The sequence below is a fragment of the Vibrio sp. 99-8-1 genome (assembly GCF_013114595.1).
GTDB lineage: Bacteria > Pseudomonadota > Gammaproteobacteria > Enterobacterales > Vibrionaceae > Vibrio.
Genome location: NZ_VTXE01000029.1, coordinates 1 through 56,166, shown reverse-complemented (window position 1 = coordinate 56,166; position 56,166 = coordinate 1). Strand labels below are relative to the sequence as shown.

The window sequence follows — 56,166 nt, the reverse complement described above, 5'->3', positions numbered from 1 at the left end:
ATATTGGGACTGTGTGTAATAAGTGCCGCTGTATATTACGGTGTAGGTTGGACTAAAGACGTATTTGGTGCAGCAGCAACCCCAATTGTGACTGTCGCTCTGTTACTGGCATATATTGCTCTGGTTCGCATCTCTGCGGCTTACAGCGAGCATGCTCAAATGTCTATCGATGAAGAACTCATCGAAGTACCTGACGCAGGGCCAACCATTAAATCAGGTTTACATTTCTTACTGCCAATCGTGGTATTAGTCTGGTGTCTAACCGTAGAGCGCTTCTCACCAGGATTATCTGCTTTCTGGGCAACGGTATTTATGATCTTTATTTTGATCACTCAACGTCCGTTGTTGGCCTTTTTTGCTAAAGAAGGTGATTTAAAAACGGAGATAAAACGAGGATTTATCGACCTTTCTGAAAGCTTGGTTTCAGGTGCTCGTAATATGATCGGTATCGGGGTAGCAACCGCAGCGGCAGGAACCGTTGTTGGGGTAGTCACCTTAACGGGAATCGGCTTAGTGATGACTGACTTTGTCGAGTTTATATCCGGTGGTAGCGTTATACTGATGTTATTGTTTACCGCCGTAATTAGCTTGGTTCTTGGTATGGGGTTACCCACTACCGCCAACTACATTGTTGTCTCAACGCTAATGGCTCCAGTCATTGTGACTCTTGGTGCTGCTCACGGGTTAATTATTCCGTTAATCGCCGTTCACCTATTTGTCTTTTACTTCGGTATCTTGGCGGATGACACGCCACCTGTTGGTCTGGCCGCTTTTGCTGCCGCAGCAATCGCAAAATCGGATCCAATAAGAACCGGTATTCAAGGCTTCACCTACGATATCCGAACAGCGATATTACCGTTTATGTTTGTTTTCAATACCCAGTTGTTGATGATGGGCATTGATACTTGGTGGCACTTGCTGCTAACAGTACTGTCAGCCACCTTGGCGATGTTGATATTCTCAGCAGCAACGCAAGGTTGGTGGTTCACTAAAAACAAATGGTGGGAAACGCTATTACTTCTTGCTCTCACCTTCACCTTCTTCCGTCCCGGTTTTTGGTGGGATATGCTTTATCCTGAAAAAGAACTTCATCCAGGAGTTGAGATAGCTCAAATTACTGAAAATCTCGATGTGGGACAATCACTTGAACTTCGTGTCTCTGGTGAGAACTTAGAAGGTAATTATCTAGAGAGAACAGTACTGTTACCATTTGATGATCATGCTGAAACAGCGGATGAACGGATATCTTCGATGGGGCTAATGCTACTAGAATCAGACGGCAAAATGATTGTCGATATGGTCGAGTTTGGTAGCCCTGCAGAGTCCGCAGGTATCGATTTTGATTGGGAGATTCAGTCTGTAATAATAGATGCAGAACGCCCAATGAAAGAGTGGGTATTTTTACCTGCAATGCTATTACTCATTGGTCTAGGCTTTAATCAGAGACGTCGCGCAAGTAAGGATGAGCTTCGCGCGTAGAAGGGGTTGGAACCAATAGTAACGATATTGGTTCCGCTATTTTACCGGAAAGGGATGCTTTAGAGCGAACCGCTCTTCCCCCCATAATGAGAATATAAAAATGTATAAACAGATCCTTGTTCCAGTAGATCTTAATGATAAAGGCTTTTCAGATAGAGCTGTTGAGTTAGCAGTATGGCATGCAAAGAATTCCAATGCAGAAGTACATTTGCTCACAGTGTTACCGGGAATACATATGTCAATGGTTGCGACCTACTTCCCTAAAGATGCAGCAAAACAGATGAAAACGGATGTGAAAAATCAGTTACAAAAGTTTGCTGAAACACATATTAAAGAAGATGTTATCTATAAAACTCACGTAGCAGAAGGTAAGCCTTATGCCACCATTCTTAAATATGCGGTTAAGCTTGGCGCAGATCTTATCGTCATGCCTAGCCATAAGCGTTCTAAAGTGGACAAAGTCGTACTGGGGTCTGTTGCTAGCAAAGTGGTACAGAACTCACCGATCAACGTTTTGGTCGTTAAACCGCAAGGATAGATAGTGACACAGTGAGTACAACTACACTTGTGCGAACTGTTTATAATCAGGCAGTGTTGCGGCAGAAGAAAAATGTTGCAACACTTCTGGTTTAGCTTGTTTGTAAAACTCACACTCGACAAACTGCACTGTTAACTGATCATTTTCCGGATGATAAAAACTCAACTCCGTAGAGTGTAACTGTAATCTTTCTGAATACTCCCTCGCCTCTTCATTGGCATAAAATTCATCACCAACGATAGGATAACCGAGCGCCATCATATGAACTCTTAGTTGATGCGAGCGTCCAGTAATGGGTAATAGACGAACCAAACTGGTCTCCCCCTCTCTGCGAACGACCTGATAGCGGGTTTGAGAAGGCTTACCATGCTCATAACACACTTTCTGTCTCGGTCTATTTGGCCAGTCACATATTAACGGAAGATCTATCAGTCCTTCGTCATTCTCTACCTCTCCCCATACACGGGCATAGTAGACTTTATGGGTTAGTCGATATTGAAACTGTTTTTTCAAATGACGTTCTGCATCTTTATTTAACGCCAACAGCATCAATCCTGAGGTCGCCATATCTAACCGATGAACCACTTGAATGTTAGGGAAATCAACCACCAGCCGACTCCATAAGCTGTCATAATGCTCTGCTAAACGCCCTGGTACAGAAAGTAATCCAGCGGGTTTACTAGCAACAAGAATTGCCTCATCTTGATAGCATATTTCAATCGGTGCGTCTGAAGGTTTGTAATCGATCATGGTAGAAAAAATTTCACTTTGTTCACAATAAAAAAGGGCCATCTCTATAGAAAGTGGCCCTAATAAAACAGACCCTAGTTATGGCTAACCACAATCACTCTCAATGAGTCCAACTGAATCTGCGCGTTATCAATGTAATCCGTCAACTGAGCAATTTGCTCATCAATGGCTTGTAGCTCTTCATCACGAATATTTGGATTCACCGCTTTTAGGGCTTGTAGACGCTCTAAATCGCCATTCAGTACTTGCATCATCTCTTGCTTAGCCGACTCTCTGACCGACTGGAGTTTAGCACCGATATGCTGTTCACCCGCGTCAATAAGCGTATGCAGATCATTTTGTACCGATGTCACTAACTTACTCGCAATATGTCGATTCACAGGGCTCAACTGACGGTTAAAGCTTTCAAATTCAACCTGTTCAGAAAGATCATTCCCCCGGCCATCAATCATTAAACGAATAGGTGTTCTAGGTAAGAATCGGTTGATCCCACTGCGCTTTGGTGCCTGAGCATCAACCGTGTATATCAGCTCCAGTAATAGCGTTCCAACAGGTAGCGCTTTATTTTTCAGTAACGACACCGCCGATGTCCCTACACCTTCGCTTAATAAAAGATCAATACCACCTTGAATCATTGGGTGTTCCCAACTGATAAAGTTCATATCTTCTCGAGATAGAGCGGTTTCACGATCAAAAGTGATCGTCGCACCATCATAAGGTAACCCGGGATAACTCGGTACCATCATATGCTCTGAAGGGGTCACGACTAATGCATTCTCTCCCTTGTCATCTTGATTTAATCCTATGGTATCAAATAGATTCAGTGCAAAGGTCACCAGTTGTGTGTCGCCATCTGTGGCCGATATTTTTTCAACAATCTGTTGTGCAGCATCACCACCGTTAGAGTGCATCTCTAATAGACGGTCTCTGCCCTGCTCCAACTGAGACTTCAACTGTTTATTCACTTTATTTGACTGTGTGATAACGTCATTCAATGCGTCATTGTCGCCGCTAGCCAGCATATCAATTAACGCATCAGAGAATTGATCATAAACCGCACGACCAGTTGGACACGTTTCGGAGAAGGCTTGTAACCCTTCTTCAAACCAACGAGCCAATATTCCCTGAGATGAACCTTGCAAGTAAGGGACATAAATGTCGATATCTCGCTGCTGACCAATTCTATCGAGTCGACCAATACGCTGCTCTAATAAGTCAGGGTTAAATGGAAGATCAAACATCACCAACTGATTTGCAAACTGGAAGTTACGCCCCTCTGAACCGATTTCTGAACAGATCAATAACTGAGCGCCACCCTCTTCTTGAGCAAAATAAGCAGCGGCTTTGTCCCGCTCTAAAATAGACATCCCTTCGTGGAACACTGTTGCTCTAATGCCTTCACGTTCACGCAACGCCTGCTCTAATTGCAATGCTGTTGCCGACCTAGAAGCAATCACCAAGATTTTTTCTGAACGTCTATTTTTTACTTTATCAATCAACCAATCGACACGAGAGTCAAACTGCCACCATGATGAGCTGCCACCTTCAAGCTCTTGGAAAATCTCTTCAGGGTAGAGCATTCTCATCGCTTTTGCTTCAACCGCTAAGTCCGCATCCAGCATCTTAAAAACACGCAAAGCTCGGCCATACTGTTCTGGCATCTCCATAGGTAACAAGTGCACGTTGCGCTTTGGAAAGCCTTTTATCGCCGATCGAGTATTACGGAATAGCACTCGCCCGGTTCCATGTCGATCCATTAGATTGTCGATTAGCTCAGAACGTGCTTTCAGTTTTTCATCTTCTTCAGCATCACTAGCAATAATTCGGAATAGCGGTTCAACATCCTGCTCCGATAGCAGTTCGCTAATTTGATTTTTTGCCCCATCAGGTAACAACTCACCACTAAACAAGGTACTTACCGCATCGGCAACCGGCTCATAGCTTTTCTCTTCTTCAACAAAAGCGTGATAGTCATAAAAACGGTCTGGATCAAGTAGGCGCAAACGGGCAAAGTGGCTTTCATGACCTAACTGCTCAGGGGTTGCTGTTAACAGCAGAACCGCCGGCGTTTTTGAGGCGATGCTTTCGACAACTTGATATTCACGGCTTGGATTTTCTAAGCTCCACTCAAGGTGGTGAGCTTCATCTACCACCAGTAGATCCCAATTGCCATCAACAATCTGTTCAAATCGACGTTGGTTTTTCGTTAAGAAATCCAAAGAGCACAATACATACTGTGCGGTATCAAATGGATTGGCGGCATCCGCAAGAGACTCAATACAGCGCTCTTCATCAAAAATGGAAAAATGAAGGTTAAATCGACGCATCATTTCCACTAACCACTGATGCTGCAATGTTTCAGGCACAACGATTAATACCCGCTCTGCCGCACCAGATAAGACCTGCTGATGGATAATCATTCCGGCTTCAATGGTTTTACCTAAGCCTACTTCATCAGCCAGTAACACTCGTGGCGCATAGCGGCGCCCAACTTCGTGAGCAATATACAGTTGATGAGGAATAAGCCCGGCACGCATACCGCATAAACCACGCATTGGGCTCTTATGCTGCTGATACTGATTGGTTAATGCGCTATAACGCAAAACAAAATTGTCCATACGGTCAATTTGTCCAGCAAACAGCTTATCTTGTGGCTTATTGAAACGAATTTGATTGCTCAAAAATATTTCTCTTAGCACCACCTCTTCTTCACCAGAATCTTGTCGTATTCCTGTGTAGGTTAGAAGCCCTTTCTCTTCAGCTACTTGCTCTATTTTTAACGACCAGCCTTCTTGACTATCGACAATATCACCTACGTGAAATATCACTCGGGTCACCGGTGCATCCTTCTGGGCATACACTCGATTTTCTTCAGATGCGGCAAACATAATCGTTACCGTACGAGCATCAAGCTCTACTACCGTTCCTAAGCCTAAATCACTCTCTGTGTCGCTTATCCAGCGCTGACCCAAAGCAAATGCCATAAAGTTGATTACCTCTTATTTCGTCATTCAGCCAATTAAATATCACCATGCTAGGGTCTACTGACCTAATAACAACTAAAATAGTCATGTTTGCATATAAAGCATAGTTTAATTGTAATCTTGTTTTAATCTTTCATCTCTCTTCGTAAAGGCTCAAAAAGACCATTGCTCAGAAAGGGCGGCAATAGTACTTGATGCGGCAATACAGGTCACGGAGAAAGGTGAGATTTCACCATTCTTTTTAACACTAGCGGCTAAAAGCACCTGCAAATAAAACGTGATTTAAATTTGCTCTTCAACACGCTTCATTTTCCGACTGCGCGAACGAATAAAGTGAATCATTGCTGATGCTGTTATGAGTGTCCACCAGCATGGACAAACTCATTGAGTAGCTCGTTATTATGATGATCCTGCAGTCTTGCTATTTTATCGCTCACCTGAACGTTACCTTGAGCTAAAAATACAAAATCTGAAGCAATTGAGAGCGCATCTGCTAGGTGGTGAGTCACCATTACAATGGTAATATCACGCTCTTTTGCCAGCTGTTTCACCAGTATTAGCATCTCTTCTCTTAATATAGGATCAAGAGCGGAAAAAGGTTCATCCAGTAACCAAACAGAATGGGGCTGAACAAAACAGCGAGCCAGAGCCACTCGTTGCTTCTGCCCACCAGATAACTGTTCTGGTTTTCTATCTAACAACTGTTCAAGCCCAACTTGTTGACTTGCCTCTAGCACTTGCTTCTGCTGTTGCGCTGACAGTTTTAATCCGGGATGAAGCCCTAACGCGATGTTCTCTCTTACGGTAAGGTGAGTAAAAAGATTATGTTCTTGAAACAGCATGGCAAAAGGACGTTGATGAGGCTCTTGAGCTAATATCGAATCACCATTCACTGTAATATCGCCTTTTTTCGGCAATATAAATCCTGCGATTAACGCCAGCAAGGTTGATTTTCCTGCACCACTTGGCCCCATCAATGCGGTAATGCTGCCTTTTTCAATAGAAGCATTAAATTGAAACAACTCTTGATGATACTGATAACTCACTTCATCAATATTTAGCATTAACTTCTCCTAAAAAAACGTTCTACCGCACTAAAACAACCTAGGCTTAGAATCAATAAACTCAAGGCAACAACCGCAGCCGCATCCATTTGATAGCTGCCTAATAACTGGAAAAGATATAAGGGCAACGTTTTGAACTCTTGGCTGCCAAATAGCGCAATAGCACTTAGATCCCCTACAGAGAACATAAAACTGATGGAAAAGGCATAAGCAATGGGCTTATGAAGCGCTCTCCACTCGAGTAAATAAAAGCGAGAAAACCCCTTCATTCCCAAACTTGCAGCCAATAGATGATACTGCTGGGCAAGATGCAGCATAGGCTGAGACAAGGTTTTAATCACATAAGGAAGCGCCATTAAACTGTTCACCACCACCACAATAATCGCTGCGTATTGAAATACATCTCCGAGGTAGCGTAGCAACAAAAACAATCCAACGCTGATCACTAAGCTGGGGGTCACCAGAATAATAGTCCCGACGAGCTCAATACCATCCGCGTGATGATGTTTGTTATTCATACGCCATGCTCGGCTGGTCATCAAAATAGCCATTCCGCTAGCCAAGGCTAGCACGGATGCCGCGAGTGCGATCAGTATTGAAGCGGTTAACGCTGACCAAAAATCACTGCTGGTTATGACGGTTACTAACTGTGAATTCATTCCGCTGATCACCACCATTATTAATGGTGGAATCACCAGTGTCACCGCGAACAGTATCCAAAATGCATCCCAACACTTAGCTTTAACATTATCTTTTGTTACCGCAATATTTCCGCCTGAGTGGCTAGAAACAAAGGTACTAGACTTGGCTAACCGCTGGATAGACAAGGACAATAAGGCGCACAACAGCATCTGCCAGATCGCTAAAATAGCGCCAGCTTGCAGATCAAAATCAAATTTAATGGCCTGATAAATGGCCAACTCAATGGTGGTCGATTTAGGCCCACCACCTAGCGCCATCACGGTAGCGAAACTGGTAAAGCACAACATAAACACTAAGCCACAGACATGAGGAAGTTGTTGTCTTAGTCTTGGCCATTCAACCCATCTAAATTTGTACCAGTGGCTCATACCTAAATGCGCACACAGTTTATGCTGCTCCTCTGGGATAGATGCTAAAGAATGATATAAAAGACGACTAGCATAAGGAAGATTGAAGAATAGATGAGCAAGTAAAATGCCGTTTAAACCATAAATAGAAAATGGCAACTTACTATCAAACCAAACAAACAGTTCTGCCAATAAACCGCTATTACCATAAATAGCCAGCAGTCCAAACACCCCCACCAACACAGGCAAAACCAATGTAGTAGAGAACACTTTAAGCAAGATGGATTTACCGTAAAAATTCCGCCGAGAGAGGGAGTGAGCAACAGGAACAGCCAAGCCAACACTCAATAAAGTTGAGAGAAAAGCTTGGTAAAAGCTAAATACCGTGACATGGCGATAATAACTGTCTTGCCAAAAACCAGACACCTGAATGTCTGGAGTATAAAACAGCAGTGCGCTTAATGCGGAAAGCACAAAGGTTAAAATGATGATGGCAACAGCGACACCCAGCTTAGGAGTTTTCTGCATAGCAACTTATATCAACGACATTAATTATCTTGTAAAAATACATTCTGTTCCGGAAAACACCTAAGTACGGTACTACTTACCTCAATTCGAAATACGCTAAGCCTCTCGTTAGCACTTTTTAGCGTCTAGGCCCATGACGATACAGGCGGTTCTAATTTTTTATCTCGAACTGAGGTTTTTTAAAGCCATCACTAGAGTCTGTTGACTTTTCAAGTACAAATGTTGTTCAGTCTAAAAGCGTTTTGAGCAAGGCATGAGGAGAGTAGCATAGTTATTCTATGCCAACGACTCATAGCACAGCTCAAGGCGCTTTTAGATGAACCCTTCGGGCAGCATTTGTTGTCATTTTCTACTGCGTTATCGCCTGATTGCGTAGTTGACTACACGGCACTAGGCTTACATTACTTCGTTAATGCGCTCTGCCATTCACGAATCCACGGTTTACGCATCTTTTCTACCTGTTGTGGTGTAAATGTAAGAGCTTGTTTTGGTACCGTTAGTGATTCAAACCCGTCTGGTAATGCCACATTCGTCACTGGATACATCCAGTTACCCGTAGGCATTACCGTTTGAAACTCATCTGACAAAATGAAGGCCATAAACTCATCGGCCAATGCTGTGTTTTTGCTGCTTTTCACTTTAGCCGCAACTTCTACTTGCATGTAGTGACCTTCGGCAAAATCTGCAGCCTTATATTTGCTTTCATTTTCTGCAATAAGGTGATAGGCCGGTGATGTGGTATATGAGAGCACCATGTCGGACTCACCTTTCAAAAACATAGAGTAAGCTTCAGACCAACCTTTGGTGACTGTGACTGTCTTAGCAGATAGCTTAGTCCAAGCTTCTGAGGCTTTATCGCCATATACAGATTTCATCCATAGCATTAAACCTTGTCCGGGAGTCGATGTTCTTGGATCTTGGTAGATCACTTTTAACTCGTCATCTCTTTCAACCAACTCTTTTAAACTTTTTGGCGGGTTAGTTAATGTCTCTTTGTTATAAACAAAAGCGAAATAACCGAAATCGAATGGTACGAAAGTTTGATCAGACCAACCATTTGGTAATGTGATGTTCGATGTATCTACATTGTGTTGCTCAAGCAAGCCCGTATTGGTCGCTTCTGCCATTAAATTGGTGTCCAAACCAACAATAACATCCGCCTTGCTATTCTTTCCTTCTAATCGCAGACGATTAAGGATTGAAACACCATCATCTAAGGCGACAAACTGTAAATCACAACCACACTTTTCTTCAAACGCTTTTTCAATTTTCGGGCCAGGACCCCAATCAGAAGCAAATGAGTCGTAGGTATATACAGTTAAGGTTTGTTCTGCGGAGGCAGAAAACGATAGGGCTAGTGCAAGTGCGGAAATAGTATATTTCACTGGACGCTCTCCTTGTTATGAGCGGCACAGGGTTGAGTGAGGATAAACACAAACATCCTGCCTCAATTCCTACGCCAGTATTATCTGGTTCAGGTGTTCGGGTTCTAATTGCTTAATCTCAGCCACAAAAATTCTTTTTGCAGCACCCCGTTGAGTCAGAAAGATTGTAATCGGAATTGACGTCAGTAGCTATTGTTTACTGTGAAAACATCGCTAGCGATAATAACTGATACGATGATGAAATAGAGTTAACTCTGAAAAAACGCCTTTCATGGTTGATCGAATCCACTTACCTTTGATCGTATCCCCAGCGAGGAACCAGTCCTTGCTCCACACCTAAATGGTCTAGAATTCTGGCCACCATAAAATCCACCAAGTCATCAATGGTTTTAGGCTGATGATAAAAACCAGGAGCGGCGGGCATAATAGTGACTCCCATCTGAGACAGCTTATGCATGTTTTCTAGGTGTAGTGTTGAAAATGGCGTTTCTCGCACAACCAATAACAACTGACCTCGCTCTTTAAGCACCACATCTGCTGCTCTTTCGATCAAGTTATCAGACATACCGTGAGCAATGGATGCCACACTACCTGCTGAGCAAGGGCAAACAACCATCTGTTTCGGTGCTGCACTCCCCGATGCAACCGGTGAAAACCACTCTTCTTTCCCACAAACAACAAGTTTCTCGGCATCACAAGACAGATGCTCAAGCAAAACATCTTTTGCCGCTTCAGGTGAAGCTGGCAACTTTAAGTTGTGCTCCGTCGCCATCACAACTCTGGCCGCCGATGAGATAAGTAAAAACACTTTATAGTCAGCCGCAAGCAAACACTCTAGTAGCCTCAATCCATAAGGCGCACCCGACGCACCGGTAAATGCCAGCGTGATGCATTTTTCTTTACTCATTGTAGGTTCGCCTTTTTATCTGCAAGTTTTGCTAACAACTTGTCATGAATGCCTTCAAAGCCGCCGTTACTCATGACTAGAATTTGATCCCCGCACTGAGCTTGTGAGACGATCTGTTCAACCAACTCATCAACACTAGCACCAACAGAAGTTGGCTGAGTACAATGTTGTGCCACCTCATCAACAGACCAAGAAAGCGTTTCTGGCTGGAAAAGGTAAACAGAGTCTGCCTTTGCTAACGAGTTAGCTAACGCCTCTTTATGAACACCCATTTTCATGGTTGCTGATCGTGGCTCAAGCACCGCAATAATATTTGCTGATGGCTTGTTATTTCTTAGGCCATCTAAAGTCAGCGCTATAGCGGTAGGATGATGAGCAAAATCATCGTACACAGAAACATCGCCAATCACCCCTTTTAACTCTAAACGACGCTTAGTATTAATAAATTTGCCAAGGGATTCACAGGCGAGATCAGGCGTGACTCCCACATGTCGAGCCGCAGATATCGCCATAAGAGCATTGCTAACATTATGGTCACCAACCAAGTCCCAATGAACTTCACCAACTTGTTCACCATTGAACAGCACCTTAAACTGGCGACCATCTTTAGTGATTTTCTCTACATTCCATTCAACATCATTACCCGAGAACTCAAGCTCACTCCAACAACCACGTTGTAAAACATCCTGCAACGCCTCATCTTGCTTCGGTGATAAAATACGACCATTACCCGGAACCGTTCGTACCAAATGATGAAATTGTTTTTTAATCGCTTCCAGATCATCAAAAATGTCAGCATGATCAAACTCAAGGTTGTTCATGACGAGTGTTCTAGGGTGGTAGTGAACAAACTTAGAACGCTTGTCGAAAAAAGCACTGTCATACTCATCAGCTTCAACAACAAAAAACATGCTGTCTCCAAGACGAGCCGATACTCCAAAGTTCCCTAATACCCCGCCAACCAAGAAACCAGGCGCGTATCCACAATCCTCTAGAATCCATGACAGCATACTAGAAGTGGTTGTTTTTCCATGAGTTCCTGACACCGCAAGGACCCATCGGTCGTGCAATAAAAACTCCTGAAGCCACTGAGGTCCAGAGGTATATTTTAGGTTTTTGTTAAGAACATATTCAACACAAGGGTTGCCACGACTCATGGCATTACCAATGACAACCAAATCTGGAGCAGGCTCTAACTGCTTGGGATCAAAGCCTTCAATAATCTCTATTCCTTGGGATTCGAGTAAAGTGCTCATCGGAGGGTAAACATTCGCGTCACACCCCGTCACTTTATGCCCAAGTTGACGAGCAAGCACAGCTGCGCCTCCCATAAACGTGCCGCAGATACCCAATATATGAATGTGCATTAAAAACAGTTCCTAACTAAAATGATTGAAAACGTGATCTAATCGACGTCAATGCGTAATGCTCTACCTTCGTTTCAATTTAAATGTGATAGGTCACTAAAACAAATTGAATATCAGGGAGTTACTTCATTACTCTTAATAAGTTTAATGTCATACAATTCGTTATTATTCAACCTAATTAGATCTATTCGCTTAACTTATCATCAGGTTGGATAAGGTTACTCTGAAACTATAATAACGAACATATGTACATTGTAACCAAAACTCCCCCAAATAATCAGCAACGTTAAGGATATAACATGTCTGAATTTCGCACTCTTGGCGAATATATTGTAGAAAAACAGCACGACTTTCCACACGCAAGTGGTGAGTTATCTTCTCTTTTGGCTTCCATTCGTCTAGCCGCAAAAATTGTAAACCGTGAAATCAATAAAGCGGGTCTTGTTGATATTACTGGTGCAGTTGGCAGCGAAAACATTCAAGGTGAAGAACAGCAAAAGCTCGACCTCTACGCTAATGACAAATTTAAAGCAGCACTTGAAGCCCGAGATCAAGTATGTGGCGTTGCCAGTGAAGAAGAAGATGAAGCCGTCGCGTTTAATAAAGAACTGAACCAAAACGCAAAGTATGTGGTATTGATGGATCCATTAGATGGTTCCTCCAATATTGATGTTAACGTTTCGGTAGGGACCATCTTCTCTATCTACAGACGTGTTTCTTCAGTAGGCACACCGCCAACAGAAGAAGACTTCCTGCAACCAGGTGATAAACAAGTCGCTGCCGGATATGTCATCTACGGTTCATCAACAATGCTTGTATACACCACCGGGAACGGTGTTCACGGCTTTACTTACGACCCATCCATTGGTTCATTTTGCCTATCTCATGAAAATATGATGATCCCTGACGATGGAAAAATTTACTCCATCAACGAAGGTAACTATATTCGTTTCCCGATGGGAGTTAAAAAGTACATAAAATATTGTCAGGAAAGTGTGCCTGAAGATAACCGACCATACACGTCTCGTTATATTGGTTCTCTTGTGGCAGATTTCCACCGAAACTTACTTAAAGGCGGTATCTATCTCTATCCAAGTACAGAGAGTCACCCTAAAGGTAAATTGCGCCTATTGTACGAATGTAACCCAATGGCATTCTTAATAGAGCAAGCAGGTGGTATTGCCTCTGATGGCAAAAATAGGATTATGGAGCTCAAGCCTACTGAGCTGCATGAACGCGTTCCGTTCTTTGTCGGCAGCACAGATATGGTTCGTAAAGTAGAAGAGTTTATTGAAAACAACCCTGAATAGTCTCTTTCAATAATAAAAACCTGCACTCATGACTGTGCAGGTTTTTTTATTTTCATACAACGAAGGGCCAAAGCCATCTCGCCATATTGACGGCAGCAGAGATTAGCTATGAATCACATCTGTTAAAATTTTTATATAAACCCACGCTAAGCCGTATGGTGTTTCTATCGACTCACGATGAAAATCAACAGAAACATCCTCTAAAACATCCAGCTTAGATAACACTTCATCATCAATTCTATAGATTTCTCCCTCAATTCGGTTACTGCCATGGGCCAAACCCGGGTAGTCATCATGATCATAAAGTTGATAATTTGGTTCCGTTTCAAATAGCCCCAAATACTCGCATGAAGAGAGTAAGTGATGATTACAACCACCATCTCTTAATGTGCCGTAAACAAAAATTAGATGCTGCATCCTAGCCTCAATCAAATTCAAATTGGTATAAAAGGTCCACTGCGCCATTCACCCCAGAAACGGCTTCTAAATAAAGATCTTTCACTAACTGGTAACGAACGGTAAATTCCCCAAACGAATCAAAGATACCCACACCATATTGCACTTGTAGCTTAGGTGTCAGATAACCACTTACCGTGACTTGAGAATCATCTCCCGATCCCGCTGTATCTAATTGTAGGTCAGAAACTCCAAATGCTTCGCCTAGTTTTCCTACCACTCTACCGCTTTTCGCCAAACTCAAGCTTATGAGTGCCGTCGTCATGGCATTACCACCTGATTTGGCATCAATATTCTGTCCGCGAAGAAGATAGGATAAGGCGTTTGCCTGCGGCATTGCCGGCTCAGAAAAAATCGTAGTTACCGGTTCATTTACCGGCCCTGTGACTTGAATACCAGCAATAACATCATCTTGTGTATTATCTGGATTACGAATCGCCTTCACCGCCAAATAGGGCTGATCGACCGGGCCATTCATCAAGATCTTACCTTCCTTGATAATCAAGTCTTGTCCAAAGGATGAATATTGGCCGTTCTTGATTTCTATCTCTCCAACAACATATGGGCCTTTATCTTTTTGCGCCACATTGAGTTGACCGTTTAAGTTGCCCGTTAAACCAAATGCCGACAATCGGAAATCATCACCAACATGAATGTTGACGTTGGTCTCCAACGCCATTGGCAATTCTCTGCTCTGCGGTTGAGGTTTATAATCTTCATTTAACATGATCTCATCGCTAGAGACACCGATGGCACTTGGCGGAAGTTCTGCAACACTTATTCTTCCCCAAGGTAAGTAAACATCCCCTTCAATTTTTGCCAACGTTGGTGTTAACGATATCTGCATATTTGGGCTTACTTTCGCCTTAATCATAGGCGGCACTTCAACCTTTAACTCTTCTGCGTGCACTTTGAGGTTACTGCTCCATGCACTGAGATCTTTCCAGTTTGCATCACCATTGACTTCCAAAACGCCATCTTTACTGTTAATCGCCGCATCCAGCAGAGCTTGGTATCCATTAAACTGTACGGTTAACTCTCCCTTCTCAACCTGAATGGGTGTTATGTCTCCCAGCATGACCATTTCATCGATCACAAGTTGACCATTAACATTGGGGTGTTTTATCGGCCCTGACACCTTAATATCGGAGTTAATTAATGCCTCTATACGGCCATATTCACCGGCGATTGGTTTTAACATGTCTAAGTTTATATTTTTTAGCACTAAGGCAGCATTAAGCTCCTGCTTCTGCTGCTTTTGCAAAACATCATCAATCACAAGTTGACCAGAAATATCACCATTGTCCGTTAAGTTAATTCGCCACTCTCCTGATAATTTGTCATCAACTAACCGCGCATCAAATGCCATATCTTGCCAGCCAACGGTAACTGGCTGGTCAATGGTTTGAATCAACTTCCCTTTTGGTAACTGAACAGAGACATCAACTTTAGGTTTACTGCCTGCTCCCCAACGAACCAAGCTCTTCAAATTGACTTCACCAAATAGCTGAGTCTGCTTAGGGATAAATTTCTCAATCTGTTTAAAACTAAAGTGGTTAACTTCAATATTGGCAACCCCCGACTTTCCAGCTGTAAGGTCTTCCGTTAAACAGATATCAGAGTCAGCTTGGAGCCAGCAATGCGCCTGTACGTGAGCGATCTGTTCTTCGACTAAGAAACGAATATCAACTTTCTTATCTAATTGCCAAACACCTTGCTCTGTGGAGAGTTGGCCTTTATTTAATGCCCCTTTCCATTCCAGTTTAGGCTCTTTAGTCACTCCACCATTAACCTGTAAAGAGGTCGTTAATAGATCCGAGTTCACGGCCAACTTCAAGCTGTGCTTCGCTTCTGTTCCCGCTAACTGTACGTCCACTGACTGAATATCTTGATCTTGAATACGCGCTTTTTTAACAAATAGCTGTAACTTGCCTTTGGGAGAGGGGAGCGGAGACAAGTCAGCAGACAGGGTCAGTTTTGAGGCTTGCAACTCATTTTTTACATCAAGTCGATTTGCCGCTAAATCGGCCACTATTTTCGGTTGTGCGAGCTCACCACGCAGTGACAAAGATCCTTTAATGTTGCCTTTCACATCAGCGATGCTTTTACTCAACTGTGGAAACTCAATACGCGTATCCAGATTCCACTCTTTATCAACTTGCCCCATCACTGTTATTCCATTGGGGCCATGTTTGACATTCAACCCTTCGGTCACCAACGAGATATCACCTTTCCCTTGGGGATCTTTCGCGTGTAAGTTGCCTTGCACATTAAGTGGATAGCCTCTAATCACCCCTTCAATATCTAAGGTAGGCAAGTCAACCTGCCAGCCACCACTGGCCAGAAGCTCACCTGAATTCACCAGTGAACCAGACAGTGAGCCTTCTGCTTGAGGCCATTGTAATCCGGGTTGAATATTGTCTAACTCAAGATTCGCGTGCCAATTAATCGGTGACTGCCAATTCGCCATCACTTGACCAGATACGCTTCCACCCAATGTTTGCATCAGCAAACTGGATAACTCTATCTGCGTTAAATCTCCTTTCCCAGCAAGAGATACCGCGACATTGGGAATAGCGTTTCCTGCCACTGACGTCTCTAAATTAAGCTGATAACCAGACAAGGAACCACTGCCTTTAAACTCAGAGATATCAACTTGATAATCAGAGTCTCCTTGCAGAGGCCATTGTAATTTTCCTTCGGTTAATAATAGAGAGAATGGCAAGTCAGAGTTTAAAGGCTGTAGCTCTCCGCTAAGCTTTGCGGCAGCAACACCTGACAACACGCTACTAAATGTTAAGTTAGTTAAGCTTCCAGACGTAGAAAGTGCGATATTCTGACCATTTAGAGGCGGTTGCTTAACCTTTACTTCTGCTTGTAAATTCAGTGGGTATTCTTGTCCCAGAGTAACATCGGTTTTAACAGATAGATCAACCTGCTCGGTATTCAGTCGCAGATCTGAAATATTTACCTTCTGGCCAACCGCATGAGCCGAAATAGAAAACTGTGAAACAACAAAAGGCGACGCTCCCTTTAAAGTAAAGTCAACCACGTCAAACTGTTGTAGATCCACTTCCAGTGGAATGGTTACCTCCGGCAATACCATGTTGGACGGCGCTTTATCTTCTACAGCAGTTTTTTCATTTGCTGTAACGTCTTTGGCAATTGCCTCATCTTTTCCCGCATCATCATTTGTGGTCGCTAACTGCACATCAATGGTTTGTAGCTTAGTGGGAAAAAGGGTTAAAGTGCCTCCTTGCATAGTCAATGAGGAAGTAAACTGTTGCCAGTTCACTTTATTACCGAGGATATCTAACGATATCGCTTCAAGCTCAATATTATTAAGTCGAATATCGACAGGAGTGGTGATTTCTGTCACTGGAGGAGTTTGAGAAACGTCATTTTCATTACTGGCAGTAGAGGCCGGCAAGGTGGGCAAAAGTAAAGTTAGCCCTTTAATTTTTAGCTGTTTCACACAAATTGAAGGCTGCAATAAACACTGGGCATCGATGGCAAGCGTCACTTCTTCACTATCTAATTGCAGTTGTAGTGCAGAATCATGGTAAGAGAGATTTTGAAGTGTAAATGAGGGAAATAGTGCGCCAGTTGCATTAGCCACTTTTAGCTGTGGTAACGCCTTTTCCGCTCCCCACAATACCGTTTTTAATCCAACATGGGTAAACAGCGCTGCAGCGACCATTGATACTACAAGCAAGAGCAAAACAAGAAGCGAAATCAGGCTTCTTTTTAACCATTTAATCATCGCAACACTCATAGCTCAGGCCCCAAAGTGAAGTGAATTTTAAACTCTTCTCCTGGTTCTTCATCCAGTCCCCAAGCAAAATCAAGTCTCACCGGCCCAACAGGAGAAGCCCAACGCACCCCTAAACCAGTACCGGTTTTCATTTTTGCCGTGTCATTCCATGCGTCGCCATAATCAACAAACGTTGCCAACCACCAGTCACTCACCCATCGATATTGGTACTCTAACGTGCTGGTTGCCATATATTTCGCACCAATTAACGCATTGGTTTCATCTCGTGGAGAGATGGATTCATAATCGTAACCTCTGAGATTATTGTCACCACCAGCAAAGAAACGAATGGACGGCGGAGCATCTTTAATATCATCCATTATGTTAGCTGATACTTCCAACCTAGCTAAACCTCGATGGTTTTGACCGAGACTTCTAATCCACGCGGTTTTGCCAAGTATTCTAGTGATACGAGCTCTAGAAGTGAGGTTTTCGTCAGAGTATTCTAGCGCAATAGACTGCTTATCTCCTCGCAAAGGCATAGCGCCGCCAGACGTGGTTGCTTTGGAAAAAGAGATGCCCGGTAGCAGCATGGTTAACTCGTCATCCTGTGCGCCTTGCTTAAAATCTTCATGAAGATAACGAACATACAGGTTGCGATGCCAACCCGACTCTAGCTGCCAATGCCGTTCAACCACCGTTGACGCTTTTAAGCTTTCAGTATCCTGCTTATTTTCATAGTTCATACCGTACTGAAAACGGTAGTACTCGTTCATTACATCTTCAAGAGGGATCTCATAACCCACAATAATGGTCTGCTCGGGTACTGAAAGAGAGAGACTAGAGTCAAAACTGTGGCCTCGGCTATTCACCCACGGCTTCTTCCATTTGAGCGTACCTTTGGGTCCTACATCTGTAGAGTAGCCTAAACCAGTTTCAATCTGATTCTTTGATTGCGGAGCTAAGTTTACCAACATAGGTAACTCATCTCCCTCATTTACCTTGCTTATATCCGGTTGCACGTATACTGATGAAAACCAATCCGTGTTTGATAGACGCTGGTTAAACACCCCGACGGTGGAGGCGAGGTAAAAATCCCCTTTTTCATAAGGAAGCAAAGAAGTGACTTTATCATCGTCTATTTGACTTCCGGTTATGAGCGTATCGCCAAACCGATAGCGGACACCACTGTCAAAATGTATAAAAATAAACGCCTGCTGTTTCTCTGCGGCAACGGCAATAACTGTTTTACTAAAATCTCCATTAAAATAGCCTTTCGACAAGGCTAAATTTCTAATACTCGATTTAAGCGCATCGTATTTGCTGTGGTTTAATATTGCCCCTTTCTCTAGCCCTGAGTTTGCAACTAATGCCAAGAAATCCTTGTCATCACTCGCGGCGCCAAGTAACTGAATATCAGACTTCTCTATCAGTACTGGAGGCCCAGGTTCTATCTCCACCGTGAGCGATGTTTGATCGTCTGCAATAACAAAATGAATGCTAGGTTGATAATAACCGAGCGCTTTCAAGGCCGTTGAAATGCTCTCTTTAAGTCGCGATTGAAAACGCAATGATGTGGAGTAGTCTTCTTCAGAAATAGCAGAAACATATGCATCAACATTTGCTTTAAGTTCGCCATCAAGACCATTGATAGTGAGTGATACATTTGCCCATGTACAAGAAGCAAACAAACCACAAACCAAAAAAATACATTTTTTAATCATGCGTAACCGTCAAAAAAACACGTTTTGAAAAAGAAGATATCACTCAATGTCCCTAGCTTTTAACTATTGAAGCCTCTAACCGTTGCTTTAGGTTATATTTGCTAAAACTATGAGTTCTACAACGCTAGCAGAAATACGCTTTTAACAAAAGCGTAACCAATCAGAGCGACAAAAATTACTGCTGTTGCAGAGCTTAAATTAGAGTATACCCTCAAATAGAGTGTCTCAGTTCATTCTCACTATTTTTGTTACAACAAATTCAAATATAGCCAATCGATGTTTAGAGTGAGAATCTGGAGATGTGATTTAAGGCAATTGGGTAAGAAAACCAACATAGACCTATATAAACATTTCTTTGAAGATAGCGAAAAACAATATAAACAAAGCAGATAAAAGGCCTTTATACTCAACTGAGCTCAAATAGACTGAGAAAAACAATAAGGATAATCCATCATGCTCAACAAACAGACCTTAGTTACTGCCGAGACAGCTTTAAAAGGAAGAGAAACGGCCATTGTCATTACTCAACCTCATTTTGTAAATCAAACAGATATCACTCTTGCGGCTACAGAGTCACAGCAAGAATTGTTACTTGGTATGGGATGTTTCTGGGGAGCTGAACGTCTGTTTTGGCAGCTAGAAGGGGTTATCTCTACCTCGGTTGGTTATAGTGGCGGTTTTACGCCTAATCCTAGCTATGATGAAGTTTGTTCGGGAAAAACAGGACATACAGAAGTCGTTAAAGTGATATTTGATCCTGCACTAATATCATTACAACAGCTACTCAATCTGTTTTGGGAAAGACACGACCCAACTCAAGGTATGCAACAAGGCAATGACATTGGCACACAGTACCGCTCTGCTGTTTATGTTTATACCGAACAGCAACTCACTATTGCATTAGAAAGCAAGCAGCAATACCAACAAGCATTAAGCAAAGAGAACAGATCCAACATCACCACTGAGATAAAGCAGGCAGAACCGTATTACTTTGCAGAAGAGTACCACCAGCAGTATCTAGCCAAAAATCCACAAGGTTACTGCGGTTTGGGCGGCACCGGAGTTTGCTTCCCAACTTAAACTGAAAACAAAAATAACAAGATAGAACTGGATACAAGGATGTATTTTCTTGTATCCCAATTGTTTTACGCCAATCGCAATTGATTAAAAATAATACTATTTACTTCCTTCATAATGGTTAGCATCTTTTTATTCGAGACATCAGGCAACAACACTTTGCCTTGATCAAACGTAAAAATACCCACTCCATGAATAAAAAACTCACCTTTAAATAAGGTTTTTACAAACCGAGCTATTTGTATCGGACGATAAGTTTTAAACTCTCTAGGCATAGAAAAACCACCTTTTATAACATGTTAAAAAATGACGCATACTCAAATCACTTCAGAGCACTGAGTATATTGAGAATTAGCCAGCCAAAGTCATTGCCATGTAAAAATGATGTGAACAAAAATGCAAAATTGAAGCCAAGAATTACAAATTAGTGCCACTTTTTTAAGAATTGAACTAGGCTGTCTATGTTTGATGGAACGGCGGTTAATGTAGGTTCTCATCAACTTAAAAAACATAAGAAAAGGATTATTTCAATGAACGTAAAGTCTCTCATCGCTCTATTACTACTCAGCACACCTCTAACATTACAGGCGCATAACTTAACAACCGGCCAAACATTGCCTGCAGTAAGCGTCGAAAAACATGGCGAACTGTTATTGGAAAATAATGACATCGTCTATAAACCGTGGTCAGAAAGTCAATTAATTGGCAAAATTCGAGTCGTTCAAGCCATCGCTGGACGAAGCAGCGCCAAAGAAATGAACGCCGAGTTGATGAAAACCATCACAGCTTCTGAGTTCGATCAAAATAGTTACCAAACAACCTCCGTCATCAATCAAGATGATGCCATGTGGGGAACCAGCTCTTTTGTTAAGTCTTCAGCCGAAGACAGTAAGAAAGAGTTTCCATGGTCATCAATGGTGCTAGATAAAAATGGTAGCGTGGCAAAAAGCTGGCAGCTAAGCGAAGAGAGCTCCACTATCATTTTATTAGATAGAGATGGCGTCATTCAGTTTGTGAAAGAAGGGGCACTAACCTCAGACGAAGTAAATCAAGTGATCGATTTGATCAAAAGTAAGCTATAACGCATATCATTCTGCGGCAAGAATCAGTAACTCAGAGCAGGAGCCAATAAAACTCGACACTGTGGCTGTCATAGTAAAGTCATCACAAGATAGTATTTTATTAAAAGTGCCTGTTATTGCTTAACAGGCACTTTCAGCTTTCAGCAGGCAGTTAACAACATCGCTTTCAACAGGAACTGCAAAACAACAATTGTTATATTATTACAATTAATTTATATTCTCGATGATGGCTTAATGACAAGTCGTCAATTTTTGTTTCTAAATGGCAGCGTTATCCTGATGAAATTATCTGCACATCAAACACATTCTACTCAATCTAGAATGTTCGCTTTTGCCTTAGCCATTGTGCTATGGGCGAGCTTTGCCTATGTAGAACATCAAGTAGACTTTGACCACTCTCACCATCAACAACATCAGTGTGAACTCTATGCTGCAGTCGGTAATGGCTTAAGTTTTGTTCCTGTTACTCTCCCTTTAATACCACAACAGACAACCGCTTACTCCACAACCAGTATGCAGCGCACTGAGCGTTCAATTCCCACCCAAAAGGCTCGTGCCCCACCTCTATTATCATTAATAAGTTAGTCACCTATTCAGCAAAATTAATGACACCCAATACGAGGTTTATATGCACCATTCATTTAAGTTATCGCTTATTTCATGCTTAATACTCTCTGCACCTGTGATGGCAGAAGAATCATTTCGTCAACATGACGCTCACCTTCATGGCCATGTAGAGTTAAACATTGCACAAGACGGCAATGAGCTACTGGTAGAAATCACCGCTCCCGGCTCTGATATTGTGGGTTTTGAACATGCCCCTGAGAATGAAGCACAACATCAACAAATTGAAAATGCTGAAGCCCAACTAGCAAAAGCGACAGAAGTACTGATGCTGCCGGCGTCAGCACAATGCCAAGTTGAACATGTGTCAATCAAGAACACGCTAGAGTCTCACGATTCTCATGACGAACACGCCCATGATGAAGACGATCATGACCATGACCATGACAAACATGATCACGACAAACACGATCATGATGATCACAAATCACACTCTGACGAGTCTGACAAAAAAGGTGGGCATGGTGAGTTTGCGGTGGAATATCATTTTGAATGCGCACAAATCAGCAAGATTACTGAGATCAAAACTCAATGGTTTGAGCTATTTCCTAACACTGAAGAAATCACGGTTAACTTGTTGACTGATACAGCTCAAACAACCATGGACTTAACCAGTAAACAGCCCGTTATTAAACTTTAACATTGAAAAGATAAACTGGATGTAAAAGTCCAGTTTATCACTAACAGTAGTGTAAATATGAATAGTGAAAATAGGGTTGTTTCTCTAACTGATATTTCGTTTAGCTGGAATGATCAACAGAGCCCAATATTAAAGTTCGATTCCCTACACATCGCTCAAGGTGAACATATTTTTGTTAAAGGCCCAAGTGGCAGTGGTAAATCCACTCTGCTCGGCTTGTTAACAGGAATCATCGCACCACAGAGTGGTGAAGTTAATATTCTGAACACCGATATCCATCGTTTAAGTGCCAGTGAAAGAGACTGCTTTAGAGCCAATCACATTGGTTATATTTTTCAACAGTTCAATCTACTTCCTTATCTATCAGTGATCGAAAATGTTGTGCTTTCTTGCCATTTTTCAAATCGACGAAAAGAAAAGACCTCTGGCACTTTAAAAGACAATGCTCGCCATCTGTTAAACCGACTGCATTTGGATAGCAGCCTAATTAATAAAGCCGTCACTGAGCTTAGCATTGGTCAGCAGCAACGTGTCGCCGCAGCAAGAGCCCTTATTGGTCAGCCGGAACTCATTATTGCCGATGAACCAACATCTGCGTTGGATTATGACAACCGAACAGCCTTTATTGAACTATTAATGGATGAAGCACAAAAAGCGCAATCGACACTTATTTTTGTTAGCCACGACCCAACATTAGAGAGCATGTTTGATCGCACGATTAATCTAACCGAACTCAACCAGCAAGTTTGTGGAGGCCATTTATGATTGCCATTGCTCACCTTGCGTGGAAAAGTGTTCTTAATCGCAAAACGACCGCTATTTTAAGTATTTTAACGGTAGCAATATCAGTGATCCTGCTTATGGGAGTAGAACGAATACGCACTCAGGCCAAGTCCAGTTTTGCCAATACTATTTCGGGTACTGACCTCATTGTTGGTGCTCGTTCTGGTTCTGTAAATTTACTGCTTTACTCTGTGTTTCGCATTGGTAACGCTACTGCAAATATAGACTGGAAAAGTTATCAAGAAATCAGCCAAGATAACTCCGTTGATTGGGCGATACCTATCTCTCTAGGTGACTCTCATCAAGGCTTTAGAGTCATGGGAACCAACCAAAGCTACTTTGAACACTTCAAGTATGGTCAAAAGCAGCCACTCACATTCCAACAAGGTCGTCCATTCAACGGACTATTTGAAACGGTTATTGGAGCTGACGTAGCCAAAGAGCTTAACTATAAAATAGGCAGTGAAATCATCATTGCTCATGGTATTAGCGATGTCAGTTTTAGCCGACATGACAAATTGCCATTTACCGTTGTCGGTATTTTTAATCCAACTGGCACACCGGTTGATAAAACCGTTCATGTTTCTCTGCAAGCGATTGAAGCCATTCATGATGGCTGGGAGTCCGGCGCCAACTTGGGTGGAGAGAAAAGCCCTGAATATCTGGCGCAGAAAGAGTTTAAGCCTGAACAGATCACCGCCATTATGCTTGGGCTAAAATCTAAGATTCGCACTTTTGCGCTACAACGTAAAATTAATACCTATAAAAAAGAGCCACTTAGCGCCATTTTACCCGGTATAGCACTTCATGAGCTTTGGGGCATGATGTCCGTTGCTGAACAAGCTTTAATGGCGGTATCTGGTTTTGTTGTTGTGGCAGGTTTGCTTGGTATGTTGAGTAGCTTACTAACCAGTCTGCAAGAAAGAAGACGAGAAATGGCGATATTACGAGCCATGGGAGCTCGCCCTAAACACATATTTATGTTGCTGGTTAGCGAGGCTAGCGCACTCACCTTCATCGGTATTTTATTTGGTGTGTTATTGCTATATCTACTATTAATGATCATTCAACCCGTCATTCAGCAATGGTATGGTATCAATATCGTTTTATCCCCCCTTAGTTATTATGAATGGGGATTACTGGCTATAGTACAGCTGGCAGGAACAATAATCGGCTTTATTCCAGCACTTAGTGCCTATCGTCAATCGCTTGCCGATGGAATGACAATAAGAATTTAATCAATGGAAAACAGAATGAAAAACATAATAGCGCTGGTCGCTTGCTGCTTAGCTCTTTTTAATCCTTTAAGCACATTGGCGACAGAGAAGTCAGATGATGTATTAACATTAGAGTGGCTAGATTTGATCCCGATGGATGAACGTAATTTAGTAGACAGTGTTGGTATGCCTCTAAACCATGAATTGGATGCGCCGGAGCAATCTAAATTGGGAGGCGTTCGACAAGAACTCAATGGTAGCCAAGTAAAAATACCAGGTTTTGTTATTCCTTTGGAAGGTGACCAAGATGTTGTGACAGAGTTTCTGCTCGTTCCCTACATGGGAGCTTGCATCCATGTTCCACCACCACCACCGAATCAAATCATCTACGTTCGATTTGAAGGCGGAGCACCGATTCAGGATCTTTGGGATGTGGTAAATGTCATTGGTGAGCTAAAAACAGAAACGGTGAGTCATGAGCTTGCTGAAGTCGGATATGTTATTGAAGGGACAGCATTAGCTCCCTACGAAGACGAATAACTCTTTCTTGGCTTATCTGTTACACCAAGAAGTTTGACAGATAAGCCAATACTCCAACGTAAACAACTAACAGTAGAGTAACGGATAACTGCTTCTTAAAACGATTGTCCTCTGGCTGTGCCATGACACCCCTCAATTCCCTTAACATCTTTAACATTTCCTTATCAATCATACCAGATTATCGTAACAACACGAATACAAAGCGCAGATTTTAACCGAATTAGTGCAATAGACTTTGATTAATAACAAATTTATAACTATTTATATAAGTTATTTTTTCTAAAAGGTTATCAAGTTAAATGTATACCCAAGTAACACGATGTGATGAAAAATGAACAAATGAGACTTTCTGTTTAAAAAAACAAAAGCAAAACCATAAGCATTGAACTCATGTAACGATGGATCTATGCTATAACCACTGTTGCCAAAATGAAGAATTGTTTGCACCATCAATGAGTTCAGCAACAGCATTCTCTATGACTCAACTTAATCAATAGGCAATGGAATGGCAGGAAAAAGAGAAGCGGTAACAATTGATCAAAACAGCGCTTATTCACAAAAAAGTTACTCAGGAAACAAGTCTCACTATATTAAAGACAGTGGTAGCCGAGTAACTAATATAGCCACAACTTATGGCCTCGATGCCATGTTGCATTCCACCACACCTAAAAGCTCCTTATTGGAGCGATCATTAAGCCGAGATAAACAGAGAAGAGAACAGCGTCAAAAAAACTTAGAGAAAATCATTAAATTTGCCTACGGTTTTTGTAAAGATGAAACCGCAGGAGATCCCGACCAAGATTGGCTTTATCGATTTTTTGATATGGCTCAGGATATCCACAACAGTTCGATGCAACGCCTTTGGGCACAGGTATTAAAACTAGAAGTCACCAACCCTGGCGCTACCTCCATGAAAGCGCTGCAAGTTTTAAAAGATATGACACCAAAAGAGGCGCAATACCTACAAAAAGCCGCCTCCCTCTCTTGCAGTTTTGGTAGCGATAACAGCAAGAAATTACTTTATGGGTATAAAACTCAAGCGGGTATTTTTAGTTTAAATCGACGAGATAAAGAGAGCTCTGTTAACTTAGGCAGCCACAAACTTCCTTACTCCAGCCTATTAGTACTATTTGAATTAGGGCTAGTACTAAATACGGAACTGGAATCAGGTGAAATTGAATTTGATCCTGCATTGGTGATTGACTATCAAGGCGATATTTTCTCTCTACAGCCAATGAGTAAAGGCTCTCGCTTGCTTTATTATCGCTTTAGCCCGGTAGGAAATGAACTATGTAAACTACTAGGTAATAAACCCAACATAGGTTACCACGATCAACTGGTTAGCCTACTTAGCCAAAAGTTTACGGTTCAAACTTCAGTAAAAGGCTCCATTGATCAAGTGGTGTAAATAGAAACGAGAAAAAAGCCGACGCATTGAAAGGGATACTCAATGCTTCAGTCACCTTTGATCCTCTAACTAGAGAACTTTTAGCTCTATACTTTGTTAGCTCTATGCTTTGTTCTCGCCAACTAGAACGTCACCCTATTTGGTAATAATTCCGCTATCACGCAAATAGGTTAAACACTGTTCAAGCAAAATATCGATACTGGTATCGTTATTGATCAGTTCTATCTGTGGCTTCTCTGGTACCTGATAAGCCGAGTCGATACCAGTGAAGTTGGTTATCTCACCAGCCCTTGCTTTCTTATATAGGCCTTTAGGATCTCGTTGTTCGCACACTTCAAGGGAGGCATTAATATACACTTCAATAAACTCTCCTTCAGGCAGCAAAGAACGAACCAGCTCCCTCTCTTTTTTTTGCGGAGAGATAAATGCAGACAATACAATCAGCCCTGCATCTGCCATTAGTTTACACAACTCTCCTACCCGACGAATATTCTCTTTTCTATCCGCGTCACTAAAACCAAGATCTTGGCATAAGCCGTGTCGAACATTGTCTCCATCGAGCAAGTAAGTGTGGTAACCCTTACTTGCCAACGCTTGCTCTAACGCTCCGGCAAGCGTTGACTTACCCGAGCCTGACAGACCGGTAAACCACAATACCGCCGGCTTCTGTTGTTTCAACTCCGCTCGGCTATTTTTGTCTACCATATGGTGATGCCAGACAATATTTTCATCAACAGCCATCTGAGTACTCCTACAATCTTTAATAAAGGTGACTTGTAATTAAATCAGCTCGAAATTGATCATGATTTATCACAAAAATAAAAACTAAAATGGAAAAAAATAGGGAATTAAGGCTAGCACCAGTGTCGAATAAACCAACGAAATTGGGATGCCAATTCGCAGATAATCGAGCAAACGATAGTTACCAACGCTGTAAACCAGCAAGTTAGTCTGGTAACCGTAAGGGGAAATAAAACTGGCACTGGCGCCAAACAACACCGCCATAATAAATGGCATAGGGTCAACACCATAACCGACAGCCATGCTATAGCCCAAGGGAAAAGAGAGCGCGGCGGCAGCGTTATTGGTGATCAGCTCGGTCAAAATTAAGGTAAGGAAATAGGTGGCCACCAGAGCGCCAAACACTCCCCATCCATTTAGAGTTTCAATAAAAAACTGCCCCATACTTTCCGATACACCAGACGAGATCATCAGTTGTGCCACGGTTAATGCCGAACCAACAATCACCACGATATCAAGAGGAAATCGCCGTCTTAGCTCCGTAATGGAAATAATGCCCCCCAAGATCATCAATAGTAGATAGCATGACAACCCTTTTACAATAGGAACAACATCAAACAGTGACAGCAAAATAACCGTCATAAAACCAAGCAACACAAGGTTAGAGCGAGTCGCATCTAGCTTGGCACTGGAGTCTAAGTCATTCATCAACAAGAACTCGCGGTTATGTTGATTAAGTTGCTGCTCAAATCGTTTTCCAGGCACCAATATCAGAGTGTCGCCAGCCGCGAGTTGAATATCCCCAAGGCCACCTTCCAGTCGTTCGTGTCCTCGACGAATCGCCACCACAACTGCGTCAAACTTATCTCGAAATCGAGAGCTTATTAATGTCTTATTACAGATAGAAGCCGAAGAGCTGATCACCACTTCACGAAAGCTTTGGCCGTTTAAATGGTGTTGACCAAATAGAGTTAAGCCATTTATCTCTTGCAAAGTCGCAACGCTTTCAATGTCACCACAAAACAGCAATCGATCTTTCGCCTGTAATATAAAGTCGGGAGGAACAGAGACAATTCGCTCACCATTGCGTACAACTTCTGCAAGAAATAGCTTACGTAGTGAACGCAAACCGTTGGCACTAATACTTCTGTCCACTAACGGAGAGCCCGGCTCTACTTTCGCTTCAAGAAAATAAGAGAGCTCTTCCAACGACTGATCTTCTGTTTTAGGCAACAGATAACTTAGCGGGATAAGTACAAACAAGCCACCAACGAGCACCGCCAATCCAATGGCGCTGGGAGCAAAGAACCCTAAACTAGGCAACCCGACATCCACCACAAAACTATTAATAATCAAATTAGTAGAAGTGCCAATGAGTGTTAAAGTCCCGCCTAAAATTGCGGCATAAGAGAGTGGGATAAGCAGTCGAGAAGGCGAATGCTGCTGATTGCGCTTTATTGCCCCAATAAGAGACACTACAACCGCTGTATTGTTGGTAAATGAAGAGAGCACCGCAGTAGACAGACCGAGCTTTGCCACTACGGTTGCCAGTTTTCCTTCGGAGATTTGGTAACTTACCCAACCAATTAGGCGTGTTTTTTCCAGGGCCGCAGAGCTTAGAATCAACAACACTAATGTCAGCAACGAAGAGTTGGTGAAATTATTTGCGATACTCTGCAGCTCAATGGCACCGCTAATGAAAGCACTAAATGCCGCCGAAGCAAAAATAAAACTTGGCTTAATATTGGTCAGTAGCAAGCAGGCAATAACACCAAGTAATAGTGTTAAAACAAGTCCTTGTTCCCACATAGTGTCTCCTCCCTGCTCTGCTTGTTAAACTTCCAACCCATTAAAGAATAAATACAGCAATTAAGTGGCATCATAGACCTTCCGTCTAATTCACTCGACACCACTCAATCGCCAGTGGACGATCAGTCGCTAAATTTTTGCATCCCAAGAAGGAAAATACTTCACAATCAATGCTTTTAGTTCCTGTTCAAACGCCGTTATATCCCCCACAGAATGGGTGTTGTTCTGATGATCTAACCGCTCTCTAACAAGGCCGGCACCTACGGTTACATTGGTTAATCGGTCAATAATAATAAAGCCACCGGTATCAATGGATTCACTATACTTATCGATAGCAATAGACTCTGTAAGTGACCACTCACACTGGCCAATACCATTTAGTGGCAAGCTATCTGTATCAAACCTTGAAAGGTTATTAATGTCATACTGATGGCGAATCACCTCTACTTGACCCAATGTTTTCTTACCCGCAATTTTAATATCATACTGTTGGTTCAGCTGTAGCGGCTGCTCAGTCATCCAGACAACATCGGCTAATACATGGTTACTCGACTCAATTGCAGCGCCGTCAGAAACGAGCAGGTCACCGCGACTAATATCAATTTCATCTTCCAGCGTTAACGTTATTGCCTGTCCCGCAAACGCCGTATCAAGCTCCTTATCAAAGGTCACTATCTTAGCGACTTTTGAGGTTTTGCCTGACGGCAAGGCTTTTATTTCATCACCAACAGAGATAGAACCAGTGGCCAGTGTTCCACAAAAACCTCTAAAATCGAGATTCGGTCGGTTAACATACTGAACAGGGAATCGAACATCCTGATTCTCATTACCCACGTTTAGTTCAATATCTTCCAGCAAGCTGAGAATAGGCTCACCTTGGTACCATGGCATATTACTGCTGTTCTCTACTACGTTATCGCCTTCTAAAGCTGACAAAGGAATCAACTGAATATCAATATCGCCTTTCAACTTTTCAGAGAACGCCAAATACTCATCGCGAATCTCTTCAAAACGTTGTTGAGAATAATCAACTAAATCCATTTTATTAATTGCCACAATAAAATGACGAATGCCCAGTAGACTTGCGATAAACGAATGACGGCGAGTTTGATCCAGCACTCCTTTACGGGCATCCACTAAAATGACAGCCACATCACAAGTTGATGCTCCTGTTGCCATATTACGAGTGTACTGCTCATGCCCCGGAGTATCGGCAATAATAAACTTACGCTTTTGAGTCGAGAAATAGCGATACGCTACATCAATGGTAATCCCTTGTTCTCTCTCTGCTTGCAAGCCATCCACCAGCAAAGCCAAATCAGGTTTCTCTCCTGTGGTGCCCACGCGTTGACTGTCAGAGTGAACCGCTGCTAACTGATCTTCATAAATCTGTTTAGAGTCATGAAGCAAACGACCAATCAAAGTACTTTTACCATCATCGACAGAGCCACAAGTTAAAAATCTAAGTAACGATTTATGTTGATGTTGGCTTAAATATCCTTCAATACCCAACTCTTCTAATTGAGCTTCTACTGCACTATTCATATTCTTTCCTTAGCTTTCCTTGAACTAAAAGTACCCTTGACGCTTTTTAAGTTCCATGGAGCCTGACTGATCATGGTCTATCGCTCTACCCTGACGCTCGCTTGATGTCGCCACTAGCATCTCTTCAATGATTTCCGGCAATGTATTGGCGTTAGATTCAATCGCACCGGTTAACGGGTAACAGCCTAATGTCCTAAAGCGGACACTTTTATGCTCAACCACTTCACCTTCTTCAATCGGCATTCGGTCGTCATCCACCATGATGAGCATGCCATCTCTCTCAACCACAGGGCGCTTTTCTGCTAAATAGAGTGGAACAATCTCAATACTTTCGAGGTAGATATATTGCCAAATATCTAACTCGGTCCAATTGGAGAGAGGAAACACTCGAATACTCTCGCCTTTATTTACTTGTCCGTTATAGGTGTGCCATAACTCTGGCCGTTGATTTTTAGGATCCCAAGTGTGGTTTTTGTCCCGAAATGAGTAGACACGCTCTTTGGCTCGAGACTTCTCTTCATCACGACGTGCTCCGCCAAATGCGGCATCAAAACCATATTTATTAAGCGCTTGCTTTAACCCTTGTGTCTTCATAATGTCGGTATGCTTCGAAGAACCATGCACAAACGGGTTAATTCCCATATCCAAACCTTGTTGGTTTTTATGAACAAGCAGTTCAAATCCATACTTTTTCGCGGTTCGATCACGAAACTCAATCATCTCCTTAAATTTCCAATCGGTATCGACGTGGAGAAGAGGAAAGGGAATTTTGCCCGGATAAAACGCTTTTCGAGCTAAATGCAACATCACCGCCGAGTCTTTACCGATGGAATACATCATCACAGGGTTATCAAATTCAGCAGCCACTTCACGAATGATGTGGATACTCTCAGCTTCCAGCTGTTGTAAATGAGTAAATTTATCTTTATCCATTGGTTATTTCCTTTTGGCTCTTTGAACCTGTTATTACTCTGCGATCAACTATTTGCTAATCTGTTGTTAGTCGGTGATTTCTGGAGCAGCAACCTTTCGCTATGCGTTACTCACTAACTGCTCTATCTGCTCATTACGGGTAAACCAACTTAGCTTCTTCGATAACCGAACTACTTCGCCTATCACAATAAGTGACGGTGATTCCGCCGTAGCAGCAAGTTCACTTAACTCAGCTAACTCACCTTCTATCACCCGTTGAGTGGCGTGTGTGCCTCGTTCAATGATGGCAACAGGCGTGTCAGCACTTCGACCATGAGTGATGAGCTGTTGTTGAATATGTTCGGATTTCATCAACCCCATGTAGATCACTAAGGTCTGGTTTTTTCTTGCCAGAGTGGACCAATCTTGCTGATCGCTATCAGCCTTTAAATGACCAGTAATAAAAATGGCCGACTGAGCATAATCTCGGTGAGTGAGTGGAATACCGGCATAAGCGGTTGCCCCCGCCGCTGCGGTAATGCCCGGAATAACCTGAAAGGGTACATTGGCATCAACTAAAGCCTCTAGCTCTTCGCCACCACGACCAAATACAAACGGATCTCCGCCTTTAATTCTGGCAACTCGGTAGCCTTTTTGAGCAAATTCAACCAGCAGGCGATTGGTTTCTTGTTGAGAAACACTGTGGTAACCGGCTCTTTTTCCTACGCAAATAGACTGAGTATCACTTGATAACAGAGAGATAATCTCATCAGAGACTAGGTAGTCATATAAAACCACATCCGCTTGCTGCAAAAATTTAAGCGCTTTAACTGTCAGCAATTCAGGGTCTCCCGGACCGGCACCGATTAGAGCGACTTCACCAAATTGAAATAAACTCCGATTTAGAATGGGAGATGGATTAAAATTGACTAATCGAGGCTGTTTTTTTGAAAAATCCGATGATCTATCCATGCTTAATGTTCATCCATTCATTTGCGGGTACTGAATGCATTATGTACAGGGATTTATATTACTGGAAATTCTAAAAGTTTATTTTTTATTCTAAAAGCTACTAAGCAAGTATTCACGGGATTGATAGTCGACAGTAGAACGACAAAAAAAGACAAAAGTTAAACAATAAACAGTCGATCTATGTTTCAAAAATCGACATTCATCCATTTGATGTCACAGTTTTTATATTAGGCAAACATGTTTTTCACATAAAATTGATACATTAAACGAAACAATACCCCCCCATAAAAATGGATTTGGAGTAATACAATGACAATCAAACCACTTTCAATTGCAGTATTAACTGGCATGCTAACCATGTCTGGTTCCGTAATGGCAGACACCATTAAACTGCGAATTGTCGAAACGACTGACCTGCACGCTAACGTAATGTCATATGACTACTACAAAGATAAACCTTCTAAAAAAATCGGTTTATCTCGCGCTGCAACATTAGTGAAAAAAGCCGAAGCCGAAGCTGAAAACTCAATTTTGGTGGATAATGGTGACCTTATTCAAGGTAGCCCAATGGGTGACTACATGGCATCTAAAGGGATAAAATCCGGCGAAGTTCATCCGATATTTAAAGCGATGAATACCTTAGACTATCAAGTAGGAAACTTGGGGAACCATGAATTTAACTACGGCTTAGAGTTCCTACGTGAGTCCATCAATGATGCTGACTTCCCGTATATCAATGCCAATGTTTATGATAAAGAGAGTGGCGAGAACTTCTTCACACCATACATCATTAAGCAGTACGTATTTAAAGATACCAATGGCTTCCCGCACACAATCCGTGTCGGTTATATCGGTTTTACGCCTCCTCAGATCTTAACTTGGGATAAGAAAAACCTAGAAGGCAAAGTCATCGCTAAAGATATTAAGCAAACAGCTGAGAAGTTTGTTCCTAAGATGAAAGCTGAAGGCGCAGATGTCATTGTTGCGATTCCTCACTCAGGCATCTCTACTGACCCATACAAAAAAGGGGCAGAAAACTCAGTTATTTACTTAACAGAAGTTGAAGGTATTGATGCGGTAGCATTTGGCCACTCACACTCTGTTTTCCCTGGAAAAGGCTTTGACGGAATCCAAGGGGTAGACAATAAAAACGGAACCATTAATGGTGTAACTTCAGTAATGCCAGGACGTTGGGGTAGCCACGTAGGTGTAATGGACCTCGTGCTAGACTTTGATGAGAAGAAAGGTGAATGGAAGGTTACAAGTGGCAAAGCAGAAGCTCGCCCTATCTACGACAGAAAAGCTAAGAAGTCACTTGCTGACGTTGATAGCGACGTAGAAAAAGCACTTGCTACCGCGCATAAAGAGACGCGTGATTTCGTAAACCAACCAATTGGTAAAGCGAATGACGTAATGTACAGCTACTTAGCGCTAGTGCAAGATGATCCAACCATTCAAATCGTCAATGCTGCTCAAAAAGACTATGTTGAACAGTTTATCCAAGGTGACCCAGATCTAGATGGTATTCCAGTATTATCAGCGGCAGCACCATTTAAAGCTGGAGGCCGTAAAAACGATCCTTCAGGCTACACCGAAGTAGAGTCTGGTCAGTTAACTTTCCGTAACGCAGCCGATCTATACCTGTATCCAAACACACTTGTTGCACTAAAAGTAACAGGTAAAGAAGTTAAAGAGTGGCTAGAGTGTTCTGCAGGACAGTTCCAGCAAATCGATACCAACAGTGAAGCTCCACAAACACTGATCGATTGGGATAACTTCCGTACTTATAACTTTGATGTTATTGACGGTGTTAACTATCAGATCGATGTGACTCAACCTGCTAAGTATGACGGCAGTTGTAAAGTGATTAACCCTGATTCTCAACGTGTGGTTAACCTAACTTTCCAAGGTAAGCCAGTGGATATGAAGCAAGACTTCATTATCGCGACAAACAACTACCGTGCCTATGGTAATAAGTTTGCAGGAACAGGCTCTGACTTTATTGCATTTGATGCACCAGATGAAAACCGCAGCGTATTAGCGGCTTACATCAGTGAAGTAAGTAAAGAGAAAGGCCAAGTAGAACCTAGTGCCGATAATAACTGGTCGTTCGCGCCAATTAGCAGCAACAAAGCTCTGGATATCCGCTTTGAAACATCACCAAGTGACAAAGCCGCCCAGTTCATTAAGGACAAGGGCCAATATCCAATGCAGAGAGTTGCAACGGACGAAGTTGGTTTCGCTGTTTACAAAATTGACCTACAAAAATAGTTGTAAAGTCAGTTAAAATACAAAAAAACACCACTTTTTAGTGGTGTTTTTTATATCCATAGCCTATCTGCTAGATGAGCCATGTATCGGTGTAAACGCAAAATATTCGGGGAGTGACAATGGTCAATAACAGTACATTTGTGCAGCAGCTAAAAGAGGGTGGCTTTACCGAGCAACAGATTGCCGAGCTGGTAGATATCAGCTCTCCACTTGAACTACCTACCCGACATATTTTAGTGAATCAAGGTGAACTTACAGAGTCTGTCTATTTTGTATTAGATGGTCTTTGCCATGCCTGTTATTTAACTGAGGATGGCAAGCAGTACAGCAAAGAATTTTATTGGGAAAGTGACTGGATACTTGGCTTTGAAAGCCTGATTAACCACCAAGCTTCACCATTTTTATTAGAAACACTCACACCAGCTACCCTACTGTGCTTCCCAGTGGATACTCTCGCACACTGGCGCAAGCAAGGTAATCCTCTTTATATAAAACTATTAGAGACCCAACTGCTATATAAAGAGGCCAAGGAGCGCTTTATGTTGCTCTACTCACCACAGCAACGTTATCAACTCTTTTGTGACAATTATCCTCAACTGGAAAACCGACTAACTGACTACCAAATCGCCGCGTATTTGGGGATTAGTCATGTCAGTCTAAGTCGGATTAAATCTCGTTTAAAAGAGTAAAATTACCAATTACCCACTGCTCGGGACTATTTTAACCAGTGAGAAAAGTTGTAAGCCACACCAACAGTTACCCCCCAACCGTTATCTCGCTGAACAAGAGGGCTAGAGCTGTCGTGATGTTCAAACTCTGCTTTCACTAAAGCGATCCACTCTGGGGATATAGTATAGATACCAATTAATCCCGTTTGATAGCGCCATGAACTACCGGATTGATATGCGTTAACAGTCGAAGCCGCCGCTTCTATGCTTGTCACGGTATATAAATGAGAGGACAATTTTTTATCACGATAGTCTGCTTCAATATAAGGAGTTAACGTGAAATCGTTAATCGCGGTATCGAATGACCGTCCCAGGTGCAGCTGAACTTCATAACCATCAGTCACGTTTGATACATCGTGTAGATACGTCAGCCTTGCCCCTACTGTTCCGATAGTGAAACCAAGCTCCGCATTACCATCTCTATCGTCAATGCCTGCTGGGATATCGTTCACGTCATCAGACACTTCAGCAAAACGCCATTGACCACTGATTCCCAACCAAGGAAGAATAGCGACATTAACTAAACTTCCATCAACAAACCCATAATCACCATTGTAAAAAACATTCGGCTCTAAGCTAAATTGAGGGCTGTTTTTTTCAGAAAAAACGGACTGACCATATACGCTGCTGGCTCCAATAAATCCATAATTGCTATAGTCAGCGTCAGCCCACGCCATTGAAGAGGTTGATGCTATGCCTGCAAGCACAACTCTTTTCAATACCTTATTTGTCATCATTATTGCTCTCCTCATTATCGCTCTTCTCATCTGAAAGAAGGCATTTATCGTCTTCCATATATTTAATGATGCGTTGAGCTATAACATAGATGGTGAGATCGGTTTCTAGCTCAATAACCTGATAGATAAGAGCCGATAAAGACAATATTTCTTTCAACATTGATGAATTAATACTCTGAAAGCCGTTTAAAGCTTGTTTATTAGCGGTCAATCAAAGTTCTGTTTTGAATCCAACAACAATACGCTTATTTGATCTGTTATTTATTTTTCATTATTTAACAATAGTTAACGAATCAGGCAGAGTTTATTGGTACAGTCGGGCAAGAATTATTTTTTATATCGGAATTATTTTATGATCAACTGGCAAGTCGCTTCGCTTAATCAATTATCAACCATCCAGCTTTATCAACTGCTGAAGCTGAGAGTCGATGTTTTTGTGGTGGAACAGCAGTGTCCATACTCAGATTTAGATAACAAAGATATTAAAGACGGAGTGATGCACCTTGTCGGCTATTTAGATGATGAACTGGTTGCATGTGCCAGACTAATGGCTCCAGGAATCAATTACGACAATGTCAGTATTGGCCGTGTGGCAACTAAAGAGTCTCATCGCGGAAATGGCTTAGGACATGAGTTGGTTGTTGAGTGCTTAAAACAGTGCCAACGCCTTTGGCCTAACGCAACCATCGATATAGGAGCCCAACAGTACCTTTGCGACTTCTATCGACAACACGGTTTTGTCGCCATTTCTGATATGTATTTAGAAGATGATATTCCACATATAGATATGAGACTAGAAAAGTAACCATGGCAGCATGGTCCCCTGTTACTCTGGCGATTATAAGTTTGATTGTCGGCAACCTAATGGCGTCATTAAGTGATGTGGCAGTAAAATTATTGGAGGGTGACGTTTTTGCTTTTCAATATATTTTTATTCGACAATCTATCGCGACATTGTTAGTGGCACCTTTTTATTTTCGTCAACATGGTAGCTTTAGCACTAAAGGACTCAACTGGCGCATTACTGCAGTACGGGCAAACCTGATTATTATTGGGGCAGCCTGCATGGTTGTCGCAATTACTCACTTACCATTAGCGACTGCCAATGCGATCTTCTATGCTGCGCCATTGATAATGTTACCTTTGTCTTGGTTCATTCTAAAAGAGCGAGCGACAAAAAAGCGCATCATTGCTTCTTTGATCGGTTTTTTAGGGGTGTTGATTGTATTGAGGCCGCCGCAATTTCACTGGGCAGCGTCCTTTGCTGTTGGCACAGCTATCACCATCGCGCTTTTTTCTGTATTGGTTCGCAAGCTGCCAAGCGAACACAATGTTCTACATACTCTGTTTTGGACCAGCCTGTTCTCACTCCCCATCTCTGGCGGCTTAGCGCTGTTCAATTGGCAAGATCTCGATTGGTCTCAGTCAGGCTGGATAATACTCAGTTCCGTATCCGTATTGGCTTATAACGGCTTATCGGTTTTTGCTTATAAGAAAGCCCCCGCAAATCAAATTGCGTTATCTGAGTACACAGGATTGATATTTGTCACTCTATTCGGAGTATGGTGGTTTAATGAAGTGCCTGACCTATTAACGGTATTTGGGATCAGTATGATTATCTTGCCGTTGCTACCAATAACTCGTTTAAGGATAAAAGCTCGCGCTATGATAGAAAACAGGCAATGAGCAGCGCATGGGTCGTTACACTTTAGCAGTCAGAACTACTTACTTCTTCCAAACCCGCCACCAGACAAACGGAAAAACATGACGGCATCATTTTTCTTCTCTAACTGAAGAATGTCCAAGTCGCCATTGGCGGTTAACTTATAGCGAATAAGTTGACCTTGTTTGATCTTACTTAGCGGCTTATCTAAACCTTCTACTTTCACCAACTCATTGAAGTCCGTCATTGATAGCTGATTGGTACGAAATACTTTCGCTAATGTGTCACCTGATTTGACCTGATATTCTTGCCAGTCTTCAGATTTTGCTACAAATTTTTTCTCTTCATTATCAACTGAGCTTAAGTCGGTAGTATCGACGGATATCTCTTTACGCTCACTCTCGGTCACGGCAATAGACTCTTCATCGTTTTGGGGAAAAGGAATCACAATTAACACTATCAATAGTGGTGTGATAACCATCAGCGCTTTTTGATGAAACTTGGGTAGATCTCGCCACATTTGTAGATATTTTTGGACACTTATAGAGCTTAGTGATGAACGTATATCATCGAGCACGCTAGTTTGTTTCTTATTTCTTTTGCGACGATCCATAAATGGCGGTTCCTTGAGTGCGACTATTGCTTAGAGTATAAAATTTATTGCGCTAGGTACATAGCGATTAGCAATTGCTTTCATCCTTATGACATTCGACCTTTCACGACTATGATTCAGCCGTTTATTTGTACGTTATTATACGCAGCACCTTGATGAGTTGCCGTCTACATCAATTAGCTATACCGCACGCTCCATGCCTTGCGAAGGTGACTTTCAGATTGAACAAAATTTCGCTTGAAAGATCAACACACCTTGACACAAGTTAACTTTAATAATGTTTCTTCGCGTTGCTAATGCTGCTATGCTTTGGCCTTTATTTAACGAAATAATGAAGAGTTATAAAATGTCTGATATTAAATTAGAAACTGTAGAGCACAAAGCAAGCTACGGTATCGGTTTACAAATGGGTCAACAACTAGCGGGTAGTGGCCTTGAAGGTTTAAACGTAGACGCGATTGCTAAAGGTATCGCTACTGCACTAACAGGTGCTATGCCTGAGATCGAAGTTGATGAAATCAACAACGCTCTACAAGAAATTCATTCACGCGCAGAATCTGCTCGTGCAGAGTTAGCAAAAGTTGCCGCTGCTGATGGCGAAGCATTTTTGAAAGATAACGCTCTTCGTTCAGAAATCACAGTTACAGAGTCTGGTCTTCAGTATGAAGTTATCACAGAAGGTACTGGCGAAATCCCAACATCTGACAAACAAGTTCGCGTTCATTACCACGGTGAACTTACTGACGGTACCGTTTTCGACAGCTCTGTTTCTCGCGGTCAACCTGCTGAGTTCCCTGTAACTGGCGTTATTCAAGGTTGGGTTGAAGCTCTTCAACTTATGCCTGTTGGTTCAAAATGGAAACTTTATATCCCTCAAGATCTTGCTTATGGTGAGCGCGGCGCAGGTGCAGCAATTCCTCCATATGCAGCGCTAGTATTTGAAGTTGAGCTATTAGCAATTCTTTAATATTATTAGCTTTGTCTGATAAAAAAAGCGGTGATTATCACCGCTTTTTTTTGCATGCAGCAAACTGAATTTACGACTATTCTTGTAAAGCCAATAACAATCTCCATCAAAGGAAAGGTATATGAAAAAAACAACAGGGCTGTTGGCGATTATTGCGCTAACCACGTCACTTTCGAGCCACGCTTTTTTAAGCCTAAAATCCGATGACAGCGCAAAAACAAGCGCTTCAATCTCCTCTTTAACTGGTGCTTTAGATGGGCAGGTGTCCTCTCAAGTTAGCTCACCTATCGTTGACGCACTTACGAGTAAACTGAACGTTTCTCCTGAACAAGCTACCGGTGGTGCAGGTGCGTTGCTTGCTCTTGCGTCTAACTCGCTTTCATCCAGTGAAAATAGCGAGCTAGGAGAGTTAATTCCTTCTATGGGTTCATTACAAAGCGCCGTACCAGGATTGATGCAGATGGCAACAAGCAATAGCGCGGTGACAGATGTCTTCTCCACTTTAGGTTTGGATCCATCTATGGTGGCACAGTTCGCTCCTATTATTCTCCAATACCTAACTTCGCAGAATGCATCAAGTGGCCTTATTGGTTCACTTTCTAGCCTCTGGAGTTAACTCAGTTCTCTCATGGTATTAAGGTGCTGTTGTCGATAAAGCCTCGATAGCTTACATCCAGCAGCGCTTATCCCATCTGCTTTGTGCAAATAGTTATAGAAAATGACAAGTGCTTATATATAAGACCTTGTCTAATTTGCACAAAATATGACATGCTGTTGTTTTGTTCATGGATGAGAGAAATATAATGAGAGACGAAACCCTTGCAATACATTTTGGTTATGAGACGGACCCAACAACCAAATCAGTTGCTACACCAATCTATCAAACCGTCGCCTATGAGTTTGATAACGCCCAACACGGGGCCGATCTATTTAACCTAGAAGTTCCAGGTAATATTTACACCCGTATCATGAACCCGACCAATGATGTGTTAGAGAAGCGCATGGCGGCGTTAGAGGGCGGTATTGCCGGATTGGCAGTGAGTGCTGGCAGTTCAGCAATTCACTACGCCATACTCACACTGGCGCAAGCTGGGGATAACATTGTATCTACGCCTCAACTCTATGGTGGCACCTACACCCTATTCGCTCACATGTTCCCTAGTCTTGGTATTGAAGTGAAGTTTGCCAAAGACGATTCACCCGAAAGCTTAGCTGAACTGATCGATGATAAAACCAAAGCGGTATATTGCGAATCCATTGGTAACCCTGCTGGTAATATCGTCGATTTGGAAGCAATTTCAACGCTGGCTCATGCCCAAGGCGTTCCTGTCGTCGTTGACAATACTGTTGCGACTCCCGCAGTCTGCAAGCCAATCGAGTTTGGCGCAGATATCGTTGTTCACTCATTAACTAAGTATGTTGGTGGGCATGGAACCACACTAGGTGGCATAATTATCGACTCGGGTAAGTTCCCATGGGCAGACCATAAAGAACGTTTCCCGGTATTTAACTCACCAGAGCCCTCTTATCACGGTGTTGTTTATGCCGAAGCATTTGGCCCTGCCGCATTTATTGGTCGCGCTAGAACAGTGCCTCTGCGTAATACAGGCTCTGCGTTATCGCCAATGAATGCCTTTATGCTTATGCAAGGATTAGAAACCCTTAATTTGCGCATGGAACGCCATTGCGACAACGCACTGAAGGTAGCCAACTACTTACAACAACATGAGAAAGTGAGTTGGGTTAGCTATGCTGGCTTAGAAGAGTCTGAGTTTTATCCGTTGGCACAAAAATATATGAAAGGAAAACCTTCGGCCATTTTGTCATTCGGGTTAAAAGATGGTTATGACGCGGGTGTGCGTTTTTATGATGCGCTACAGATATTTAAACGTTTAGTAAATATTGGTGATGCAAAATCACTGGCTTGCCACCCTGCATCGACGACTCACCGTCAACTAGACGAAAAAGAACAGAAGCAGGCGGGTGTATCTCCAGAAATGATTCGCTTGTCGGTAGGTATCGAACATATCGACGATATCATTGCAGATTTAGAGCAAGCTCTGAGTAGCTAGTCACTTTTATTTCAAACACAAAAAAGCCGAGCATAATTCAATGCTCGGCTTTTGTTTTAGTAGAACGTTACTTATTCAGCAGCAGCTTCTTCAGATGCTTCTGGGCGATCTACAAGCTCAATGTAAGCCATTGGAGCTTTATCACCTGTACGGAAACCACATTTAAGAATGCGAGTATAACCGCCTTGACGGCTCGCAAAACGTGGACCTAGTTCATTAAATAGTTTTGCTACAACTTCGTTATCACGAGTGCGAGCAAATGCTAGACGACGGTTAGCAACACTGTCTGTCTTAGCTAGTGTAATCAAAGGCTCAATTACGCGACGTAGTTCTTTTGCTTTAGGCACGGTAGTTTTAATAACTTCGTGACGAACAAGAGAGCTAGCCATGTTGCTGAACATCGCTTTACGATGACTGCTGTTGCGGTTGAGTTGACGACCACTCTTACGATGGCGCATGACCTAATCCTTCTAACTAGTATTGATTAATCTTCAGCGATGGACGCTGGCGGCCAATTTTCTAGGCGCATGCCCAGAGAAAGACCACGTGAAGCAAGAACATCTTTAATCTCTGTAAGAGATTTCTTACCAAGGTTTGGCGTTTTAAGTAGCTCAACCTCAGTACGCTGTACAAGATCACCAATGTAGTGAATCGCTTCTGCTTTCAAACAGTTAGCAGAGCGAACTGTTAGTTCAAGATCGTCTACAGGACGCAGTAGGATCGGATCGAATTCTGGTTTCTCTTCCTTCTCCTCAGGTACACGTACATCACGAAGATCTACGAACGCATCCAGTTGTTCAGCTAAAATAGTAGCTGCACGACGGATTGCTTCCTCAGGTTCCAGAGTGCCATTCGTTTCCATATCGATAACAAGCTTGTCTAAGTCAGTACGTTGCTCAACACGTGCAGCTTCAACTGAGTAGGCAATTTTGTCTACTGGGCTGTAAGTTGCATCGACAAGCAAACGACCGATTGGACGCTCATCTTCTTCGGTATGAATACGAGCAGAAGACGGAACATAACCGCGACCACGTTCTACTTTGATGCGCATAGCGATCTCAGCACTATCATCAGTTAGATGACAGATAACGTGTTCAGGGTTAGCGATCTCTACATCACCATCATGGGTGATGTCACCTGCAACAACAGGGCCTGAGCCTGATTTATTCAGTGTAATAAACACTTCATCTTTGCCTTCAGCTACACGTACAGCCAAACCTTTAAGGTTTAAAAGGATTTCAAGAATGTCTTCTTGAACGCCTTCTTTTGTGCTGTACTCGTGCAAAACGCCTTCAATCTCAACTTCTGTCACCGCGCAACCTGGCATAGACGAAAGTAGGATACGACGAAGCGCATTACCTAGAGTATGGCCAAAGCCACGCTCTAATGGCTCAAGAGTTACTTTTGCGTGTGTCGTGTTAATCTGTTCGATGTCAACAAGACGTGGCTTAAGAAATTCTGTTACAGAACCCTGCATTGTGTCCTCTCTTTAGTTTAAACCTTACTTAGAGTAAAGTTCGACGATCAAGTGTTCGTTGATGTCAGCTGATAAGTCAGAACGTTCAGGCATACGCTTGAATGTACCTTCCATTTTGCCAGCATCTACTTCAATCCAAGTTGGTTTTTCGCGTTGTTCTGCAACTTCTAGAGCCGCTTTAATGCGAGATTGCGTTTTAGCTTTCTCACGAATAGAAACAACATCGTTAGCCGAAACTTTAAATGAAGGAACGTTTACAACTTTACCGTTTACTAGAATAGCTTTGTGGCTAACCAATTGACGGGCTTCTGCGCGAGTTGCGCCAAAACCGATGCGGTAAACTACGTTATCAAGACGACCTTCAAGAAGCTGAAGCAGGTTTTCACCTGTATTGCCTTTAAGGCGTGCAGCATCTTTATAGTAGTTACGGAATTGCTTTTCTAGAACGCCATACATACGACGAACTTTTTGCTTCTCACGAAGCTGAACGCCATATTCAGATAGACGGCCTTTGCGAGCGCCGTGCACACCTGGTGCGTTATCAATTTTACACTTGGTATCAATCGCGCGGACACCAGACTTAAGGAATAAGTCAGTACCTTCGCGGCGACTAAGCTTCAGCTTAGGACCCAAATATCTTGCCATGATTCTTCTCCAATATTCCTAGAAACGTAACGTTATACGCGACGTTTTTTAGGTGGACGACAACCGTTATGAGGGATCGGAGTTGCATCTACAATATTTGTAATGCGGTATCCAGCAGCGTTTAACGCGCGGATAGTTGACTCACGACCAGGACCTGGGCCCTTAACCATAACTTCCAAGTTCTTTAAACCGTACTCTTTAGCCGCTTCGCCTGCGCGCTCTGCTGCAACCTGTGCTGCGAACGGAGTAGACTTACGAGAACCACGGAAACCTGAACCGCCTGCAGTAGCCCAAGCTAGTGCGTTACCTTGACGGTCTGTAATCGTAACGATTGTATTATTGAAAGAAGCGTGGATGTGCGCTACGCCATCAGCTACTTGCTTGCGTACGCGCTTACGAGCGCGTGTTGGTTGTTTTGCCATTGTACTCTCTACCTTATCCGATTATTTTTTGATCGGCTTGCGCGGACCCTTACGGGTGCGAGCGTTGGTTTTAGTACGCTGTCCACGTAGTGGTAGACTGCGACGATGACGAAGTCCACGATAACAACCAAGGTCCATAAGACGTTTGATGTTCATCGAAACTTCACGACGTAGATCACCTTCTACAGTGTACTTGGCGACACCATCACGCAGTTGATCAATCTGCTCTTCAGTTAGTTCACTGATCTTAACACTTTCAGCAATACCCACGTCAGCTAGAATAGCTTGAGCGCGTGTTTTACCAATACCGTAAATAGCAGTTAATGCGATTACGGAATGTTTTTGATCAGGAATGTTAATGCCAGCTATACGGGCCACTATTCACTCCTAGTACTTTATAAGAAATTATCCGCAGCAAAGCCCGTACAGGATACGCTGCGGTTTACTACTTCTTTTGCACGCAAAAGGTAGGCCGAGCAATATACTCGACCAACTCTCACATTTCAAGTAAAAATTTCTGCTTAATTAACCTTGGCGTTGTTTATGCTTTGGTTCACTGCAAATTACGCGAACGACACCGTTGCGCTTAATTACTTTACAGTTACGGCAGATTTTTTTAACGGAAGCACGAACTTTCATTGCTAAACTCCGTAAATGGGAATCTGTATTAAATGGTTAGGCGCTAAATTAGCGACCGTAACCTTTCAGATTCGCTTTTTTCAACACAGAATCATACTGTTGTGACATCAGATGAGTCTGTACCTGTGCCATGAAATCCATGATAACAACCACTACGATTAGTAGTGATGTGCCGCCAAAATAGAACCTTACGTTCCAGGCGATCATCATGAACTCTGGGATCAGACAGATAAAGGTAATATATAGAGCGCCCGCTAAGGTCAATCTCGTCATCACTTTATCAATGTATTTCGCTGTCTGCTCACCTGGGCGGATGCCGGGTACGAACGCACCAGACTTCTTCAAGTTATCTGCTGTTTCACGCGGGTTAAATACTAACGCCGTGTAGAAGAAACAGAAGAATATAATCGCTGCTGCATAAAGCATAACGTACAAAGGCTGACCTGGGCTAAGAGCCAAAGACACATCAGTTAACCAACCGAATGTGCTGCTCTCACCGTTCTGACCAAACCATTGTGCGATTGTTCCTGGGAACAAAATAATACTTGATGCAAAAATTGCAGGTATTACACCAGCCATGTTTATCTTAAGTGGCAAGTGCGTACTTTGTGCTGCAAATACTTTACGACCTTGTTGACGCTTCGCATAGTTAACGACGATACGACGTTGACCACGCTCCATGAAAACAACGAAATAAATTACAGCAAAAGATAAAACCCCAATTAACAACAGAAGAAGTACGTGCAATTCACCTTGACGCGCTTGCTCAATTGTCTGTCCAACTGCCGATGGCAGTCCAGCCACGATACCCGAGAATATAATTATCGAGATACCGTTGCCAATTCCGCGCTCTGTAATTTGTTCACCTAACCACATCAAAAACATGGTGCCGGTTACTAAACTAACGGTAGCAAGCAGGGTAAACATGGTTTGGTCGATAACGACCAGATTGTCGACCATGTTTGGTAAACCTGTTGAAATACCAATCGCTTGGAATGTAGCTAACACAAGCGTGCCGTAGCGTGTATATTGGCTAATCTTACGACGCCCTGCTTCACCCTCTTTCTTGAGTTCAGCTAACGCTGGATGAACTACAGTTAGCAACTGGATAACAATTGACGCCGAAATATACGGCATGATACCCAGTGCTAATATAGATGCACGCTCTAGAGCACCACCAGAGAACATGTTAAACATCTCTATGATAGTGCCTTTTTGCTGTTCGAACATATTGGCAAGTACAGCTGCGTCAATACCAGGTAGCGGTACAAAAGAACCTGCTCTGAATACTAATAACGCTATTACTACGAATAGTAAACGCGACTTTAGCTCAGCCAAGCCGCTCTGAGTACTACGAAAATCTTGTCCTGGTTTCTTAGCCATCTGTACCTCGTTTCTCGAGATTATTCCTCGATTTTACCGCCTGCAGCTTCGATTGCAGCTTTAGCGCCTTTAGTCACGCGAAGACCTTTAACAGTCACAGCTTTGCTAAGTTCACCAGAAAGAACAACTTTTACAAATTCGATGTTCTTAGTGATTACGTTAGCAGCTTTAAGGCTGTTTAGATCAACAACGTCACCAGTTACTTTCGCTAGCTCAGCTAGACGAACTTCAGCAGATACTAGACTCTTACGAGAAGTAAAGCCGAATTTTGGTAAACGTTGTTTCAAAGGCATTTGACCGCCTTCAAATCCTGGACGAACACTGCCGCCAGAACGTGACTTTTGACCTTTGTGGCCACGGCCACCTGTTTTACCAAGGCCAGAACCGATACCACGACCTACGCGCTTCTTAGAAGGCTTAGAACCCGCAGCCGGTGATAGAGTATTCAAACGCATTCTGATTACTCCTCAACTTTAACCATATAGTAAACTTTGTTGATCATTCCGCGTACGCACGGAGTGTCTTCAAGTTCAACTGTATGGTTGATGCGACGAAGGCCCAAACCTTTCAAGCACAACTTGTGCTTAGGTAAACGACCGATTGAGCTTTTAGTTTGAGTTACTTTGATAGTTGCCATTGTGTTCTTACTCCGAAATAGATTCAACAGTTAGACCACGTTTAGCAGCAACCATTTCTGGTGACTTCATGCCGCTCAAACCATCAATAGTAGCGCGCACAACGTTAATCGGGTTCGTAGAACCGTATGCTTTCGCAAGTACGTTGTGTACACCAACAACTTCAAGTACTGCACGCATTGCACCACCGGCAATGATACCTGTACCTTCAGCAGCAGGCTGCATGTAAACTTTAGAGCCAGTGTGACGACCTTTCACCGCGTGGTGTAGTGTTCCGTCATTAAGTGCGATAGTAACCATGTTACGACGCGCTTTTTCCATTGCTTTTTGAATCGCTGCTGGTACTTCACGAGCTTTGCCGTAACCGAAACCAACGCGACCATTACCGTCACCAACTACTGTTAGTGCAGTAAAGCTAAAGATTCGACCGCCTTTAACCGTTTTAGAAACACGGTTAACAGCGATTAACTTTTCGTTAAAATCTGTAGCTTGAGCTTGTTGTTCTTTAGCCATCTTCCAAACCCTACCTTAGAATTTAAGACCAGCTTCGCGAGCAGAATCTGCTAGCGCCGCTACTCGGCCGTGGTATTGGAAACCAGAACGATCGAATGCAACACCAGAGATGCCTTTTTCGATAGCGCGCTCAGCAATAGCTTTACCTACAGCTTTAGCAGCGTCAACGTTACCAGTATTCTTCACTTGCTCACGGATCGCTTTTTCTACAGTAGAAGCTGCTGCGATAACCTCAGAGCCATTCGGCGCAATAACCTGTGCATACACATGACGCGGAGTACGGTGTACAACTAGGCGATTAACGCGAAGTTCTGCAATCTTACGACGTGCACGTGTAGCACGACGGATGCGAGATGCTTTCTTATCCATAGTGTTACCTTACTTCTTCTTAGCTTCTTTAGTACGCACATATTCATCTGCGTAACGAACACCTTTGCCTTTATAAGGCTCAGGCTCACGGTAAGAACGAATGTCAGCCGCTACTTGACCAACAAGCTGCTTATCACAACCAGTTAGTACAATTTCAGTTTGGCTTGGACACTCTGCTTTAACACCTTCAGGTAGAGCGTGCTCTACTGGGTGTGAGAAGCCAAGAGTTAAGTTAACAGATGCGCCTTTAACAGCAGCACGGTAACCTACACCTTTAAGAGTCAGCTTCTTCGTAAAGCCTTGTGTAACACCAACAACCATGTTGTTCACTAGTGCACGAGCAGTACCTGCTTGAGCATTAGCTTTAGCAACACCTTCCACAGGAGCGAAAGTTAAGTTGTTATCTTCCTGAGCGATAACTACAGCGTCGTTAAATACGCGAGTTAGTTCACCCTTGCCACCTTTAACAGTGACTTCTTGGCCGTTAAGCTTCACCTCTACGCCAGCTGGAATAGCGACAGGTGCTTTAGCAACACGAGACATAGTCTACTCCTTACGCTACGTAGCAGATGATCTCACCACCAAGACCTGCTTTACGAGCAGCACGGTCTGACATCAGACCCTTGGAAGTGGACACTACAGCAATACCCAAACCACCCATCACTGATGGAAGCGAGTCTTTGTTCTTATAGACACGCAGACCAGGACGTGAAACACGTTGGATTTGCTCGATTACAGGTTTAGCTTGGAAGTACTTAAGAGTAACTTCTAGCTCTGGTTTTGCTTCGCCTTCAACAGCGAAGTCAACGATATAACCTTCAGCTTTTAACAAAGTAGCAATCGCAACTTTAAGCTTTGAAGAAGGCATTTTCACAGCAACTTTATTTGCTGATTGACCGTTACGAATGCGGGTCAGCATATCCGAAATCGGATCTTGCATGCTCATAATATTTACTCCAAATGATTAAGTGGCAATTACCAGCTAGCCTTACGAAGTCCCGGAATCTCGCCTTTCATGCAAGCTTCACGAACCTTAATACGACTCAAACCGAATTTACGTAGGTAACCGTGTGGACGACCAGTTTGGTTGCAACGGTTGCGCTGACGAGATGCACTTGAATCACGTGGAAGAGATTGCAATTTAAGAACTGCATTCCAACGATCTTCTTCAGATGCGTTTACATCGCTGATGATAGCTTTTAGTGCTGAACGCTTTTCAGCGAATTTAGCAACTAGCTTTGCACGTTTTACTTCACGTGCCTTCATTGATTGTTTAGCCATAACAGTAACCCTTCACCTTATTTGCGGAATGGGAAGTTAAAGGCAGCCAGCAGAGCTCGGCCTTCCTCATCGTTTGCAGCAGACGTCGTGATAGTAATATCAAGACCGCGCACACGATCGACTTTATCGTAGTCGATTTCCGGAAAGATGATTTGCTCGCGAACGCCCATGCTAAAGTTACCGCGTCCGTCAAAAGACTTAGCGCTAACACCACGGAAATCACGTACTCGGGGTAGAGCGATGTTAATCAAACGCTCTAGAAAATCCCACATACGCTCGCCACGCAAGGTTACTTTACAACCAATTGGGTAGCCTTCACGAATTTTGAAACCAGCAACTGATTTACGCGCTTTAGTGATAAGTGGCTTTTGACCAGAAATGATCGCCATATCAGAGGCTGCGTTCTCAAGTAGTTTCTTATCGTTGATTGCTTCACCAACGCCCATGTTTAGGGTGATTTTTTCAATCCTAGGGACTTGCATGACGCTTGTATAGCCGAACTCTTTGGCAAGTTCAGCGACTACAGACGACTTGTAGTAATCATGCAGTTTCGCCATAGTAGAACTCCAAATTACTTCTATTAGTTAGAAACGATTTCGTTATTAGACTTAAAGAAACGAACTTTCTTACCATCTTCAATACGGAAACCGATACGGTCTGCTTTACCAGTTGTAGCGTTAAAGATTGCAACGTTAGAAACATCAATAGCTGCTTCTTGTTCAACGATGCCACCTTGTTGACCTAGAGCCGGAACCGGCTTTTGGTGTTTCTTAACAAGGTTGATTCCTTCAACGATAACTTTACCAGTAGTTAGAACCTTAGTTACTTTACCTTTCTTGCCTTTATCTTTACCAGCAAGAATGATTACTTCGTCATTACGACGGATTTTAGCTGCCATTTCTGGATGCTCCTTACAGAACTTCTGGAGCCAGTGAGACAATTTTCATGAATTTCGCGTTGCGAAGTTCACGAGTCACTGGACCAAAGATACGTGTACCGACTGGTTGCTCAGTTGTGTCGTTTAATAACACACAAGCATTACGGTCGAAGCGAATGACAGAACCGTCAGGGCGACGTACGCCTTTACGGGTGCGCACCACTACCGCCTTCAGAACATCACCTTTTTTTACTTTACCGCGAGGAATTGCTTCCTTCACTGTAACTTTGATGACGTCACCGATATGTGCATAACGGCGGTGTGAGCCACCCAGAACCTTAATACACATTACCTTGCGCGCGCCAGAGTTATCCGCCGCGTCAAGTGTACTTTGCATTTGGATCATGTTAGTGCTCCGCTAATTAATTAAATAGACCCTCTCGGGTCGGGCTGCCTTTTAATAAGGGCTGCGAATTGTACCACCCTTTTTTGTGATTGGGTAGACAAAAAACAGGCGGCCCCAAAAAAAATTTGGAGCCGCCATTTTCGCTATACGAATAAGTAAAAAACTAAATTAGCTTTTTGCTTTTTCGATAACTTTTTCCAAAGTCCAAGACTTAGTCTTAGACAGTGGACGACATTCACGAATTTCAACAGTATCGCCTAGGCCACACTCGTTGTTTTCGTCATGTGCATGTAGTTTAGTCGTGCGTTTTACGAACTTGCCGTAAATTGGGTGTTTCACCATACGCTCGATAGCTACAACGATAGACTTATCCATCTTGTCGCTAACTACACGGCCTTGCATAGTACGGATTTTGTCGCTCATTATGCGCCTGCCTTCTCAGTCAAAACAGTTTTCACACGTGCGATATCACGACGTACAGCTTTTAGAGTATGAGTTTGCTGTAGCTGACCAGTTGCAGCTTGCATACGCAAGTTGAACTGCTCGCGCAGTAAATTCAATAGCTCTGCGTTAAGCTCTTCAGCGCTTTTTTCGCGTAGATCTTGTGCTTTCATCACATCACCTGCTTAGTTACAAATGTTGTTTTGATTGGCAGTTTACGAGCCGCTAGGCGGAACGCTTCACGTGCCAACTCTTCAGGTACACCATCCATTTCGTACATTACTTTTCCAGGTTGGATTTGGGCTACCCAGTACTCTACGTTACCCTTACCTTTACCTTGACGAACTTCAAGTGGTTTTTCAGTGATAGGTTTGTCTGGGAAAATACGAATCCAGATTTGACCTTGACGCTTAACGTGACGCGTCATCGCACGACGTGCCGCTTCGATCTGACGAGCAGTAATACGGCCACGGCCAACTGCTTTAAGACCAAATGTACCGAAGCTTACATCAGTACCTTTAGCTAGACCGCGGTTGCGACCAGTCTGAACCTTACGGAACTTAGTACGTTTAGGTTGTAACATCAGTCGTCTCCTTATTTACGGCCTTTACGCTGCTTCTTAGGCTTGTCAGCCTTTGGCTCTACTGCGTTAGCAGCTGGCATTCCGCCTAGAATTTCACCTTTGAAAATCCAAACTTTAATGCCGATCACACCGTATTGGGTGTGAGCCGAAGAAGTTGCGTAATCGATATCAGCACGTAGTGTGTGTAGTGGCACACGGCCTTCACGGTACCATTCAGTACGCGCGATTTCAGCGCCGCCTAGACGACCGCTTACTTCAACCTTGATACCCTTCGCACCTAGGCGCATTGCATTTTGTACCGCGCGCTTCATAGCACGACGGAACATAACACGACGCTCTAGCTGAGACGCGATGCTATCAGCCACTAATTGACCATCTAGCTCAGGCTTACGTACTTCAGCGATGTTAATCTGCGCTGGTACACCTGCGATTTTAGCTACAGCTGTGCGTAGCTTCTCAACGTCTTCACCTTTCTTACCGATAACAACGCCTGGACGAGCAGTGTGAATAGTCACACGAATACTCTTAGCAGGACGCTCGATAACGATACGTGAAAGAGACGCTTTTGAAAGTTCCTTAGTTAGGAACTGACGTACCTTGAAGTCGCCGTCTAGGTTGTCAGCGAAATCTTTGGTATTAGCAAACCATGTAGCATTCCAAGGCTTAACGATGCCAAGACGAATACCATTTGGATGTACTTTCTGACCCATTGCTTACTCTCCTAGTCTTAAGCGTCAGCTACAACGATGCTGATGTGGCTTGAACGCTTCAAGATACGATCCGCACGACCTTTAGCACGAGGCATAATACGCTTCATGATAGGGCCTTCATCTACGAAGATTTTAGCGACATTTAGATCGTCAATGTCTGCACCTTCGTTGTGTTCCGCATTTGCGATTGCTGACTCAAGAACTTTCTTAATTAAAACAGCAGCTTTTTTGTTGCTGAATGTAAGTATTTCTAGAGCTTGGTCAACAGATTTACCGCGAATTTGGTCTGCAACTAAGCGAGCCTTTTGAGGCGAAATACGAGCAAAGTTATGTTTAGCTAGTGCTTCCATCATCTACTCCTTATTTCTTTTTCGCTTTCTTATCAGCAGCGTGGCCGCGATAAGTACGAGTTGGTGCAAATTCACCCAGTTTGTGACCGATCATTTCATCAGTTACAAATACTGGTACGTGCTGACGACCATTATGGACAGCGATGGTCAAACCGATCATCGTAGGGATGATCATTGAACGACGGGACCAAGTCTTAATAGGCTTTTTGTCTCCGCTTTCCACCGCTTTCTCTACCTTCTTCAGCAAGTGTAGGTCAATAAAAGGACCTTTCTTGAGAGAACGTGGCATGGCGATTCCTCTTTATAGATTATTTATTACGACGACGTACAATGTACTTGTCAGTGCGCTTGTTCTTACGAGTCTTAAAGCCTTTAGTAGGCTGACCCCAAGGAGATACTGGATGACGACCACCAGAAGTACGGCCTTCACCACCACCGTGTGGGTGGTCTACTGGGTTCATTACCACACCACGAACGGTTGGACGAACACCACGCCAGCGGCTAGCACCAGCTTTACCTAGTTCACGAAGCATGTGCTCAGAGTTACCAACTTCACCGATCGTTGCACGACCTTCAGAAAGTACTTTGCGCATTTCGCCAGAACGTAGGCGTAGAGTTACATATGCACCGTCGCGAGCGACGATTTGTGCGTATGCACCTGCAGAACGAGCAATTTGTGCACCTTTACCAGGTTTCAATTCAACACAGTGAACTGTAGAACCTACTGGGATGTTGCGCATTGGCAGAGTGTTACCTGCTTTAATAGGCGCATCAACACCAGATTGTAATTGGTCACCCGCTTGGATGCCTTTTGGTGCAATGATGTAGCGACGCTCACCGTCTGCGTACAGAACTAGAGCAATATTTGCGCTACGGTTTGGATCGTATTCTAGACGCTCAACTTTCGCTGGGATACCGTCTTTAGTACGTTTGAAATCAATCAAACGGTAATGATGTTTATGACCACCACCGATGTGACGTACTGTGATACGACCGTTGTTGTTACGACCGCCATTTTTAGAGTTTTTCTCTAAAAGTGGAGCGTATGGCTTACCCTTATGTAGGTCAGCGTTAACAACTTTAACTACGTGACGACGACCAGGGGAAGTCGGCTTACATTTAACAATAGCCATTATGAACTACTCCTGTTATTCCGCACCGCCAACGAAGTCAAGATCCTGACCTTCTTTCAAAGTAACGTAGGCTTTTTTCACGTCTGAACGACGGCCTTCACGTTGACCTTGACGTTTGGTCTTACCCTTAAGAACAAGAGTATTTACAGACTTAACTTCAACTTCAAATAGCTTTTCTACAGCTGCTTTGATCTCTTTTTTAGTTGCATCTTTTGCTACTTTGAAAACGATAGTGTTCGCTTTCTCTGCAGCCATAGTTGCTTTTTCAGAGATATGTGGAGCACGTAGAACTTTTAGTAGACGCTCTTCAGTGATCATGCCAGCATCTCCTCAACTTGCTTAACTGCATCAGCAGTTATTAGAACCTTGTCAAATGCAATCAGACTTACTGGATCAATCGCAGCAACGTCACGAGCATCAACTTTATAAAGGTTACGAGCAGCTAAGAATAGATTTTCATCTACTTCGCCAGTTACGATTAGAACATCATTAAGCTCAAGTTCTTTAAGCTTAGCTACTAGCTCTTTAGTTTTTGGTGCTTCTACAGAGAAGTTATCAACAACGATTAAACGCTCTTGACGAACTAGCTCAGAAAGAATGCTTTTCATAGCACCGCGATACATTTTTTTGTTAACTTTTTGGCTGTGATCCTGTGGTTTCGCAGCAAAAGTAACACCACCTGTACGCCAGATTGGGCTACGAATTGTACCAGCACGCGCACGGCCAGTACCTTTTTGACGCCAAGGCTTAGCACCGCCGCCAGATACTTCAGAACGAGTTTTTTGAGCACGAGTACCTTGACGAGCACCTGCTGCAAAAGCAACAACTACTTGATGTACAAGAGCTTCGTTAAACTCACGTCCGAAGGTAGTTTCGGAAACAGTTAGCGCATCAGCACCTTTAACTATCAATTCCATTACTTACTCCTAGACGTTATGCTTTAACAGCTGGTTTTACGATCACGTTGCCACCTGTTGAGCCTGGTACTGCACCTTTAATAAGAAGCAGATTGCGCTCAGCGTCAACACGTACGATCTCAAGGTTTTGAGTCGTAACACGCTCAGCACCCATGTGACCTGCCATTTTCTTGCCTTTAAACACGCGACCTGGAGTTTGACATTGGCCAATTGAACCCGGTGCACGGTGAGACAAAGAGTTACCGTGAGTCATATCTTGAGTAGAGAAATTCCAACGCTTAATTGCGCCTTGGAAGCCTTTACCTTTAGATGTACCAGTAACGTCTACTTTTTTAATTTCATTGAAAAGTTCTACATTTAGCTCAGCGCCAATTTCAAACTCTTCTCCGTTTTCCAAACGGAATTCCCAAAGACCGCGGCCAGCTTCAACACCTGCTTTCGCAAAGTGACCTGCTTCTGACTTAGTTACACGGTTAGCTTTCTTAGCACCAGAAGTTACCTGAATTGCTGCATAGCCGTCGTTTTCAAGAGTTTTAACTTGAGCAACGCGGTTAGCTTCTACTTCAACAACTGTAACTGGGATAGAAACGCCTTCTTCGGTAAATACGCGGGTCATACCCACTTTACGTCCGACTAGACCAATCATTCTTCTAATCTCCCTTAACCTAAGCTGATTTGAACATCAACACCAGCAGCAAGGTCTAGACGCATTAGAGCATCTACAGTCTTGTCAGTTGGTTCTACGATGTCGATCAAACGCTTGTGAGTACGAATTTCGTACTGATCACGTGCGTCTTTGTTTACGTGAGGAGAGATAAGAACAGTGAAACGTTCTTTACGCGTTGGTAGTGGAATAGGACCACGAACCTGTGCACCGGTACGTTTTGCTGTTTCTACGATTTCCGCTGTTGACTGATCGATTAGTTTATAATCGAATGCTTTAAGACGGATACGAATACGTTGGTTCTGCATGAGACAGAGCTCCAATAATAAATAAATTACACAAACAATATCGCCACTCACTCCTAATAACATAGGGGAATGCCGATTGATTCATGTGAAACCGTAGCCTCCAAAATTAGGAAGCGTTGTCAGCTAAATTTGAATTAACTCTAAGGTCAATATTTTATTAACTGCGAACATAAGCTGAGTATACGTTACTAGACGCTTTCTATTTAAAGAAAGTGCTACTCCTCAGTGCTCATTGGTTCACAACTGACTTAAGCCAGTGCGCGGTATTATACAGATCACAAAACCGGATGCAAGGGATGGGGGTAAAATAATCAAAAAGGAGGGTATTTAAAGGTTTTCAGAAAAAATGGCGAGTTTGGAATAGTGAGATTGTGTAGTACTAGCAATAAAAAAGGAAGCCGAAGCTTCCTTTTTCGTCAATGCGATTTATCGCAAAATCTTTAGCAATTAAGCGAAGATTTTAGCAACAACACCAGCACCAACTGTACGGCCACCTTCACGGATTGCGAAGCGTAGACCTTCATCCATCGCGATTGGAGCGATTAGTTCAACAGTCATTTGGATGTTGTCACCTGGCATTACCATTTCTACGCCTTCAGGTAGAGTGATGTCGCCTGTTACGTCAGTTGTACGGAAGTAGAACTGTGGACGGTAGCCTTTGAAGAATGGAGTGTGACGTCCACCTTCGTCTTTAGACAGAACGTATACTTCTGACTC

65 protein-coding genes, 1 pseudogene and 1 riboswitch (1 of these 67 only partly in view) are annotated in these 56,166 nt (G+C 43.0%); of the genes and pseudogenes, 18 read left to right on the top strand and 48 right to left on the bottom strand.

The window, feature by feature from the left end; translation table 11 throughout:
* Positions 1-1,479: the 3' portion of a TRAP transporter permease gene (locus tag F0227_RS15875; RefSeq protein ID WP_171754221.1), read on the top strand. It extends 1,101 nt beyond the left edge of the window; the window shows 1,479 of its 2,580 coding nt (coding positions 1,102-2,580); the start codon falls outside the window, past its left edge; its stop codon occupies positions 1,477-1,479.
* A gap of 100 nt (positions 1,480-1,579) precedes the next feature.
* Positions 1,580-2,017 carry a universal stress protein gene (locus tag F0227_RS15870; RefSeq protein WP_171754220.1) on the top strand — a complete coding sequence of 146 codons (438 nt, stop codon included), beginning with the start codon at positions 1,580-1,582 and terminating at the stop codon, positions 2,015-2,017.
* A gap of 21 nt (positions 2,018-2,038) precedes the next feature.
* On the opposite strand, the gene F0227_RS15865 is transcribed toward F0227_RS15870, so the two are convergent.
* The 7 genes from F0227_RS15865 to mpl form a co-directional block, all read right to left on the bottom strand.
* Complete coding sequence (locus tag F0227_RS15865; protein ID WP_171754219.1) at positions 2,039-2,767, bottom strand: pseudouridine synthase; 729 nt, start codon at positions 2,765-2,767, stop codon at positions 2,039-2,041.
* Between the two features lie 74 nt (positions 2,768-2,841).
* Positions 2,842-5,751, bottom strand: a complete 2,910-nt coding sequence (rapA, locus tag F0227_RS15860) for an RNA polymerase-associated protein RapA (RefSeq protein ID WP_171754218.1) — start codon at positions 5,749-5,751, stop codon at positions 2,842-2,844.
* A 353-nt stretch (positions 5,752-6,104) separates the two neighbouring features.
* Positions 6,105-6,815 carry a thiamine ABC transporter ATP-binding protein gene (gene thiQ / locus F0227_RS15855; protein WP_171754217.1) on the bottom strand — a complete coding sequence of 237 codons (711 nt, stop codon included), beginning with the start codon at positions 6,813-6,815 and terminating at the stop codon, positions 6,105-6,107.
* Positions 6,815-8,392 (bottom strand): thiamine/thiamine pyrophosphate ABC transporter permease ThiP, encoded by a 1,578-nt coding sequence (thiP, locus tag F0227_RS15850; RefSeq protein ID WP_171754216.1) that lies wholly within the window; start codon positions 8,390-8,392, stop codon positions 6,815-6,817. Before thiP ends, thiQ begins: the two co-directional genes overlap by 1 nt.
* Positions 8,393-8,793: 401 nt before the next feature.
* Positions 8,794-9,777, bottom strand: coding sequence for a thiamine ABC transporter substrate binding subunit (thiB, locus tag F0227_RS15845; RefSeq protein ID WP_171754215.1), 984 nt, complete (start codon positions 9,775-9,777; stop codon positions 8,794-8,796).
* 49 nt (positions 9,778-9,826) lie between these two features.
* Positions 9,827-9,937: riboswitch (TPP riboswitch) on the bottom strand.
* A gap of 129 nt (positions 9,938-10,066) precedes the next feature.
* On the bottom strand, positions 10,067-10,684 hold the full coding sequence (locus tag F0227_RS15840; RefSeq protein WP_171754214.1) for a flavin prenyltransferase UbiX: 618 nt from the start codon (positions 10,682-10,684) through the stop codon (positions 10,067-10,069).
* The gene (mpl, locus tag F0227_RS15835) at positions 10,681-12,051 is read right to left on the bottom strand and encodes a UDP-N-acetylmuramate:L-alanyl-gamma-D-glutamyl-meso-diaminopimelate ligase (protein WP_171754213.1); all 1,371 of its coding nucleotides are present in this window, start codon (positions 12,049-12,051) and stop codon (positions 10,681-10,683) included. Before mpl ends, F0227_RS15840 begins: the two co-directional genes overlap by 4 nt.
* Positions 12,052-12,350: 299 nt before the next feature.
* On the opposite strand from mpl, the gene fbp reads away from it, so the two are divergent.
* A complete protein-coding gene (gene fbp, locus F0227_RS15830) occupies positions 12,351-13,361 on the top strand; it encodes a class 1 fructose-bisphosphatase (protein ID WP_171754212.1) in 1,011 nt (336 codons plus the stop codon).
* Between the two features lie 102 nt (positions 13,362-13,463).
* Here the strand turns inward: fbp and F0227_RS15825 are convergent, their stop codons facing one another.
* Genes F0227_RS15825 through F0227_RS15815 form a run of 3 tightly spaced genes read right to left on the bottom strand, consistent with a single transcriptional unit; the run spans position 13,464 to position 19,295 of the window.
* On the bottom strand, positions 13,464-13,778 hold the full coding sequence (locus F0227_RS15825) for a gamma-glutamylcyclotransferase family protein (protein ID WP_171754211.1): 315 nt from the start codon (positions 13,776-13,778) through the stop codon (positions 13,464-13,466).
* A gap of 7 nt (positions 13,779-13,785) precedes the next feature.
* Positions 13,786-17,580 (bottom strand): translocation/assembly module TamB domain-containing protein, encoded by a 3,795-nt coding sequence (locus F0227_RS15820; protein ID WP_171754210.1) that lies wholly within the window; start codon positions 17,578-17,580, stop codon positions 13,786-13,788.
* A gap of 8 nt (positions 17,581-17,588) precedes the next feature.
* Positions 17,589-19,295: an autotransporter assembly complex family protein gene (locus F0227_RS15815; protein ID WP_171754209.1), complete on the bottom strand. Its 1,707-nt coding sequence runs from the start codon at positions 19,293-19,295 to the stop codon at positions 17,589-17,591.
* 453 nt (positions 19,296-19,748) lie between these two features.
* Between F0227_RS15815 and msrA the strand changes: the two genes are divergently transcribed.
* The gene (gene msrA / locus F0227_RS15810) at positions 19,749-20,375 is read left to right on the top strand and encodes a peptide-methionine (S)-S-oxide reductase MsrA (protein WP_171754208.1); all 627 of its coding nucleotides are present in this window, start codon (positions 19,749-19,751) and stop codon (positions 20,373-20,375) included.
* Between the two features lie 65 nt (positions 20,376-20,440).
* Here msrA and F0227_RS15805 read toward each other — a convergent pair whose 3' ends face one another.
* Positions 20,441-20,647 (bottom strand): DUF1107 family protein, encoded by a 207-nt coding sequence (locus tag F0227_RS15805; RefSeq protein ID WP_171754207.1) that lies wholly within the window; start codon positions 20,645-20,647, stop codon positions 20,441-20,443.
* Positions 20,648-20,902: 255 nt separating this feature from the next.
* On the opposite strand from F0227_RS15805, the gene F0227_RS15800 reads away from it, so the two are divergent.
* The 7 genes from F0227_RS15800 (at position 20,903) to F0227_RS15770 (ending at position 26,666) form a co-directional block, all read left to right on the top strand.
* On the top strand, positions 20,903-21,454 hold the full coding sequence (locus tag F0227_RS15800; RefSeq protein WP_171754206.1) for a YtfJ family protein: 552 nt from the start codon (positions 20,903-20,905) through the stop codon (positions 21,452-21,454).
* 234 nt (positions 21,455-21,688) lie between these two features.
* A complete protein-coding gene (locus F0227_RS15795) occupies positions 21,689-22,039 on the top strand; it encodes a DUF2607 family protein (RefSeq protein ID WP_171754205.1) in 351 nt (116 codons plus the stop codon).
* 43 nt (positions 22,040-22,082) lie between these two features.
* Complete coding sequence (locus tag F0227_RS15790) at positions 22,083-22,718, top strand: DUF2796 domain-containing protein (RefSeq protein WP_171754204.1); 636 nt, start codon at positions 22,083-22,085, stop codon at positions 22,716-22,718.
* Positions 22,719-22,775: 57 nt separating this feature from the next.
* Complete coding sequence (locus F0227_RS15785) at positions 22,776-23,483, top strand: ABC transporter ATP-binding protein (RefSeq protein WP_171754203.1); 708 nt, start codon at positions 22,776-22,778, stop codon at positions 23,481-23,483.
* Positions 23,480-24,739 carry an ABC transporter permease gene (locus F0227_RS15780; protein ID WP_171754202.1) on the top strand — a complete coding sequence of 420 codons (1,260 nt, stop codon included), beginning with the start codon at positions 23,480-23,482 and terminating at the stop codon, positions 24,737-24,739. The genes F0227_RS15785 and F0227_RS15780 overlap by 4 nt, the downstream gene beginning before the upstream one ends.
* Positions 24,740-24,754: 15 nt before the next feature.
* The gene (locus F0227_RS15775; RefSeq protein ID WP_171754201.1) at positions 24,755-25,258 is read left to right on the top strand and encodes a DUF3299 domain-containing protein; all 504 of its coding nucleotides are present in this window, start codon (positions 24,755-24,757) and stop codon (positions 25,256-25,258) included.
* A gap of 505 nt (positions 25,259-25,763) precedes the next feature.
* On the top strand, positions 25,764-26,666 hold the full coding sequence (locus F0227_RS15770) for a TIGR03899 family protein (protein WP_171754200.1): 903 nt from the start codon (positions 25,764-25,766) through the stop codon (positions 26,664-26,666).
* 135 nt (positions 26,667-26,801) lie between these two features.
* Here F0227_RS15770 and cysC read toward each other — a convergent pair whose 3' ends face one another.
* From cysC to cobA, 5 genes are all read right to left on the bottom strand, one after another.
* Positions 26,802-27,407, bottom strand: coding sequence for an adenylyl-sulfate kinase (gene cysC / locus F0227_RS15765; protein WP_171754199.1), 606 nt, complete (start codon positions 27,405-27,407; stop codon positions 26,802-26,804).
* 84 nt (positions 27,408-27,491) lie between these two features.
* On the bottom strand, positions 27,492-29,216 hold the full coding sequence (locus F0227_RS15760; RefSeq protein WP_171754198.1) for an SLC13 family permease: 1,725 nt from the start codon (positions 29,214-29,216) through the stop codon (positions 27,492-27,494).
* Positions 29,217-29,345: 129 nt separating this feature from the next.
* Positions 29,346-30,761, bottom strand: coding sequence for a sulfate adenylyltransferase subunit CysN (gene cysN / locus F0227_RS15755; RefSeq protein WP_171754197.1), 1,416 nt, complete (start codon positions 30,759-30,761; stop codon positions 29,346-29,348).
* Between the two features lie 24 nt (positions 30,762-30,785).
* A complete protein-coding gene (gene cysD / locus F0227_RS15750; RefSeq protein ID WP_171754196.1) occupies positions 30,786-31,694 on the bottom strand; it encodes a sulfate adenylyltransferase subunit CysD in 909 nt (302 codons plus the stop codon).
* Positions 31,695-31,793: 99 nt separating this feature from the next.
* Complete coding sequence (gene cobA / locus F0227_RS15745) at positions 31,794-32,645, bottom strand: uroporphyrinogen-III C-methyltransferase (protein WP_171754195.1); 852 nt, start codon at positions 32,643-32,645, stop codon at positions 31,794-31,796.
* A 309-nt stretch (positions 32,646-32,954) separates the two neighbouring features.
* Here cobA and cpdB point away from each other — a divergent pair, with 309 nt between their 5' ends.
* Entirely contained in the window at positions 32,955-34,916 is a 1,962-nt protein-coding gene (gene cpdB / locus F0227_RS15740) for a 2',3'-cyclic-nucleotide 2'-phosphodiesterase (RefSeq protein WP_171754194.1), read from the top strand.
* Between the two features lie 119 nt (positions 34,917-35,035).
* Entirely contained in the window at positions 35,036-35,605 is a 570-nt protein-coding gene (locus F0227_RS15735; RefSeq protein WP_171754193.1) for a Crp/Fnr family transcriptional regulator, read from the top strand.
* A gap of 26 nt (positions 35,606-35,631) precedes the next feature.
* On the opposite strand, the gene F0227_RS15730 is transcribed toward F0227_RS15735, so the two are convergent.
* Together F0227_RS15730 and F0227_RS15725 are read right to left on the bottom strand one after the other, a co-directional pair.
* Positions 35,632-36,321, bottom strand: coding sequence for a MipA/OmpV family protein (locus tag F0227_RS15730; protein WP_253822120.1), 690 nt, complete (start codon positions 36,319-36,321; stop codon positions 35,632-35,634).
* Between the two features lie 46 nt (positions 36,322-36,367).
* Entirely contained in the window at positions 36,368-36,541 is a 174-nt protein-coding gene (locus tag F0227_RS15725; RefSeq protein WP_171754191.1) for a hypothetical protein, read from the bottom strand.
* A 192-nt stretch (positions 36,542-36,733) separates the two neighbouring features.
* Between F0227_RS15725 and F0227_RS15720 the strand changes: the two genes are divergently transcribed.
* Together F0227_RS15720 and F0227_RS15715 are read left to right on the top strand one after the other, a co-directional pair.
* Entirely contained in the window at positions 36,734-37,186 is a 453-nt protein-coding gene (locus tag F0227_RS15720; protein ID WP_171754190.1) for a GNAT family N-acetyltransferase, read from the top strand.
* Between the two features lie 2 nt (positions 37,187-37,188).
* Entirely contained in the window at positions 37,189-38,067 is an 879-nt protein-coding gene (locus tag F0227_RS15715; protein ID WP_171754189.1) for a DMT family transporter, read from the top strand.
* A gap of 35 nt (positions 38,068-38,102) precedes the next feature.
* On the opposite strand, the gene F0227_RS15710 is transcribed toward F0227_RS15715, so the two are convergent.
* Positions 38,103-38,657: a LysM-like peptidoglycan-binding domain-containing protein gene (locus tag F0227_RS15710; protein ID WP_171754188.1), complete on the bottom strand. Its 555-nt coding sequence runs from the start codon at positions 38,655-38,657 to the stop codon at positions 38,103-38,105.
* Between the two features lie 346 nt (positions 38,658-39,003).
* Here F0227_RS15710 and F0227_RS15705 point away from each other — a divergent pair, with 346 nt between their 5' ends.
* The 3 genes from F0227_RS15705 (at position 39,004) to F0227_RS15695 (ending at position 41,696) form a co-directional block, all read left to right on the top strand.
* Positions 39,004-39,624 carry an FKBP-type peptidyl-prolyl cis-trans isomerase gene (locus F0227_RS15705; protein ID WP_171754187.1) on the top strand — a complete coding sequence of 207 codons (621 nt, stop codon included), beginning with the start codon at positions 39,004-39,006 and terminating at the stop codon, positions 39,622-39,624.
* Between the two features lie 121 nt (positions 39,625-39,745).
* Complete coding sequence (locus tag F0227_RS15700) at positions 39,746-40,240, top strand: DUF2780 domain-containing protein (protein ID WP_171754186.1); 495 nt, start codon at positions 39,746-39,748, stop codon at positions 40,238-40,240.
* 187 nt (positions 40,241-40,427) lie between these two features.
* Positions 40,428-41,696 carry an O-acetylhomoserine aminocarboxypropyltransferase/cysteine synthase gene (locus tag F0227_RS15695; RefSeq protein WP_171754185.1) on the top strand — a complete coding sequence of 423 codons (1,269 nt, stop codon included), beginning with the start codon at positions 40,428-40,430 and terminating at the stop codon, positions 41,694-41,696.
* Positions 41,697-41,767: 71 nt separating this feature from the next.
* Here F0227_RS15695 and rplQ read toward each other — a convergent pair whose 3' ends face one another.
* The 29 genes and pseudogenes from rplQ to tuf all read right to left on the bottom strand — a co-directional run.
* Positions 41,768-42,154 carry a 50S ribosomal protein L17 gene (gene rplQ / locus F0227_RS15690; protein ID WP_171754184.1) on the bottom strand — a complete coding sequence of 129 codons (387 nt, stop codon included), beginning with the start codon at positions 42,152-42,154 and terminating at the stop codon, positions 41,768-41,770.
* Between the two features lie 26 nt (positions 42,155-42,180).
* On the bottom strand, positions 42,181-43,173 hold the full coding sequence (rpoA, locus tag F0227_RS15685) for a DNA-directed RNA polymerase subunit alpha (protein WP_171754183.1): 993 nt from the start codon (positions 43,171-43,173) through the stop codon (positions 42,181-42,183).
* A 24-nt stretch (positions 43,174-43,197) separates the two neighbouring features.
* Positions 43,198-43,818, bottom strand: coding sequence for a 30S ribosomal protein S4 (rpsD, locus tag F0227_RS15680; RefSeq protein WP_171754182.1), 621 nt, complete (start codon positions 43,816-43,818; stop codon positions 43,198-43,200).
* A gap of 32 nt (positions 43,819-43,850) precedes the next feature.
* A complete protein-coding gene (rpsK, locus tag F0227_RS15675; protein WP_171754181.1) occupies positions 43,851-44,240 on the bottom strand; it encodes a 30S ribosomal protein S11 in 390 nt (129 codons plus the stop codon).
* A 21-nt stretch (positions 44,241-44,261) separates the two neighbouring features.
* Positions 44,262-44,618, bottom strand: a complete 357-nt coding sequence (gene rpsM / locus F0227_RS15670; protein WP_171754180.1) for a 30S ribosomal protein S13 — start codon at positions 44,616-44,618, stop codon at positions 44,262-44,264.
* Between the two features lie 147 nt (positions 44,619-44,765).
* Positions 44,766-44,879, bottom strand: a complete 114-nt coding sequence (gene rpmJ, locus F0227_RS15665) for a 50S ribosomal protein L36 (protein ID WP_000868186.1) — start codon at positions 44,877-44,879, stop codon at positions 44,766-44,768.
* Between the two features lie 48 nt (positions 44,880-44,927).
* Positions 44,928-46,262, bottom strand: a complete 1,335-nt coding sequence (gene secY / locus F0227_RS15660; protein WP_171754179.1) for a preprotein translocase subunit SecY — start codon at positions 46,260-46,262, stop codon at positions 44,928-44,930.
* A gap of 20 nt (positions 46,263-46,282) precedes the next feature.
* On the bottom strand, positions 46,283-46,717 hold the full coding sequence (rplO, locus tag F0227_RS15655) for a 50S ribosomal protein L15 (protein ID WP_137358609.1): 435 nt from the start codon (positions 46,715-46,717) through the stop codon (positions 46,283-46,285).
* 5 nt (positions 46,718-46,722) lie between these two features.
* A complete protein-coding gene (rpmD, locus tag F0227_RS15650) occupies positions 46,723-46,899 on the bottom strand; it encodes a 50S ribosomal protein L30 (RefSeq protein ID WP_171754178.1) in 177 nt (58 codons plus the stop codon).
* Between the two features lie 7 nt (positions 46,900-46,906).
* Positions 46,907-47,410, bottom strand: coding sequence for a 30S ribosomal protein S5 (gene rpsE, locus F0227_RS15645; RefSeq protein WP_171754177.1), 504 nt, complete (start codon positions 47,408-47,410; stop codon positions 46,907-46,909).
* A 15-nt stretch (positions 47,411-47,425) separates the two neighbouring features.
* Positions 47,426-47,779 carry a 50S ribosomal protein L18 gene (gene rplR, locus F0227_RS15640; RefSeq protein ID WP_171754176.1) on the bottom strand — a complete coding sequence of 118 codons (354 nt, stop codon included), beginning with the start codon at positions 47,777-47,779 and terminating at the stop codon, positions 47,426-47,428.
* Positions 47,780-47,788: 9 nt separating this feature from the next.
* Positions 47,789-48,322 carry a 50S ribosomal protein L6 gene (gene rplF / locus F0227_RS15635; protein WP_171754175.1) on the bottom strand — a complete coding sequence of 178 codons (534 nt, stop codon included), beginning with the start codon at positions 48,320-48,322 and terminating at the stop codon, positions 47,789-47,791.
* A gap of 10 nt (positions 48,323-48,332) precedes the next feature.
* Positions 48,333-48,725 (bottom strand): 30S ribosomal protein S8, encoded by a 393-nt coding sequence (gene rpsH, locus F0227_RS15630; RefSeq protein ID WP_171754174.1) that lies wholly within the window; start codon positions 48,723-48,725, stop codon positions 48,333-48,335.
* Between the two features lie 29 nt (positions 48,726-48,754).
* Entirely contained in the window at positions 48,755-49,060 is a 306-nt protein-coding gene (rpsN, locus tag F0227_RS15625) for a 30S ribosomal protein S14 (protein ID WP_038228838.1), read from the bottom strand.
* 17 nt (positions 49,061-49,077) lie between these two features.
* Positions 49,078-49,617: a 50S ribosomal protein L5 gene (gene rplE, locus F0227_RS15620; protein ID WP_171754173.1), complete on the bottom strand. Its 540-nt coding sequence runs from the start codon at positions 49,615-49,617 to the stop codon at positions 49,078-49,080.
* A 23-nt stretch (positions 49,618-49,640) separates the two neighbouring features.
* Positions 49,641-49,958: a 50S ribosomal protein L24 gene (gene rplX, locus F0227_RS15615; RefSeq protein ID WP_171754172.1), complete on the bottom strand. Its 318-nt coding sequence runs from the start codon at positions 49,956-49,958 to the stop codon at positions 49,641-49,643.
* 13 nt (positions 49,959-49,971) lie between these two features.
* Entirely contained in the window at positions 49,972-50,343 is a 372-nt protein-coding gene (rplN, locus tag F0227_RS15610; protein WP_017029093.1) for a 50S ribosomal protein L14, read from the bottom strand.
* A 168-nt stretch (positions 50,344-50,511) separates the two neighbouring features.
* The gene (gene rpsQ / locus F0227_RS15605) at positions 50,512-50,766 is read right to left on the bottom strand and encodes a 30S ribosomal protein S17 (RefSeq protein ID WP_171754171.1); all 255 of its coding nucleotides are present in this window, start codon (positions 50,764-50,766) and stop codon (positions 50,512-50,514) included.
* Positions 50,766-50,957, bottom strand: coding sequence for a 50S ribosomal protein L29 (rpmC, locus tag F0227_RS15600; RefSeq protein ID WP_021019650.1), 192 nt, complete (start codon positions 50,955-50,957; stop codon positions 50,766-50,768). Before rpmC ends, rpsQ begins: the two co-directional genes overlap by 1 nt.
* Complete coding sequence (gene rplP / locus F0227_RS15595; RefSeq protein ID WP_084888990.1) at positions 50,957-51,367, bottom strand: 50S ribosomal protein L16; 411 nt, start codon at positions 51,365-51,367, stop codon at positions 50,957-50,959. The genes rpmC and rplP overlap by 1 nt, the downstream gene beginning before the upstream one ends.
* A gap of 11 nt (positions 51,368-51,378) precedes the next feature.
* Complete coding sequence (gene rpsC / locus F0227_RS15590) at positions 51,379-52,077, bottom strand: 30S ribosomal protein S3 (RefSeq protein ID WP_023402469.1); 699 nt, start codon at positions 52,075-52,077, stop codon at positions 51,379-51,381.
* Positions 52,078-52,094: 17 nt separating this feature from the next.
* Positions 52,095-52,427: a 50S ribosomal protein L22 gene (gene rplV, locus F0227_RS15585; RefSeq protein ID WP_171754236.1), complete on the bottom strand. Its 333-nt coding sequence runs from the start codon at positions 52,425-52,427 to the stop codon at positions 52,095-52,097.
* A gap of 10 nt (positions 52,428-52,437) precedes the next feature.
* Positions 52,438-52,716 (bottom strand): 30S ribosomal protein S19, encoded by a 279-nt coding sequence (gene rpsS / locus F0227_RS15580; RefSeq protein ID WP_001138114.1) that lies wholly within the window; start codon positions 52,714-52,716, stop codon positions 52,438-52,440.
* A 19-nt stretch (positions 52,717-52,735) separates the two neighbouring features.
* Positions 52,736-53,560 (bottom strand): 50S ribosomal protein L2, encoded by an 825-nt coding sequence (rplB, locus tag F0227_RS15575; protein WP_171754170.1) that lies wholly within the window; start codon positions 53,558-53,560, stop codon positions 52,736-52,738.
* 15 nt (positions 53,561-53,575) lie between these two features.
* Positions 53,576-53,878: a 50S ribosomal protein L23 gene (rplW, locus tag F0227_RS15570; protein WP_171754169.1), complete on the bottom strand. Its 303-nt coding sequence runs from the start codon at positions 53,876-53,878 to the stop codon at positions 53,576-53,578.
* Positions 53,875-54,477, bottom strand: a complete 603-nt coding sequence (gene rplD / locus F0227_RS15565; protein ID WP_171754168.1) for a 50S ribosomal protein L4 — start codon at positions 54,475-54,477, stop codon at positions 53,875-53,877. The genes rplW and rplD overlap by 4 nt, the downstream gene beginning before the upstream one ends.
* A gap of 16 nt (positions 54,478-54,493) precedes the next feature.
* Complete coding sequence (gene rplC, locus F0227_RS15560; protein ID WP_171754167.1) at positions 54,494-55,123, bottom strand: 50S ribosomal protein L3; 630 nt, start codon at positions 55,121-55,123, stop codon at positions 54,494-54,496.
* A gap of 14 nt (positions 55,124-55,137) precedes the next feature.
* Positions 55,138-55,449, bottom strand: coding sequence for a 30S ribosomal protein S10 (gene rpsJ / locus F0227_RS15555; protein WP_031495630.1), 312 nt, complete (start codon positions 55,447-55,449; stop codon positions 55,138-55,140).
* A gap of 447 nt (positions 55,450-55,896) precedes the next feature.
* Positions 55,897-56,166, bottom strand: a pseudogene (gene tuf / locus F0227_RS15550) (elongation factor Tu); the annotation flags it as partial.

What these genes read in the sequence shown, in the direction of transcription:
- F0227_RS15870 (WP_171754220.1), top strand. Translation starts at nt 1,580, where the DNA reads ATGTATAAACAGATCCTTGTTCCAGTAGATCTTAATGATAAAGGCTTT.
- F0227_RS15865 (WP_171754219.1), bottom strand. Translation starts at nt 2,767, where the DNA reads ATGATCGATTACAAACCTTCAGACGCACCGATTGAAATATGCTATCAA.
- rapA (WP_171754218.1), bottom strand. Translation starts at nt 5,751, where the DNA reads ATGGCATTTGCTTTGGGTCAGCGCTGGATAAGCGACACAGAGAGTGAT.
- thiQ (WP_171754217.1), bottom strand. Translation starts at nt 6,815, where the DNA reads ATGCTAAATATTGATGAAGTGAGTTATCAGTATCATCAAGAGTTGTTT.
- thiP (WP_171754216.1), bottom strand. Translation starts at nt 8,392, where the DNA reads ATGCAGAAAACTCCTAAGCTGGGTGTCGCTGTTGCCATCATCATTTTA.
- F0227_RS15840 (WP_171754214.1), bottom strand. Translation starts at nt 10,684, where the DNA reads ATGAGTAAAGAAAAATGCATCACGCTGGCATTTACCGGTGCGTCGGGT.
- mpl (WP_171754213.1), bottom strand. Translation starts at nt 12,051, where the DNA reads ATGCACATTCATATATTGGGTATCTGCGGCACGTTTATGGGAGGCGCA.
- fbp (WP_171754212.1), top strand. Translation starts at nt 12,351, where the DNA reads ATGTCTGAATTTCGCACTCTTGGCGAATATATTGTAGAAAAACAGCAC.
- F0227_RS15825 (WP_171754211.1), bottom strand. Translation starts at nt 13,778, where the DNA reads ATGCAGCATCTAATTTTTGTTTACGGCACATTAAGAGATGGTGGTTGT.
- F0227_RS15820 (WP_171754210.1), bottom strand. Translation starts at nt 17,580, where the DNA reads ATGATTAAATGGTTAAAAAGAAGCCTGATTTCGCTTCTTGTTTTGCTC.
- F0227_RS15815 (WP_171754209.1), bottom strand. Translation starts at nt 19,295, where the DNA reads ATGATTAAAAAATGTATTTTTTTGGTTTGTGGTTTGTTTGCTTCTTGT.
- msrA (WP_171754208.1), top strand. Translation starts at nt 19,749, where the DNA reads ATGCTCAACAAACAGACCTTAGTTACTGCCGAGACAGCTTTAAAAGGA.
- F0227_RS15805 (WP_171754207.1), bottom strand. Translation starts at nt 20,647, where the DNA reads ATGCCTAGAGAGTTTAAAACTTATCGTCCGATACAAATAGCTCGGTTT.
- F0227_RS15800 (WP_171754206.1), top strand. Translation starts at nt 20,903, where the DNA reads ATGAACGTAAAGTCTCTCATCGCTCTATTACTACTCAGCACACCTCTA.
- F0227_RS15795 (WP_171754205.1), top strand. Translation starts at nt 21,689, where the DNA reads ATGACAAGTCGTCAATTTTTGTTTCTAAATGGCAGCGTTATCCTGATG.
- F0227_RS15790 (WP_171754204.1), top strand. Translation starts at nt 22,083, where the DNA reads ATGCACCATTCATTTAAGTTATCGCTTATTTCATGCTTAATACTCTCT.
- F0227_RS15785 (WP_171754203.1), top strand. Translation starts at nt 22,776, where the DNA reads ATGAATAGTGAAAATAGGGTTGTTTCTCTAACTGATATTTCGTTTAGC.
- F0227_RS15780 (WP_171754202.1), top strand. Translation starts at nt 23,480, where the DNA reads ATGATTGCCATTGCTCACCTTGCGTGGAAAAGTGTTCTTAATCGCAAA.
- F0227_RS15775 (WP_171754201.1), top strand. Translation starts at nt 24,755, where the DNA reads ATGAAAAACATAATAGCGCTGGTCGCTTGCTGCTTAGCTCTTTTTAAT.
- F0227_RS15770 (WP_171754200.1), top strand. Translation starts at nt 25,764, where the DNA reads ATGGCAGGAAAAAGAGAAGCGGTAACAATTGATCAAAACAGCGCTTAT.
- cysC (WP_171754199.1), bottom strand. Translation starts at nt 27,407, where the DNA reads ATGGCTGTTGATGAAAATATTGTCTGGCATCACCATATGGTAGACAAA.
- F0227_RS15760 (WP_171754198.1), bottom strand. Translation starts at nt 29,216, where the DNA reads ATGTGGGAACAAGGACTTGTTTTAACACTATTACTTGGTGTTATTGCC.
- cysN (WP_171754197.1), bottom strand. Translation starts at nt 30,761, where the DNA reads ATGAATAGTGCAGTAGAAGCTCAATTAGAAGAGTTGGGTATTGAAGGA.
- cysD (WP_171754196.1), bottom strand. Translation starts at nt 31,694, where the DNA reads ATGGATAAAGATAAATTTACTCATTTACAACAGCTGGAAGCTGAGAGT.
- cobA (WP_171754195.1), bottom strand. Translation starts at nt 32,645, where the DNA reads ATGGATAGATCATCGGATTTTTCAAAAAAACAGCCTCGATTAGTCAAT.
- cpdB (WP_171754194.1), top strand. Translation starts at nt 32,955, where the DNA reads ATGACAATCAAACCACTTTCAATTGCAGTATTAACTGGCATGCTAACC.
- F0227_RS15735 (WP_171754193.1), top strand. Translation starts at nt 35,036, where the DNA reads ATGGTCAATAACAGTACATTTGTGCAGCAGCTAAAAGAGGGTGGCTTT.
- F0227_RS15730 (WP_253822120.1), bottom strand. Translation starts at nt 36,321, where the DNA reads ATGGCGTGGGCTGACGCTGACTATAGCAATTATGGATTTATTGGAGCC.
- F0227_RS15725 (WP_171754191.1), bottom strand. Translation starts at nt 36,541, where the DNA reads ATGTTGAAAGAAATATTGTCTTTATCGGCTCTTATCTATCAGGTTATT.
- F0227_RS15720 (WP_171754190.1), top strand. Translation starts at nt 36,734, where the DNA reads ATGATCAACTGGCAAGTCGCTTCGCTTAATCAATTATCAACCATCCAG.
- F0227_RS15715 (WP_171754189.1), top strand. Translation starts at nt 37,189, where the DNA reads ATGGCAGCATGGTCCCCTGTTACTCTGGCGATTATAAGTTTGATTGTC.
- F0227_RS15710 (WP_171754188.1), bottom strand. Translation starts at nt 38,657, where the DNA reads ATGGATCGTCGCAAAAGAAATAAGAAACAAACTAGCGTGCTCGATGAT.
- F0227_RS15705 (WP_171754187.1), top strand. Translation starts at nt 39,004, where the DNA reads ATGTCTGATATTAAATTAGAAACTGTAGAGCACAAAGCAAGCTACGGT.
- F0227_RS15700 (WP_171754186.1), top strand. Translation starts at nt 39,746, where the DNA reads ATGAAAAAAACAACAGGGCTGTTGGCGATTATTGCGCTAACCACGTCA.
- F0227_RS15695 (WP_171754185.1), top strand. Translation starts at nt 40,428, where the DNA reads ATGAGAGACGAAACCCTTGCAATACATTTTGGTTATGAGACGGACCCA.
- rplQ (WP_171754184.1), bottom strand. Translation starts at nt 42,154, where the DNA reads ATGCGCCATCGTAAGAGTGGTCGTCAACTCAACCGCAACAGCAGTCAT.
- rpoA (WP_171754183.1), bottom strand. Translation starts at nt 43,173, where the DNA reads ATGCAGGGTTCTGTAACAGAATTTCTTAAGCCACGTCTTGTTGACATC.
- rpsD (WP_171754182.1), bottom strand. Translation starts at nt 43,818, where the DNA reads ATGGCAAGATATTTGGGTCCTAAGCTGAAGCTTAGTCGCCGCGAAGGT.
- rpsK (WP_171754181.1), bottom strand. Translation starts at nt 44,240, where the DNA reads ATGGCAAAACAACCAACACGCGCTCGTAAGCGCGTACGCAAGCAAGTA.
- rpmJ (WP_000868186.1), bottom strand. Translation starts at nt 44,879, where the DNA reads ATGAAAGTTCGTGCTTCCGTTAAAAAAATCTGCCGTAACTGTAAAGTA.
- secY (WP_171754179.1), bottom strand. Translation starts at nt 46,262, where the DNA reads ATGGCTAAGAAACCAGGACAAGATTTTCGTAGTACTCAGAGCGGCTTG.
- rplO (WP_137358609.1), bottom strand. Translation starts at nt 46,717, where the DNA reads ATGCGTTTGAATACTCTATCACCGGCTGCGGGTTCTAAGCCTTCTAAG.
- rpmD (WP_171754178.1), bottom strand. Translation starts at nt 46,899, where the DNA reads ATGGCAACTATCAAAGTAACTCAAACTAAAAGCTCAATCGGTCGTTTA.
- rpsE (WP_171754177.1), bottom strand. Translation starts at nt 47,410, where the DNA reads ATGGCTAAAGAACAACAAGCTCAAGCTACAGATTTTAACGAAAAGTTA.
- rplR (WP_171754176.1), bottom strand. Translation starts at nt 47,779, where the DNA reads ATGGATAAGAAAGCATCTCGCATCCGTCGTGCTACACGTGCACGTCGT.
- rplF (WP_171754175.1), bottom strand. Translation starts at nt 48,322, where the DNA reads ATGTCTCGTGTTGCTAAAGCACCTGTCGCTATTCCAGCTGGCGTAGAG.
- rpsH (WP_171754174.1), bottom strand. Translation starts at nt 48,725, where the DNA reads ATGAGCATGCAAGATCCGATTTCGGATATGCTGACCCGCATTCGTAAC.
- rpsN (WP_038228838.1), bottom strand. Translation starts at nt 49,060, where the DNA reads ATGGCTAAACAATCAATGAAGGCACGTGAAGTAAAACGTGCAAAGCTA.
- rplE (WP_171754173.1), bottom strand. Translation starts at nt 49,617, where the DNA reads ATGGCGAAACTGCATGATTACTACAAGTCGTCTGTAGTCGCTGAACTT.
- rplX (WP_171754172.1), bottom strand. Translation starts at nt 49,958, where the DNA reads ATGGCAGCTAAAATCCGTCGTAATGACGAAGTAATCATTCTTGCTGGT.
- rplN (WP_017029093.1), bottom strand. Translation starts at nt 50,343, where the DNA reads ATGATCCAAATGCAAAGTACACTTGACGCGGCGGATAACTCTGGCGCG.
- rpsQ (WP_171754171.1), bottom strand. Translation starts at nt 50,766, where the DNA reads ATGAGCGACAAAATCCGTACTATGCAAGGCCGTGTAGTTAGCGACAAG.
- rpmC (WP_021019650.1), bottom strand. Translation starts at nt 50,957, where the DNA reads ATGAAAGCACAAGATCTACGCGAAAAAAGCGCTGAAGAGCTTAACGCA.
- rplP (WP_084888990.1), bottom strand. Translation starts at nt 51,367, where the DNA reads ATGTTACAACCTAAACGTACTAAGTTCCGTAAGGTTCAGACTGGTCGC.
- rpsC (WP_023402469.1), bottom strand. Translation starts at nt 52,077, where the DNA reads ATGGGTCAGAAAGTACATCCAAATGGTATTCGTCTTGGCATCGTTAAG.
- rplV (WP_171754236.1), bottom strand. Translation starts at nt 52,427, where the DNA reads ATGGAAGCACTAGCTAAACATAACTTTGCTCGTATTTCGCCTCAAAAG.
- rpsS (WP_001138114.1), bottom strand. Translation starts at nt 52,716, where the DNA reads ATGCCACGTTCTCTCAAGAAAGGTCCTTTTATTGACCTACACTTGCTG.
- rplB (WP_171754170.1), bottom strand. Translation starts at nt 53,560, where the DNA reads ATGGCTATTGTTAAATGTAAGCCGACTTCCCCTGGTCGTCGTCACGTA.
- rplW (WP_171754169.1), bottom strand. Translation starts at nt 53,878, where the DNA reads ATGATCACTGAAGAGCGTCTACTAAAAGTTCTACGTGCTCCACATATC.
- rplD (WP_171754168.1), bottom strand. Translation starts at nt 54,477, where the DNA reads ATGGAATTGATAGTTAAAGGTGCTGATGCGCTAACTGTTTCCGAAACT.
- rplC (WP_171754167.1), bottom strand. Translation starts at nt 55,123, where the DNA reads ATGATTGGTCTAGTCGGACGTAAAGTGGGTATGACCCGCGTATTTACC.
- rpsJ (WP_031495630.1), bottom strand. Translation starts at nt 55,449, where the DNA reads ATGCAGAACCAACGTATTCGTATCCGTCTTAAAGCATTCGATTATAAA.